The sequence below is a fragment of the Pseudomonas sp. GW823-FHT02F05 genome (assembly GCF_058797315.1).
The window spans coordinates 3,933-60,423 of record NZ_JBXAJM010000025.1 but is presented as its reverse complement, the minus strand read 5'-3'; the positions used below and the strand labels follow the sequence as shown (position 1 = coordinate 60,423).

47 protein-coding genes, 3 tRNA genes, 3 pseudogenes and 1 riboswitch (1 of these 54 running past the window's edge) are annotated in these 56,491 nt (G+C 59.1%); of the genes and pseudogenes, 32 read left to right on the top strand and 21 right to left on the bottom strand.

The window, feature by feature from the left end:
• A protein-coding gene (locus AC1RAC_RS24705; protein ID WP_054896726.1) for a 5-oxoprolinase subunit B family protein crosses the window boundary here: on the top strand, positions 1-612 show its 3' portion. The gene continues 267 nt to the left of window position 1, outside the view; only the last 612 of its 879 coding nucleotides appear in the window; its start codon lies beyond the left edge, outside the window; the stop codon is at positions 610-612.
• Positions 609-1,583, top strand: coding sequence for a 5-oxoprolinase subunit C family protein (locus AC1RAC_RS24700; protein ID WP_054918276.1), 975 nt, complete (start codon positions 609-611; stop codon positions 1,581-1,583). The genes AC1RAC_RS24705 and AC1RAC_RS24700 overlap by 4 nt, the downstream gene beginning before the upstream one ends.
• Before the next feature lie 118 nt (positions 1,584-1,701).
• Here AC1RAC_RS24700 and AC1RAC_RS24695 read toward each other — a convergent pair whose 3' ends face one another.
• The 3 genes from AC1RAC_RS24695 to AC1RAC_RS24685 form a co-directional block, all read right to left on the bottom strand.
• Complete coding sequence (locus AC1RAC_RS24695; RefSeq protein ID WP_054896728.1) at positions 1,702-2,721, bottom strand: transporter; 1,020 nt, start codon at positions 2,719-2,721, stop codon at positions 1,702-1,704.
• A 145-nt stretch (positions 2,722-2,866) separates the two neighbouring features.
• Complete coding sequence (locus AC1RAC_RS24690; protein WP_034128489.1) at positions 2,867-3,172, bottom strand: PepSY domain-containing protein; 306 nt, start codon at positions 3,170-3,172, stop codon at positions 2,867-2,869.
• A 94-nt stretch (positions 3,173-3,266) separates the two neighbouring features.
• A complete protein-coding gene (locus tag AC1RAC_RS24685) occupies positions 3,267-4,394 on the bottom strand; it encodes a glycerophosphodiester phosphodiesterase (protein ID WP_034128488.1) in 1,128 nt (375 codons plus the stop codon).
• A gap of 232 nt (positions 4,395-4,626) precedes the next feature.
• Between AC1RAC_RS24685 and AC1RAC_RS24680 the strand changes: the two genes are divergently transcribed.
• Positions 4,627-4,950 carry a DUF2025 family protein gene (locus AC1RAC_RS24680; RefSeq protein ID WP_014719621.1) on the top strand — a complete coding sequence of 108 codons (324 nt, stop codon included), beginning with the start codon at positions 4,627-4,629 and terminating at the stop codon, positions 4,948-4,950.
• Positions 4,951-5,080: 130 nt separating this feature from the next.
• Here AC1RAC_RS24680 and AC1RAC_RS24675 read toward each other — a convergent pair whose 3' ends face one another.
• Positions 5,081-5,401, bottom strand: coding sequence for an antibiotic biosynthesis monooxygenase family protein (locus tag AC1RAC_RS24675; protein ID WP_054918277.1), 321 nt, complete (start codon positions 5,399-5,401; stop codon positions 5,081-5,083).
• Positions 5,398-6,105 carry a CTP synthase C-terminal region-related (seleno)protein gene (locus tag AC1RAC_RS24670; protein ID WP_492617060.1) on the bottom strand — a complete coding sequence of 236 codons (708 nt, stop codon included), beginning with the start codon at positions 6,103-6,105 and terminating at the stop codon, positions 5,398-5,400. The genes AC1RAC_RS24675 and AC1RAC_RS24670 overlap by 4 nt, the downstream gene beginning before the upstream one ends.
• Before the next feature lie 79 nt (positions 6,106-6,184).
• On the opposite strand from AC1RAC_RS24670, the gene AC1RAC_RS24665 reads away from it, so the two are divergent.
• Positions 6,185-7,069 carry a LysR family transcriptional regulator gene (locus AC1RAC_RS24665; RefSeq protein ID WP_054896730.1) on the top strand — a complete coding sequence of 295 codons (885 nt, stop codon included), beginning with the start codon at positions 6,185-6,187 and terminating at the stop codon, positions 7,067-7,069.
• 25 nt (positions 7,070-7,094) lie between these two features.
• On the opposite strand, the gene AC1RAC_RS24660 is transcribed toward AC1RAC_RS24665, so the two are convergent.
• Positions 7,095-8,414 carry a methyl-accepting chemotaxis protein gene (locus tag AC1RAC_RS24660; protein WP_089042450.1) on the bottom strand — a complete coding sequence of 440 codons (1,320 nt, stop codon included), beginning with the start codon at positions 8,412-8,414 and terminating at the stop codon, positions 7,095-7,097.
• A 326-nt stretch (positions 8,415-8,740) separates the two neighbouring features.
• Positions 8,741-9,367 (bottom strand): TetR/AcrR family transcriptional regulator, encoded by a 627-nt coding sequence (locus tag AC1RAC_RS24655; RefSeq protein WP_034128571.1) that lies wholly within the window; start codon positions 9,365-9,367, stop codon positions 8,741-8,743.
• Between the two features lie 122 nt (positions 9,368-9,489).
• Here AC1RAC_RS24655 and AC1RAC_RS24650 point away from each other — a divergent pair, with 122 nt between their 5' ends.
• The 3 genes from AC1RAC_RS24650 (at position 9,490) to AC1RAC_RS24640 (ending at position 13,031) form a co-directional block, all read left to right on the top strand.
• Entirely contained in the window at positions 9,490-10,548 is a 1,059-nt protein-coding gene (locus AC1RAC_RS24650) for an MBL fold metallo-hydrolase (protein ID WP_057975146.1), read from the top strand.
• Positions 10,549-10,814: 266 nt separating this feature from the next.
• Positions 10,815-11,351, top strand: coding sequence for a hypothetical protein (locus AC1RAC_RS24645; RefSeq protein ID WP_233098120.1), 537 nt, complete (start codon positions 10,815-10,817; stop codon positions 11,349-11,351).
• A gap of 144 nt (positions 11,352-11,495) precedes the next feature.
• Positions 11,496-13,031, top strand: a complete 1,536-nt coding sequence (locus tag AC1RAC_RS24640; RefSeq protein WP_229999917.1) for an amidase family protein — start codon at positions 11,496-11,498, stop codon at positions 13,029-13,031.
• A 110-nt stretch (positions 13,032-13,141) separates the two neighbouring features.
• On the opposite strand, the gene AC1RAC_RS24635 is transcribed toward AC1RAC_RS24640, so the two are convergent.
• From AC1RAC_RS24635 to argH, 7 genes are all read right to left on the bottom strand, one after another.
• Positions 13,142-13,522 (bottom strand): helix-turn-helix domain-containing protein, encoded by a 381-nt coding sequence (locus AC1RAC_RS24635; protein ID WP_252949997.1) that lies wholly within the window; start codon positions 13,520-13,522, stop codon positions 13,142-13,144.
• A 90-nt stretch (positions 13,523-13,612) separates the two neighbouring features.
• Positions 13,613-14,563: a hypothetical protein gene (locus tag AC1RAC_RS24630; protein ID WP_057975147.1), complete on the bottom strand. Its 951-nt coding sequence runs from the start codon at positions 14,561-14,563 to the stop codon at positions 13,613-13,615.
• Positions 14,564-14,617: 54 nt separating this feature from the next.
• The gene (locus AC1RAC_RS24625) at positions 14,618-15,787 is read right to left on the bottom strand and encodes an MFS transporter (protein ID WP_054896734.1); all 1,170 of its coding nucleotides are present in this window, start codon (positions 15,785-15,787) and stop codon (positions 14,618-14,620) included.
• 163 nt (positions 15,788-15,950) lie between these two features.
• Positions 15,951-16,772, bottom strand: coding sequence for an ABC transporter substrate-binding protein (locus tag AC1RAC_RS24620; RefSeq protein ID WP_054918280.1), 822 nt, complete (start codon positions 16,770-16,772; stop codon positions 15,951-15,953).
• Positions 16,773-16,797: 25 nt separating this feature from the next.
• Positions 16,798-17,562 carry an amino acid ABC transporter ATP-binding protein gene (locus AC1RAC_RS24615; RefSeq protein ID WP_003193648.1) on the bottom strand — a complete coding sequence of 255 codons (765 nt, stop codon included), beginning with the start codon at positions 17,560-17,562 and terminating at the stop codon, positions 16,798-16,800.
• Between the two features lie 24 nt (positions 17,563-17,586).
• Positions 17,587-18,465 carry an amino acid ABC transporter permease gene (locus AC1RAC_RS24610; RefSeq protein WP_019819278.1) on the bottom strand — a complete coding sequence of 293 codons (879 nt, stop codon included), beginning with the start codon at positions 18,463-18,465 and terminating at the stop codon, positions 17,587-17,589.
• Between the two features lie 161 nt (positions 18,466-18,626).
• Complete coding sequence (gene argH / locus AC1RAC_RS24605; RefSeq protein ID WP_057975150.1) at positions 18,627-20,054, bottom strand: argininosuccinate lyase; 1,428 nt, start codon at positions 20,052-20,054, stop codon at positions 18,627-18,629.
• A 193-nt stretch (positions 20,055-20,247) separates the two neighbouring features.
• Between argH and AC1RAC_RS24600 the strand changes: the two genes are divergently transcribed.
• Positions 20,248-21,207 carry a LysR family transcriptional regulator gene (locus tag AC1RAC_RS24600; protein WP_054918282.1) on the top strand — a complete coding sequence of 320 codons (960 nt, stop codon included), beginning with the start codon at positions 20,248-20,250 and terminating at the stop codon, positions 21,205-21,207.
• 96 nt (positions 21,208-21,303) lie between these two features.
• Here the strand turns inward: AC1RAC_RS24600 and AC1RAC_RS24595 are convergent, their stop codons facing one another.
• Positions 21,304-21,951 (bottom strand): HAD-IB family hydrolase, encoded by a 648-nt coding sequence (locus AC1RAC_RS24595; RefSeq protein WP_054918285.1) that lies wholly within the window; start codon positions 21,949-21,951, stop codon positions 21,304-21,306.
• Between the two features lie 380 nt (positions 21,952-22,331).
• Here AC1RAC_RS24595 and AC1RAC_RS24590 point away from each other — a divergent pair.
• The 3 genes and pseudogenes from AC1RAC_RS24590 to AC1RAC_RS24580 all read left to right on the top strand — a co-directional run bounded on the left by AC1RAC_RS24590 (position 22,332) and on the right by AC1RAC_RS24580 (position 23,811).
• Positions 22,332-22,816 (top strand): annotated as a pseudogene (locus AC1RAC_RS24590) (Hcp family type VI secretion system effector).
• Positions 22,813-23,518 (top strand): annotated as a pseudogene (locus AC1RAC_RS24585) (DUF4225 domain-containing protein). The pseudogenes AC1RAC_RS24590 and AC1RAC_RS24585 overlap by 4 nt, the downstream one beginning before the upstream one ends.
• Positions 23,515-23,811 carry a hypothetical protein gene (locus tag AC1RAC_RS24580; RefSeq protein WP_054918287.1) on the top strand — a complete coding sequence of 99 codons (297 nt, stop codon included), beginning with the start codon at positions 23,515-23,517 and terminating at the stop codon, positions 23,809-23,811. The pseudogene AC1RAC_RS24585 and the gene AC1RAC_RS24580 overlap by 4 nt, the downstream one beginning before the upstream one ends.
• Positions 23,812-23,950: 139 nt before the next feature.
• Here AC1RAC_RS24580 and AC1RAC_RS24575 read toward each other — a convergent pair.
• From AC1RAC_RS24575 to AC1RAC_RS24565, 3 genes and pseudogenes are all read right to left on the bottom strand, one after another.
• Positions 23,951-24,123 (bottom strand): annotated as a pseudogene (locus tag AC1RAC_RS24575) (HNH endonuclease); the annotation flags it as partial.
• 67 nt (positions 24,124-24,190) lie between these two features.
• Entirely contained in the window at positions 24,191-25,441 is a 1,251-nt protein-coding gene (locus AC1RAC_RS24570) for a ribonucleotide-diphosphate reductase subunit beta (protein ID WP_014719604.1), read from the bottom strand.
• A 554-nt stretch (positions 25,442-25,995) separates the two neighbouring features.
• A complete protein-coding gene (locus AC1RAC_RS24565; protein ID WP_034128473.1) occupies positions 25,996-26,265 on the bottom strand; it encodes a DUF2790 domain-containing protein in 270 nt (89 codons plus the stop codon).
• 397 nt (positions 26,266-26,662) lie between these two features.
• On the opposite strand from AC1RAC_RS24565, the gene acs reads away from it, so the two are divergent.
• From acs to argR, 7 genes are all read left to right on the top strand, one after another.
• Entirely contained in the window at positions 26,663-28,618 is a 1,956-nt protein-coding gene (gene acs, locus AC1RAC_RS24560; RefSeq protein ID WP_005790645.1) for an acetate--CoA ligase, read from the top strand.
• 695 nt (positions 28,619-29,313) lie between these two features.
• On the top strand, positions 29,314-30,099 hold the full coding sequence (locus AC1RAC_RS24555) for an ABC transporter substrate-binding protein (protein ID WP_043050341.1): 786 nt from the start codon (positions 29,314-29,316) through the stop codon (positions 30,097-30,099).
• A gap of 91 nt (positions 30,100-30,190) precedes the next feature.
• Positions 30,191-30,880: an ABC transporter permease gene (locus AC1RAC_RS24550; RefSeq protein WP_003193627.1), complete on the top strand. Its 690-nt coding sequence runs from the start codon at positions 30,191-30,193 to the stop codon at positions 30,878-30,880.
• Complete coding sequence (locus tag AC1RAC_RS24545; protein ID WP_259039024.1) at positions 30,877-31,575, top strand: ABC transporter permease; 699 nt, start codon at positions 30,877-30,879, stop codon at positions 31,573-31,575. The genes AC1RAC_RS24550 and AC1RAC_RS24545 overlap by 4 nt, the downstream gene beginning before the upstream one ends.
• 1 nt (position 31,576) lies before the next feature.
• Positions 31,577-32,689 carry a succinylglutamate desuccinylase/aspartoacylase family protein gene (locus tag AC1RAC_RS24540; RefSeq protein WP_197901185.1) on the top strand — a complete coding sequence of 371 codons (1,113 nt, stop codon included), beginning with the start codon at positions 31,577-31,579 and terminating at the stop codon, positions 32,687-32,689.
• Between the two features lie 27 nt (positions 32,690-32,716).
• The gene (locus AC1RAC_RS24535; RefSeq protein ID WP_054922314.1) at positions 32,717-33,481 is read left to right on the top strand and encodes an ABC transporter ATP-binding protein; all 765 of its coding nucleotides are present in this window, start codon (positions 32,717-32,719) and stop codon (positions 33,479-33,481) included.
• A gap of 218 nt (positions 33,482-33,699) precedes the next feature.
• Entirely contained in the window at positions 33,700-34,680 is a 981-nt protein-coding gene (gene argR, locus AC1RAC_RS24530; protein WP_034128470.1) for a transcriptional regulator ArgR, read from the top strand.
• Positions 34,681-34,688: 8 nt separating this feature from the next.
• Here argR and AC1RAC_RS24525 read toward each other — a convergent pair whose 3' ends face one another.
• A complete protein-coding gene (locus AC1RAC_RS24525) occupies positions 34,689-39,716 on the bottom strand; it encodes a dermonecrotic toxin domain-containing protein (protein ID WP_492617059.1) in 5,028 nt (1,675 codons plus the stop codon).
• A gap of 388 nt (positions 39,717-40,104) precedes the next feature.
• Between AC1RAC_RS24525 and AC1RAC_RS24520 the strand changes: the two genes are divergently transcribed.
• From AC1RAC_RS24520 to astE, 7 genes are all read left to right on the top strand, one after another.
• Positions 40,105-41,325: an aspartate aminotransferase family protein gene (locus tag AC1RAC_RS24520; protein WP_492617058.1), complete on the top strand. Its 1,221-nt coding sequence runs from the start codon at positions 40,105-40,107 to the stop codon at positions 41,323-41,325.
• A gap of 212 nt (positions 41,326-41,537) precedes the next feature.
• The gene (gene aruF, locus AC1RAC_RS24515; RefSeq protein ID WP_015885475.1) at positions 41,538-42,557 is read left to right on the top strand and encodes an arginine/ornithine succinyltransferase subunit alpha; all 1,020 of its coding nucleotides are present in this window, start codon (positions 41,538-41,540) and stop codon (positions 42,555-42,557) included.
• Positions 42,558-42,608: 51 nt separating this feature from the next.
• Positions 42,609-43,634: an arginine N-succinyltransferase gene (gene astA / locus AC1RAC_RS24510; protein ID WP_003193612.1), complete on the top strand. Its 1,026-nt coding sequence runs from the start codon at positions 42,609-42,611 to the stop codon at positions 43,632-43,634.
• Positions 43,631-45,100, top strand: coding sequence for a succinylglutamate-semialdehyde dehydrogenase (gene astD / locus AC1RAC_RS24505; RefSeq protein ID WP_161793223.1), 1,470 nt, complete (start codon positions 43,631-43,633; stop codon positions 45,098-45,100). The genes astA and astD overlap by 4 nt, the downstream gene beginning before the upstream one ends.
• Before the next feature lie 156 nt (positions 45,101-45,256).
• Complete coding sequence (gene astB / locus AC1RAC_RS24500; protein WP_034128466.1) at positions 45,257-46,603, top strand: N-succinylarginine dihydrolase; 1,347 nt, start codon at positions 45,257-45,259, stop codon at positions 46,601-46,603.
• 26 nt (positions 46,604-46,629) lie between these two features.
• The gene (locus AC1RAC_RS24495) at positions 46,630-46,917 is read left to right on the top strand and encodes a hypothetical protein (RefSeq protein WP_003175651.1); all 288 of its coding nucleotides are present in this window, start codon (positions 46,630-46,632) and stop codon (positions 46,915-46,917) included.
• Between the two features lie 11 nt (positions 46,918-46,928).
• Entirely contained in the window at positions 46,929-47,945 is a 1,017-nt protein-coding gene (gene astE / locus AC1RAC_RS24490; protein ID WP_054922329.1) for a succinylglutamate desuccinylase, read from the top strand.
• Here the strand turns inward: astE and AC1RAC_RS24485 are convergent.
• Both AC1RAC_RS24485 and AC1RAC_RS24480 read right to left on the bottom strand, forming a co-directional pair.
• Complete coding sequence (locus tag AC1RAC_RS24485) at positions 47,932-49,428, bottom strand: M91 family zinc metallopeptidase (protein ID WP_157717964.1); 1,497 nt, start codon at positions 49,426-49,428, stop codon at positions 47,932-47,934. The two genes, astE and AC1RAC_RS24485, sit on opposite strands and share 14 nt — an antisense overlap.
• A gap of 138 nt (positions 49,429-49,566) precedes the next feature.
• The gene (locus AC1RAC_RS24480) at positions 49,567-50,076 is read right to left on the bottom strand and encodes a 6,7-dimethyl-8-ribityllumazine synthase (RefSeq protein WP_054922336.1); all 510 of its coding nucleotides are present in this window, start codon (positions 50,074-50,076) and stop codon (positions 49,567-49,569) included.
• A gap of 97 nt (positions 50,077-50,173) precedes the next feature.
• Positions 50,174-50,343: riboswitch (FMN riboswitch) on the bottom strand.
• Between the two features lie 190 nt (positions 50,344-50,533).
• On the opposite strand from AC1RAC_RS24480, the gene ltaE reads away from it, so the two are divergent.
• The 7 genes from ltaE (at position 50,534) to AC1RAC_RS24445 (ending at position 56,490) form a co-directional block, all read left to right on the top strand.
• Positions 50,534-51,538, top strand: a complete 1,005-nt coding sequence (gene ltaE / locus AC1RAC_RS24475) for a low-specificity L-threonine aldolase (RefSeq protein ID WP_492617057.1) — start codon at positions 50,534-50,536, stop codon at positions 51,536-51,538.
• Positions 51,539-51,684: 146 nt separating this feature from the next.
• Positions 51,685-54,303 (top strand): alanine--tRNA ligase, encoded by a 2,619-nt coding sequence (gene alaS / locus AC1RAC_RS24470; protein WP_014719590.1) that lies wholly within the window; start codon positions 51,685-51,687, stop codon positions 54,301-54,303.
• 95 nt (positions 54,304-54,398) lie between these two features.
• Positions 54,399-55,640 (top strand): aspartate kinase, encoded by a 1,242-nt coding sequence (locus tag AC1RAC_RS24465; RefSeq protein WP_197901179.1) that lies wholly within the window; start codon positions 54,399-54,401, stop codon positions 55,638-55,640.
• Between the two features lie 174 nt (positions 55,641-55,814).
• Positions 55,815-56,003, top strand: coding sequence for a carbon storage regulator CsrA (gene csrA / locus AC1RAC_RS24460; protein ID WP_003175645.1), 189 nt, complete (start codon positions 55,815-55,817; stop codon positions 56,001-56,003).
• Between the two features lie 62 nt (positions 56,004-56,065).
• Positions 56,066-56,156, top strand: a tRNA-Ser gene (locus AC1RAC_RS24455).
• A gap of 108 nt (positions 56,157-56,264) precedes the next feature.
• A tRNA-Arg gene (locus AC1RAC_RS24450) sits at positions 56,265-56,341 on the top strand.
• 72 nt (positions 56,342-56,413) lie between these two features.
• Positions 56,414-56,490 (top strand) — tRNA-Arg (locus AC1RAC_RS24445).
• The last annotated feature ends 1 nt before the right edge of the window (position 56,491 follow it).

Sequence of the window (56,491 nt, the reverse complement as noted above, 5' to 3'; positions counted from 1 at the left end):
CGCACGCGCATCATCGAAATCCCAGTGCTCTATAACGACCCCTGGACCCACGAAACCCTGATGCGTTTTCGTGACCGCCACCAAGACCCCAGCGGCACAGACCTGGAATACGCGGCACGCATCAATGGCCTGGCCGACGTGGACGCGTTCATCGCCGCCCACAGTGGCGCGCCGTGGTTTGTGTCGATGGTCGGCTTTGTCGCGGGCTTGCCGTTCATGTTCCAGATGGTCGAACGCGAGCGGCAATTGCAGGTGCCCAAATACCTGCGGCCACGCACCGACACACCGAAACTGACCCTGGGCCATGGCGGTTGCTTTGGCTGTATCTACTCAGTGCGAGGGGCGGGCGGTTATCAGATGTTCGGCGTTACCCCGGCACCGATCTACGACCCGGCGCAGCAGTTGGCGTACCTCAAGGAGCACATGGTGTTCTTCCGCCCTGGCGATATCGTGCAGTTCAAGCCGATGGACCGCGAGGCATATGACCTGGCGGTCGCCGAGGTGGACGCCGGGCGTTTCGACTTGCGCATTCGCCCGGTGGAGTTTTCCCTGGATGCCTTTCTCGCCGACCCCATCGGCTATCCGAAAACCCTGCAGGAGGCGCTGGCATGATCAAGGTCCTCAAACCCGGCCTCGCCACCTCCGTGCAGGACCTGGGCCGCGAAGGTTATTACCATTTAGGCATCCCACCATCGGGGGCGCTGGACCAATACGCGTTGAGTGCGGCCAACCACCTGGTGGGCAATCCCGTGGGCGCGGCGGGCCTGGAATGCACGCTGATCGGGCCGGCGCTGGAGTTCCAGCAGGACGCGCTGGTGGCCTTGAGCGGCGCCTTGATGTCGCCGCGCCTGGACGGTGAAGTGGTGCATCAGGACACCGCCTTTGCCGTACGCGCCGGGCAGGTGCTGCGGTTCGAGTTTCCCAAGGCCGGCGCACGCACCTACCTCGCCGTCGCCGGCGGTATCGACGTGCCGTTGGTGCTCGGCAGCCGCTCCACCTACACCCTCGGCGCCCTCGGCGGGTTTAATGGCCGACGCTTGCAGGAGGGCGATCAATTGCCGATCGGTAGCGCCAGCGGTACCGGGCGTGCGGGCAACAGCTTGCCGATGGCGTTGCGGCGTTCGGTCGGCGGCGATGTGACGTTGCGGGTGGTGCCGGGGCTGTATTACGAACGCTTGAGCTTGGAGGCCAAAAGCAGCTTTTTTGCCGAGCCGTGGACGGTCGGCTCCGAGGCCGATCGCATTGGCTATCGCTTCAAGGGCGGCAGCGCGTTGAGCTTCCAGCCGCGGGAACAGCCGTTTGGCGCCGGCTCCGATCCTTCCAACATCGTGGACAGTTGCTACCCGATTGGCTCGATTCAAGTACCGGCGGGGCTGGAGCCGATTGTGCTGCACCGCGATGCGGTGTCGGGCGGTGGCTACGCGATGATTGGCACGGTGATCAGCGCCGACCTGGACTTGATCGGGCAAATGCAGCCCAACCAGCGAGCGGGGTTTGTGGCGGTGAGTCTGGAGGAGGCTTTGGAGGCGCGGCGGTTGTACAAGAAGCGGCTCAGAGCGATGACGGGACTCTTCAATCACTGAACATACGCTTAACCCCTGTGGGAGCTGGCTTGCCTGCGATAGCGGTGGGTCAGCTTGCATTGTCTTGGCTGATACACCGCAATCGCAGGCAAGCCAGCTCCCACAGCAGGGGCTTATTTCAATTTGAAAATTTGCGGAATGCCCACCGCCCAGCGATCAGGGTGAAGGTTGCGACCAAGGCCACCAGTATCCAGAAGCCTTCCGGGTCTTGGGACAGGGGCACCCCACCCACATTCATGCCAAAAAAACCGGCAATGATGTTGATCGGCAGCGCCAGCACCGTCACCACTGTGAGGGTAAACAATGTGCGGTTGCTCTGTTCATTGAGGTTGGCGGCGATCTCTTCCTGCAACAGTTTGATGCGTTCGCCCAGGGCGGTCAGGTCGTTGATGATCAGCGCAAACTCTTCGGTAGATTTGCGCAATTCCTTCACGTCTTCCTTTTGCAGCCATTGCGGCGGGCGATTGAGCAGGCGCAGCAGCGAGCCCGGCTCCAAAGCCAGCAGGCGTTGCAGGCGCACCAGCACGCGGCGGGCGGCGCCCAGTTCGGCACGGTTGGTGGACAGGCGCGAAGACAACAGCTGATCCTCGATTTGGTCAACGCTGATGCTGGTCTTGCGCACGATCTGCGTCAGCACTTCGCCCTGGTCGCGCAGCAGGTGCACCAACAGCTCCAAGGGGGAGCGAAAGTGTTCGCCGGCCTTCACCGACGAGCGCAATTTATCCACCGAGTGCAACGGCTGCAGGCGTGCGCTCACCAGCAAGCGGCTGCGCGCGCACACCCACAGCGTGGAAATATCCGACGACACCATGCTGCTGAAGTTGAACACCACATCGTTGACCACGGCCAATAAGGCCGAGTCCACATGCTCGATGCGCGTGGAGCGTGAGCCTTCATGCAAGGCTTCAAAAAACTCTTCTGGCAATGACAGATGCGCCTGCATCCAGCGCTCGCAGGCGGCGTGCGCCAGGTTCAGGTGCAGCCACAGGAATTCGTCCGGGTCTGGCGGTTGCTGCAAGGCGGCGAGGGCGGTGGCGGAATCAATTTGCTGGCCTTTCTCGCCGGGGCGAAAACGAAAACCGTAAAGCAGGCCAAACAGATCGGAATCCTGATGGCCGTGGTCGATGCTGTGGTTCATGGCGACTCGCAGAGAAAGGGCCTGTAGGACGTTTCACAGGTTCCTGAGCGAATCATTGCAAGGCGGTATGACGGTTATGTGACGGTTTGAGGCACGCATAAAAAAACGCGCCACCCGAAGGTGGCGCGTTTTTTCAAGGTTCAACTCAGGTGTCTTGCTTGTTTTCCAGCACGGCACCGGTCTTGGCGTCGAGCTTCACATCCCATTTCTTGCCGGTAGTGTCGGTCAGGTCCACTTCGTAGACCAGCTTGCCAGCTTCGTGATCCAACTCGGTATCGTTGATGGTAGCGCCGGCATGTTGGGCGACGGCGGCGGCGTTGAGCTTTTCGAACGCCATCACTTCACCGGTCTTGAGCAGGCTGGGAATCTGGTCCGGACGAACATCAGCCTGGGCCAGGCCGGCGGTCAAAGTCAGGGCAGTAGCAGCGAACAGGGCAGTCAAGGTTTTCATGGTGTATGTCCTTCTTAGGTTGAGCTGTTTAAGTGGCGCCAGATTAACCAGCGCAACTTAACTCAGCCTTAATGGCTCACTGACACCAACGCTTTTAGTACTTATGGTCGTTGAGCAGGTCCTGCACGCTGGACGACGGCCAGCGCTTGTAGAACTTCAACAGCTCGGCGGCGCGGTTGGTAAAGATGCCATCGACGCCGGCCTTCATGACCTTCTCGAAGTCCACCGGCTCATCCACGGTATACACATGCACCAGCAGGCCCTTGTCGTGGGTCAGCTTGTTCATTTCCGGCTTCACCAGGTCGGTGTAGCTCTGGTCGCCGTGGTCGGTCAGCTCAGCCGACGGGCCGGTTCCGATGGCGCCGAGGCTTTTGGCCTCATCGACCCACTTTTCGAATTCGGCGGCGTCTTTGGGCTCTTGCTTGGCGTAGTAGGCGGCCTTGGTGGCTTCGCCAGACTCGGCGAAGGTCACTTTGGATTTGGGCTCGATGCTGCCTTCACCCACCCACAACAGCAGGATTTTCGGGGTGTTGGGCATTTCTTTCTGCAGCTCTTTGAGGCTGGCGGTTTCGAAGGTTTGCAGCACCACGCGGCCCTTGCCTTGGCCGACACCGGTGTTGCTCTTGCCCAGCTTGGAGCCGGCGGAGCTCAGCCAGCCTTTGTCGAGCAGCTTGTTTTTCAGGTCGGCTTCGATACCGGGGAACTGCTTGGGCTCCTTGGTCTCGATGTACAGGCCGGGTTTGTGCGAGGGGTTGCCTTCGGCGATCTTGATGATGTCGTCCAGGCTCAGGATTTTCAGGCCAACGAAACCAGGGCGCGCGCGGTCCGGGTAGGCGGCGTTGAACCAGCTGCCGGCGTCGAGGGTTTGCAGTTCTTTCCAGGTGAACTCGTTGGCAGGCGCGTCTTTGCGCTCGGGGAACTTGGTGGCGACGTCGGTGGTGCGCTGCAGGTTGTTGTCGTGCAGGGCGAACAGTACGCCGTCCTTGCTGCGTTGCAAGTCCAGTTCCAGGTAGTCGGCGCCCAGGTCGCGTGCAACCTTGTAGGCAGCGGCGGTGGATTCAGGTGCGTCGTAGGAAGCGCCACGGTGAGCGATCACGGCAGGATAGGGGATGCCTTCGTTTGTCGCCAATTCGGCCGGGCTGACCGGTTCGGCAGCCTGTGCCTGGCCAAGGCCGAGCATCAACGCCAGCAGCAAGGCGCTTTTGGAAAACGTGACAGGCATATGCGAAGTCCTTTCGTGGAGGTAACTTTGAGAAGGTGTCCTTTTTAACAATTGATTGCGAACGGCGCTATCACCAAACCGACATTAACGTGCGCACCGGCCAATTTTGTCGACTTTTTTGCAGGGCGTTGCAGTATTCTTACGGGTAGCTGCCCCGTCAGAGGGCGGTATTTTCTGCCACGCGTGTAAACCATCTTTCCAGTCCCTGTGGGACTTTTCAGTGAGGTTTACCATGCGCATCACTTCAGAGCTTATCTGCCAGGCCGCCGACCAACTCCAGGGATTTGTCGGCCTCAACCGCAAGACCGGCCAGTACATCGTACGTTTCAGCGAAGACTCATTCGGCATGGACGTGGCCGATGACGGCATCATCCCCACGGCCGAGTTCGTCTGGCTGCCGGCCGCCGACCACACCATGACCCTGTGCCGAGCGCGCCTGCAGTTGTTGCTCGACCAGAATATCGACGAACGCATCAACATCACCGAGCCGCTGCGTGTGTATATGCGCCGGGTAGAGATCCCGCAGATCAGCGCGTTGCGTAGTTTGGTGAGCTGAGCGTCCGCGATTGCTAACGATGACGAGCAAATGTGGGAGCTGGCTTGCCTGCGATAGTATCACTGCGGTTTCACTGCATCACCGAGGTGTCTGCATCGCCGGCAAGCCAGCTCCCACCGGGTTCGGTGATTCAAGTGGAGAAGGTGTAGGCCCGCTCTACCTTGCATACCCGTGTGTGAAACGCCTCATACCAGGTGGCCCGCCCTTGCTCGCGCACCTGCCGATGCTCGGCCTGCTGTTTCCAGGCCAGTATCGCCGCCTCACTGGCCCAGTAGGACACGGTAATCCCCAGTCCATCCTCCCGCGCCGATTCCACCCCAAGGAACCCCGGTTGTTGCCTGGCCAGTTCCAGCATGCGTGTGGCGGCCTCGCCATAACCCAGGTCGGCGCCGGTGCGCAGCGAGCTGAAAATTACCGCGTAATAAGGTGGGGCGGGTGTCTTGGCGATCATACCGATACCTCCTGGCAGGCCTCGAGCAGCGCAATCGCCAGCGGCGGCGTGATGCCCTTGAGTGCGGCGCGTTCGGGCTGGAACAGGGTGGCGACGAAGAACGGGTGGTCGAGCAGTTCCACCGCGCGCAGATCGCCCGCCGAATCGTGGCCGGTGGGAATCAGGTTGGCGTCCAGCAGGGCGTCGGCAAAGGCGGGGTTGATGCCGTAGCGGCAACGGTAACCCTCGTGGATGTCCAGGCGGCCGTAGGCCTGGGCAATGCGCGTGTACGGGGCCAGGCGTACGGTGTCGCTCACCTCCACCAGGGAGCAGTTCAGCGGCGTGATGACAGCGCGTTCAGCATCCGGCATTAATTCGCCGTGCTGGGCATCGGCCCAGCCGAGCACATGGCGGGCATATTCCAGCACGGCATGTTGAAAACCGCCGCAGGTACCGAGGAAAGGGCGACCTTGTTCGCGGGCAAAACGTATCGCCCGTAAGGCGCCGTCGACATCGCGATAGGGGCTGCCGGGCACGCACCAGAAACCGTCGAAGTCGCTCAGGGCAGAAGTGGAGGTGAGGGTGTCGGTGGCCAGCCATTGCACTTGGACGTTCAGGCCCAGAACGTCGGCGGCCTGTTGCAGGGCCATGGGAATGGCCTGGTGGGCGGTCACATCGGGGTTGTAATCACCGATCAGGGCAAGGTGCAGCGCGGGGGTTGGCATCATGTACGTCCATGACTTGTGGTGGGGTGATACCCACTATAGATTGGCGCTCACGCAATCAATATTGGCGTTTGCCCATATGTTCAATGCAGTCACGCACTATCAAATCGACTACGCCGACCTGTCGTTGATCCTGGCCCTGGTGCGCGGCGGTACCCTGGCGCGGGCGGCGGCGCTGCTGCGGGTCGATGTATCCACGGTGTTCCGTGCGGTGCGGCGGCTGGAGGCGGCGCTGGGCCAGACCCTGTTTGAAAAAAGCCGTGCCGGTTATTTGCCCACCAGCCTGGCGAGCAACCTGGCCCAACAGGCCGAGCGTGCCGAGCAGGCGCTGGAGGCGGCGCGTATTGGCGTGGAGCAGGGCGGTGAAGTGATCAGCGGTACCGTGCGCCTGACCTGCACCGACTCGGTGTTGCAAGGTTTGCTGTTGCCGGCCCTCGCGCAGTTCATGCCGGCCTACCCGGCGTTGACCCTGGAACTGAGCACCTCCAATGACTTCGCCAACCTCAGCCGCCGCGATGCGGATATCGCCCTGCGCCTGACCAAGACGCCGCCAGCGCATCTTGTCGGACGTTGCCTGGGGGCGGTGACCTATCAGGTGTGTGCCAGTGCCGACTATGCGCGCCTGCACCCAGACCATGAGTGGGCCGACCTGGCCTGGATCGCGCCGGACGATTTTTTACCCGATCACCCCACCGTCATCTGGCGCCGTGAGCATTTGCCGGGCGTGCGTCCCCGTTATCGGTGCAACAGCATGCAGTCGGTGACCGAATTAGTGCGCGCGGGGTTGGGCGTGGCGGCGCTGCCGGAGTTTCTGATGGGCGATGGCCTGCAACCGCTGGGCCCTGCGCTGGCAGGGCACGATACGGCGCTGTGGTTGTTGACGCGGCCTGATTGCCGGGCGTTACGCTCGGTGGTGACGCTATTTGATGAACTGGGGCGGCATGTGCGCTGGCTGCGAAGTTAACCTGCAGACAGCCAGCGCCAATGGCTCAGCGATTGCCCCGCTCATTGGCAAACGCACTTACCGCTTGTACTGCTTCGCCGGTGCCTTCGCGAATCTGCAGGATCACCGTGCCGGCCTGGTTGGCCAGTTCCACACCCTGGGCGGCGCGGTCGCGGGTGGCGTCCATGCTGTCGATGGCTTGGCGGGTTTCGTCCTGGATCATGGCGATCATGCCGGAGATTTCGGCGGTGGAGCCGCTGGTACGCGCCGCCAGTTGCCGCACTTCATCGGCCACCACGGCAAAGCCACGGCCCTGCTCGCCGGCGCGGGCGGCTTCAATGGCGGCGTTGAGGGCGAGCAGGTTGGTCTGGTCAGCAATGCCGCGAATGGTATTGACGATGGCGGTGATCTGTTGCGAGCGTTCGCCGAGTTTGGCGATCAGTTGCGAAGAGGTGTCGATATCCACGGCAATTTCGCGCATGCCGCTGGCGGTTTTCTGAATCACCTCGGCGCCTTTTTCCGCCATCTCCTGGGTGTTCAACGACAGGTGGTAAGCCTGGGCGGCGCTCTGTGCGTCAGCGGCATGCTGTAGCACGCGGGCGGTGACATCCGAGGCGAACTTCACCACTTTGCACAGGCGCCCGCTGGCGTCGTACACCGGATTGTAGTTGGCTTCCAGCCACACGACCTGGCCGTGTTTGTCCACCCGCTCGAACTGGCCATTGAACAGTTCGCCCTGGTTCAAGCGCTTCCAGAACTCGCTGTAGGCCGCACTGTTGGCCAGCTCGGGCGTGCAAAACAGGCGGTGATGCTTGCCCTGAATCTGCGCCAGGCTGTAGCCCATGCGCTGCAGGAAATTGCCGTTGGCGGTGATGATGGTGCCGTCGAGGTTGAACTCAATCATCGCCATGGCGCGGTCGATGGCTTCGAGCTTGGCGTTGGCTTCGCTTTCGGCTTGCAGGCGCGGGGTGACGTCCATGGCGTATTTCACCACTTTGATCACATTCCCCGCTTCATCCCGTACCGGGTTATAGCTGGCTTCCAGCCACACCGAGGCGCCGTTGGCACCTACTCGTTCAAAAGTGCCCGACTGGAATTGGCCGTTGCGCAAGTGCGTCCACAGCTGGTTGTAGTCCGCGCTGCGGGCGAACGCCGGGGTACAGAACATCCGATGGGGCTGGCCCAGGATCTGTTCGGCGCGGTAGCCCATGGTCTTGAAGAAGTTGTCATTGGCGCGCAGCACGGTGCCTTGCAGGTCGAATTCGATCACGGCCATGGAGCGCTCGATGGCGTCCAGCAGGCTGGTCTGTTGGGCGAGGCTGTGTTGCAGGGTACTGATGGTTTTCTTGTGAGCGTTGAATAGCATGATGGAGGGCTCGGGCATGCAAGCGTATGCGGGGTCCTTATATTTGCGCCTGACCCCGTAGGGCCCCTGGCCTTACGGTTGACTTGCTCATTGCCAGCTTCCTGATGCTGACAGAGGGGGGTAGAACAACGGTGTCAGAGTGATCAACCGACCTGGAAGTTCGCCCGTCAGGCAGGACTATTTTGACCAGGCGACCAATGGCGGCATTATGCTATTGCGGCAAGCCGGCGAATGAAGTTTCAGACGAGGTGTCATCAGACAACTCAGGCCGGATGGGCGGCCACGCAACGGGCGGAATACGCCAAAACGCTCTGCAATAACGCGCCTTAGTATGAGGGCGGAGTGCTGACTTCGTAGCCGGCCAGGAACAGGTCGATGGCTGATTCGATAACACCTGCCTGGGCGGCAGGGTCGAGGGTGGGCTGGCCGAGGGTAATCTGCGGCCAGAATGCAAAGGCCTTGAGCAGGCTTTGGATCTGGTGGGCGGCGAACCCCGGGTCGGTGCAGGTGAGGCGGCCGTCTTCCTGGGCGGCGCGCACCCATTGGGTAAAGCCTTCTTCTCGTGCGCTGAGGCGGTTGACCATGTCTTGAGCGCGTTCCGGCGAATGAATGGTGGCAGCAATGGCTACGCGTGCCAGGTCGAGGAAGTTGGCGTCCGACATCATCTGCATTTTCGCTTCCAGCAACGTGCGCAGTTGGTCGCGCAGCGGACGGTCGCTCGTATAGATCACGTCCAGCTGGGCAACGCTGCTGGCCCATAGTTGGTGGAGGATCTCGGCGAACAGTTCTTCCTTGCTGGGGAAATGGTTGTACACCGTGCGCTTGGAAACGCCAGCAGTTGCGGCGATTTTGTCCATGCTGGTGACCTCGAAGCCGTTCTCGCGAAATTCGGCAATCGCCGCAGCCACGATGGCTTCGCGTTTACGCTCGGTGAGGCGTTTGGGGGCAGTCATGGAAGGCATTCGACTCAACAATGAAATTACACCGGGCAGTTTACTTGCTCCGGATTTTGTTGCAATCTAGAAACTACACTGTGCAGTGTAATACTTGAGCGGACCGCCGGAGTCAAATCGTCATGGCCACTATTTCAACCCGTCTCGACCCGGCGCCCTCGGCGCCCAAGCCTGCCGAGCAGGGCCTGGGGCACTTCAGCAACGACACTCCGGTGCAGCACGGTGGCTTGGGCAAGACCCTGCGCATTTTCTGGAACATGCTATTCAACAAGCCGCGCACGACACGGCCGGTGGGGCAGATTCCGGTACAGCCACTGACCCGCGAGCAGTTATTGGCCGCCCCTGATCACAGCGTGTATCGCCTCGGCCATTCAACCGTGCTGCTGAAACTGCGTGGTAAATTCTGGGTCACCGACCCGGTGTTTGCCGAACGCGCCTCGCCGTTCAGTTGGGCCGGCCCCAAGCGTTTTCATCAGCCGCCTATCAGTGTTGATGAGCTGCCAGCGCTGGAAGCGGTGATCCTTTCCCATAATCATTACGACCATCTCGACCGCAAAGCGGTAGTCCAATTGGCCGAAAAGACCCGCTACTTCCTGGCGCCCCTGGGCGTGGGTGACACGCTGGTCAAATGGGGCGTAGACGCCAGCAAAGTGCGCCAGCTGGAGTGGTGGCAGGGCATCGAAGTCGATGGCGTTCGTTTTGTCTGCACGCCGGCTCAGCACTTTTCAGGGCGCGGCCTGTTTGATGGCAACCAGACCCTGTGGTGCTCATGGGTAATGATCGACGCTACGCGACGTATATTTTTCAGTGGCGACACTGGCTATTTCGACGGTTTCAAACGCATCGGCGAGCAGTACGGGCCGTTCGACCTGACCCTGATGGAAACCGGCGCTTACAATGTCGATTGGCCCCATGTGCACATGCAGCCGGAGCAAACGCTGCAGGCGCATATCGATCTGAAAGGGCGCTGGCTTCTGCCGATTCACAACGGCACCTTCGATCTGGCCTTCCACGCCTGGCATGAGCCCTTCGACCGCATCATGGCCCTGGCCTGGGAGCGCAATATCTCGATCACCACTCCGGCGATGGGTCAGGCTTTTCGCTTGAACCAGCCTGAGCGCGGGCAAGCCTGGTGGCTGGAAGTGGAGCCTCAACCGGTCAACGAACACGCAGCAAGCTGAGCCGATGGCCCGCTTGGAAAAGAGTTTTTCAGCGAATTTCTGCTCTGCGACAAAGGTCAAATGAGAGTGCGATGATCCCGCGGGAATTTTATTTCCGGGAGGATGTTTCGATGGACAGCCACTGTAAGAAGCTTTGGAAAATAGGGGTGCCTTGTGCCCCAGCCCAACCGCTACCCCCGCCAATGAACGCCGCCGACGTACCCGCTTCACCCCCCCATGCTGCACCCACCTCTATTGTCTTTGGCACCGAACAGGCTGCGGGCGCCATGCTCATCCCAGGGTATAACGCCCTGGCGCCCCATCTACGGCCGGTGCGTGACCCCGCGCTATCACTTGTCGCCCTCAGCGGCGAGGACCCTACCGAACCGGTGATGGTAGAGGTACCGCTCGTGTTGAATAACACCACGTTCACCGCCACGCGGGCGTTGACGGGCTATCGGGTCGGGTATGTCGAGCGCTATGTGCAGGGCAATCACGTTGAACGGGTCGAACACAGTGAGGCCTTGCACCGAGTCTTCGACACCCTGCGCAGGGCCGGTGTCCAATGGGTAGCGGTGGACATGCAGCGCAGCGGCGACAATCAGCAGGCCTGTCGTGAAATCGATGAGCGGGTGGCAGGCCTTCGCCTGGATGCCTTGGTGTCGGAGGATCCAGAAGCCGCCTTTCATAACGCCTCGAAAAGCGGGTACCCCACGGTGTGTGAAACCCTGGAGGATGGCTCCAGAGTCTGGTTTTACGGTGCACGCTGGGCAGGTGATCGTTTGGCGGCACTGGTACGCGCTTACCGCCAGCTACGGCCATAGACGTTATTGAAGACTACGTCGGGCTGGGAAGAGTAGGACGCAGCAGCAGGATTCGCCCGAAATAGTGATGGGGTGTCGGCTCTTAGACTGGTGCGGTGTTATCGACCGATAACGCTCACATCCAGTTAGACAGAGGGGAATTTCATGATCGGACCAGTTTCGGTAAGTGGATGGGCGACAGGCCTGCTTCAGGAACTTGCAAACCCTGTGCAAGGTTTCAAGAGTGCCTGCCAGATGTCATTGGAGATGGGCCAAGGTGGCGGCGTTACCTCAGAGTCACTGTTGAGGGACTCGCTCAAGCAGATTGCCAATATTGATCGTGGGCTACAGGGCGGCAATGCGTTTTTGGAAACCAACCCGGATGCTATGAGGGAGGCGAAGGCCCGCGACCAGGAACGTGCCAATGGCCGCGTACTCAAGCACTTGCATGGCGTGCCGATAGCGCTGAAGGATGTCTTCGAAACCAACGACCGCATGCAGACCAGTGCAGGTTCGAAGGCCTTGGTGGGCGCGCCGGCCACTAAAACCGCCAAGGTTGTCGACAATTTGTTGAAGCACGGGGTGGTGATTGTGGGGAAAACCAATATGAGTGAGCTGTCCAACTTTCGGTCACTATTACCTGTGGATGGCTGGAGCTCCCGAGGTGGCCAGACGCTGAACCCTCATCGACTCGGAGGGCCGGTGGCTGGGTCGAGTTCAGGTTCGGCAGTGGCGGTCGCCCAAGGGCATGTGCCTGTGGCACTGGGGTTGGAAACCAACGGATCGATCATCAGCCCCGCCGCCTACAACGGTGTGTTTGGCCTGAAAACAACGACGGGCCTGGTCAGTACCGAAGGCGTCATGACCAGCACTCGCATGGACGCGGTGGGGACTTTTACCCGCAATATCTGTGATGCGGCCGAAGCGCTTAACGCAATGACCGAGACCACTGCCTACACCAAGGGCCTGCAGTCCGACGCCTTGAAGGACAAGCGAATTGGCTATACCCCTTTACCCGAGTTGTCCGCTGAGGAGGCCAAGGACCCGGCCAAGCGAGCAGACCGCAAGCATTATGAGGCGGCGCTCGACGTGATGAAGGCCCAAGGGGCGATTCTGGTGCCGATGGCGCGGTTGGATGCTGGCGTCCCCGAACAAACCTATGTCGATTATAACAACGCGCTTTTCTCGGAGGTCAAGCAAGCGCTGGAAGGCTACCTGGCTGGGCGAGAAGGTTTGCCGGTCAAATCACTCTCTGAGCTGATTGCTTTTATCAACCGCACCCAGAAACCTGGTGAGCCTGACCAGAAACTGCTGGAAATGATCAATGGGGTGCAGACCAACCAGGAAGATCGCGATGCGCTGTGGAAAGCCATTCTTCCTATATTTCAGAACACCATTGATGACCCCATGAAGGAGCACAAGCTCGACGCCATGGTGTCGAACTTCCAGTCCCACAATTATTTTTTCAGCGCTGCGGCCGGGTACCCAGGCATATCCGTTCCGTCAGGCATGGATGAAGATGGCATGCCCACGGCACTTTACGTGTATGGCTCCGCCAACAGTGAAGCGACCTTGCTGTCAGTCGCCTATGGTTATGAACAAGCCTCACAGGCCATTCAAAAACCGGCTTTTCTCCCAGGTGCTCCCTTCACACCGACACCTGCCAGTACAGAGGACGTGGTTGAGACTACTGACACTTGAGTTTGAATCAGCCTCTGCAGACGGCTGCCTCGCAGAGGTTGTGCCAGGGTTCAATCGACCGCCACGGGTGCATTTGAAACTATTGAAGCGCCCGGAGAAACACCTGGGCTCTACGCACCATTGGGTTGAGGCGTTTGTGAGTCAATGGTTGCGGTGGTTGAACCCATCAACCGGGAAATGAGGCCTTGCGCAGAAGTTTGCGCTGCGGCGGTATCAAACCGCCGCGCACTCATCCCCCACCCCGGCGCGAACCCCGGGAAAAATACCAGCCCTTCGGCCTCCAGGCGAAACGCCAGGATCAAACGAGTTTCATCGTCCACGTCGCCGTGGCCTTCCAGTTTCTCAATTGCTTGCACCGCCACGCCAGCCTGGCGAGCCAGCTCTTCGCGGCTCCAGCCCAGCATCACGCGCGCCTGCGCGCAGTGTTTGGTGGTGAATTGATGCAAGACGATCTGTTGTTCTACGAAAGAACTCATTGCCAGAGAGGACATGGGGTTTCTCCAGGTTCGACAGGGGAGGCGCAACTATACTGTGTTTTTGTACAGTTGTTTCTACCGCTCATCCATTGGCGTTGCAACCCCTTATGATTCCAGCCCCGGCGCCTCGCGAATAATCAGGTGATCCAGGTTTTCGATCCTGGCGCTGAATACCCCGAACGTCTGCTCGGGTTTTTTCTGGCTGGGCACCTGCACAAGCTGCGGCGTGACCCCGTAGAAAAAGCAATACAGCGGCCGTTCGCTGCTGGCCGCCGCCTTGATCTGTTCCAGGAATGCCGTGCGCTTGCGGTAGTTTTCGATAAGCTTTTTGCTCAGGTAGACATTTACCGAATAGGGCTTCTTGTCGAGCCACACCTTCTTTTCGAAGTCGATGCGAAAGCTGCTGGTGTAGTCCTTGATGGTCTTGATCTTGCCCCAGTAAATCAAACCCTGGTTGTCTTGCAGGTATTCGATCTTCTTGAAGAATGCCCAGTAGGTCGCCGTGTGCTCACCGATCTTCAAGGGCATGGCCTTGAGCTTGTCCTTGTCATCGATGTTGGACACGTAGCACTCCACCGGGTGTGCGAATACGCTGGTTTTGTCCGGGATCGAGTCATTGCTGCCAGAAGAGGTGGTAGCGCGGTTTGCGGGCACTTTCGTCGGCTCCTGCAGGACGCTCCCAGCGGTGCCGACTACCGGCGTTCTAAGCTCGTACAGTCGCCGCGTCAGCACAAATTCCGATGGGAAATTTTCCTCACGCTCGTCGTCATTTTCACCCGTCGCAGGTTTATGGCTGCCGGCATAGCGGCAGCCGTCGATATGCCGCGTGCCGGGTTTGTTCTTGAAGTGCGGCGTGCGCTGGTAGTTGACGTTCTTGGCGTTGAAGGTACTCAACGCATTGGCGCTATCGAACGCCGCACGGCAGGCGTCGTTGGGGCACAGGAAGCTGTCCTTGTCGGAATCGAAGGCGGTAGTTTCATCGAAATTCAGATCTCGCACGTCGTAGATCGACAGCTTGTCGCCGAGACTCAAGCTGTAGGCCGTGTCGAATTTCATGGGGCTCGGGTCCGTCAGAGGTTTGGCTATTAATAGCCGGATCTTGCGTAAATATCAGCAAGAACCTGCCACGCGTCGCCCGCTCAAGAAACACAGGGTGCCACCCATGGCCGTGAGTGCGGCCAGGGCAAAGAACATGCTGGTGGGCGCCGCATTGATCAGCAGATAGCCACAAATCACCGGGCTCATGGCCCCGCCAAACGCGGCCAGGTTCTGTGCGCCGTAATAACTGCCCCGTAGTGCATCCGGTGCGATGGTGTCGATAAACAGAAACTCCGAGGGGTAGATGATCATCTCGCCCAGGGTGAACACGAACATTGCCAGGCACCAGGTCAGCAGACTGTGCGCCTGGCTGAAGCCGACCAACCCGGCAATAAACAGCAGGGTGCCCAGCACGATCCAATGGCGCAGTTGCTCGCGCTTGAGAAATCGGCCGATTTGGTACTGCATCAAAATCACGGTGATGGCGTTGCAGGCGAGCACCGCAGACAGAATTTTCAGTGCCTGGTCGGGTGTGTAGGCCACCAGCAAAAACTGCGACAGATAAAGGGTGTAGCGCCCATGGACGATGGTGCTCAACAGGCTGCCGCTGGTGAAGAGGATCAGCGTGCGGTCGCTGCGCAAGATGCGCAGGGTGCTGAGGAAACTCTGAGGCTTATGACTGTCGTCGCGCTGGGTCGGCGCAATGCCGATCATCAGGAACAAGCTGCCAAAGGCAATGGCGCTGGCGATCAAAAACGGTGCCCACGGCAATTGGCCGGCAATCACTACGCCCAACATCGGGCCCGTGGCATAGCCGACATTGGTCAGGGTGTAGCGCAGGGAAAACACCTTGGCGCGCTCACCCACCGGCAGGTTTTCGCTGATGATCGCCTTGGAGCCGATCAGGAACAGCGCCGACGCGGCTTCAGTCACAACAAGGGTCAGCGTGGTGAGGTAGAGGTTGCTGGCAAAGGTCAGCAACAAAAAACCGATGGAGCTGGAGAGCATGGCCAGGATCAACAGCTTGCGCTTTTCCAGACGGTCGATGATGTAGCCGCCGTACAAACCCAGGAGCGTGGCGATGAACACGGCGACCCCCATCAGCAGGCCGATGTCCTGCTGGTTGAGGCCCAGGCGTGTGCTCAGCCAGAGGGCCAGCAACGGGCTGGTCATGGCACGGCTGACCACGATGGTCACCGAGCAGATCATCAGGCGACGGATTACCAGGGAGTAGGTGGCCACGGTGGGGTGGGCTCCTTGTGATTCTTACCTACACGACTCAGATCACCAGCGAACGCAGATTGAGTGTGGGAGCTGGCTTGCCTGCGATAGCGGAGTAACAGCCAACATTGTTTTAGCTGACCCACCGTTATCGCAGGCAAGCCAGCTCCCACATTCGATGGCGTTATTGGCCAGAGTTGATGGTGATTTTTTTTACCGCACCTTGTTCCAGATCCCACTTTTTCAAGATCTTGCCGTAAGTCCCGTCATCAATCATGCCCTGCAATGCCTCACTGATCGCCGTGACCAACTCGGTATTGCTCTTCTCAATCCCAAGCCCGGTGAATTGCTTGGAAATCGCCAGGCCCACCGGCTTGTACTTGCCTTTGTCCAGCGACATCAAATAAGGAATGGTCTCGCTGCCCTGCATCGCCGCATCCAGGCGGTTCTGCTGCAACTGCGCCCGGGCATCTGCCGAGCCTTCGGTGCCGATCACCACGATTGCCGGCTTACCCGCCGCTTCGCAGTTTGCCTTGCTCCAGGCGGTAATTTCAGACGGCCAGGTGGTGCGGCGGCTGGTGCCGACTTTTTTACCGCACAGGTCGGTCAATTCCTTGATCTCTTCGCGCTTGGCCAAAGTGTAGAGCTGCGGGCCGCTGGTGAAGTAGTCGATGAAGGTCACGGCTTTCTGGCGCTCGGCGGTGTCGGTCATGCCTGACAGCACAATGTCGACGCGCTTGGTGGTCAGGCCGCTGAGCATTTGTTCGAAGCCGGTTTCCTGCCATTTGATCTTCACGCCCAGTCGCTCGGCCAGGGCGTTGCCCAGGTCGAAATCAAAACCGGTGAGTTTGTTGGTGGCCGGGTCCTTGAAGTCCATCGGCGGGTAGTTCGGCACGATGGCCGCGCTGATCTCACCCTTGTCCTTGATGGCTTGCGGCAAGGCCGCGAATACACACGAGGAGGCCATCAGGCCTGCAAGCAAGGTAGGGATAAATATCTTCTTCATAGGGGCGTTCTCGTTAGTTTTTTAGTTAAGTGCGAACGGCAGAAATAAAGCTTTGGGTACGCGGGTTTTGTGGGCTTATTAGAATGTCTTCCGGGCTGCCGGCTTCCACAATCTGGCCGGCGTCCATAAACACCATGCGGTTGGACACTTCGCGAGCGAAGCCCAATTCATGGGTGACCACGATCATGGTCATGCCGGTGGTGGCCAAATCGCGCATCACCGACAGCACTTCGCCTACCAGCTCCGGGTCGAGGGCTGAGGTGGGTTCGTCAAACAGCATCAACTTGGGGCGCATCGCCAAGGCCCGGGCAATTGCCACACGCTGTTGCTGGCCGCCGGACAACTCCACCGGGTAGGCATTGCGCTTGTCCGCCAGGCCAACGCGGGCCAGCAGTTCCAGCGCATCTTCGATGGCTTCCTTGGGCGAGCGCTTGAGCACCTGGCACGGGCCTTCGATGATGTTTTGCAACACAGTCATGTGCGGGAACAAATTGAACCGCTGGAACACCATGCCGGTGGCCAGGCGCTGGCGGGCGATCTGCGCTTCGTTCATCTCGTGCAGCTTGTTGCCGACCACTCGATAACCAACCAATTCGCCATCGACCCACAGGCCGCCCTTGTCGATCTTTTCCAGCTGATTGACGCAACGCAGCAGGGTACTTTTGCCCGAGCCGGACGGGCCGATGATGCACATCACCTCGCCTTGCTCGACCTCTATATTGATGTCACGCAGGGCGTGATACTGGTCGTAATACTTGTTCAGGTTGACAGCCTTGACGATGCTTCTCATGGGGCAAATCTCCTCAACCCAGGCTTACGAACGCTTGCCGGCGCCGCGGGCAAAACGACGCTCGAGGCGGCTTTGACCGAATGAAAGAACAGTCACCACCGCTAGGTACCAGATGCCCGCCACAATCAGCAGCTCCATCACCCGGGCGTTGGCGTAGTAGATGTTTTGCGCGTTGTGCAACAGCTCCGAGTACTGGATGACACTGGCCAGGCTGGTCATTTTCACCATGCTGATGAACTCGTTGCCTACGGGCGGGATGATCACGCGCATCGCCTGCGGCAGAATGATCCTGCGCAGCGCCTGCAGGCTCGGCATGCCGATGGACTTGGCCGCCTCGTATTGGCCGGTGTCCACCGACAGCAAGCCGGCACGCACCACTTCAGCGGTATAGGCGCCCTGGTTGATGCTCAAGCCGAGCAGGGCGGCCACGAAGGGCGTCATCAGGTCGACGGTGTCGATGCTGAACAGGCCCGGAATCGCGATCACCGGGAAGATCAACGCCAGGTTGAACCATAACAGCAGCTGCAAAATCAGCGGTGTACCGCGAAACAACCAGGTGTAGGTGATGGCCACGTAACGCAGGATCGGGTTGGCCGACATGCGCATGATCGCCGTGATCACTCCGATCACTACGCCCAATGCCATCGCCAGGATCGACATGACGATGGTGTTCACCAGGCCCCAGAGGATGGCTTGCGACGTAAGGAACTGGCCAATGTAGGACCATTCGATCTGGCCATTGGCAAACGCGCGCAACAGCGCCGCCAACACAATCACGATCAGGGTGGCAAAAAACATCCGCCCGTAATAGCGCCGCGGCACGTGCTCGTACTGGGTGATATCGAACTGGTTTTCGGACAACTTGCGCTCGGCTTCCAAGCGCTCGGCCGGGGTTTGGTTCATGCTGCTACTCCAAAATTTATTCTTGATGCGTGATCGTTCCCACGCTCCGCGTGGGAACGCCGCCTCGGACGCTCCGCGTCCCGCCGTTGGCGCGTAACGTGACGACGCGGAGCGTCACGGGATGCATTCCCACGCAGTGCGTGGGAACGATCGTCACCGGCTTAAATCCGAAATCCTTGATAACTTTCAGTCCACTTTTGCTGAGCCGCCAACGCCATCTTCAACCGTCCAATCTGCTCCTTCACCCGCTCCGGCGCCGTCCCACCCCACCCACTACGCGCCGCAATCGCCGCCTCCAGGGTCAGGCAGTCGCGCACGTCCGGGGTGAGTCGCCCATCCACCTCGGCCAACATCGCCGGTGAGGCTTGCCACAACTCAATCTCATGCTGCTCACAGGCCTGCACCAGCGCGCCGGTAATCTCGTGGGCCTCCTTGAACGGCACACCACGGGTGGCCAGCCAGTCCGCCACCTCAGTCGCCAAGGTAAAGCCCATTGGCGCCTGGCGCCGCAACTCCTCTACCTGCACCTTCATGGTCGCCACCATGCCGGTCATCGCCGGCAATACCAGCAGCAAGGTGTCCACGCTATCCAACACGCAGTGCTTGTCTTCACTCAAATCGCGGTTGTACGACAGCGGCAACGACTTGAGCGTCGACATCAGCCCGGTCAGGTTGCCGATCAAACGCCCGGCCTTGCCCCGCGCCAATTCGGCAATGTCCGGGTTCTTTTTCTGCGGCATGATCGAACTGCCGGTGGCGTAGGCATCGTCCAGCACTACCCAGCGAAACTGGCGCGACGACCACAGGCAAAACTCCTCCGACAGCCGCGAAATATTCACCCCGAGCATGCCGGCCACAAACAGGAACTCCGCCACATGGTCACGGCTGGCGACGGCGTCTATGGAGTTTTCGCATGGCCCGGTGTAACCCATTTCCCTGGCCGAGTGCTCTGGCTGACGCGCTATCGCCGAACCTGCCATAGCGGCCGCGCCCAACGGCGACAGGGCCGTACGCGCATCCCAATCCACCAGGCGCTGCACATCGCGCAGCATCGACTGCGCGTGGGCCAGCAAGTGATGGGCAAACACAATGGGTTGCGCCTGCTGCAAATGGGTGAAGCCCGGGCAGATGCTCTGCACATGTTGCTCGGCCTGCTCAACCAGCGCCTGCTGCAAACCCAGCACCTCGTTGGCGATGGTGCGCGCATGGTCGCGCAGGAACAGGCGCAGATCATTGGCCGTCTGGTCATTGCGCGAGCGTCCGGCACGCAACTTGCCGCCCAGGGCGCCCAGGCGCTCGGTCAATACGCGTTCGATAAAGGTGTGTACGTCCTCGTCATCCAGGGTGGGATGCAGGCGCCCGGCGGCAAAATCCTCACCGATGCGGTCCAGGGCCTCGAGGGTACGCAAAGTCTCCGACTCATCCAGCAACCCAGCGCGCTGCAACTCACGGGCATGGGCGCAGGAGCCGGCCAGGTCGTAGGGCGTCAGGCGAAAATAGCGCTCAGGGCAACGCGACAACGCGGCCAACGCCGCAGACGGACCGGTCTTGAAACGAGCGCCCCAAAGGCGGTCGGTGGGCTGGGACATGGGTATTCCTCACGCTTGTTTTTAGAAGAGTCGGAGGCAGTTTCAACAGACGTTTATCGGTGTAGAACCGGCATCTGACGCGCCGTATTCAAGGTTGCCAAGGGCGGATGTTTATGTTCATTATCGCCGCCTGGCTATGTTCAAGGATTGGGTTCAAGCCTGTTGAATATGGCACTCGAGGTCAACGCGCATTATGGAAACCCCACTTTCCACTTCTGGAAACCTGCCGCCAAAACCCGGCACACGAGCACCGCTGCAACTGAGTGGGCTGGACTTCAAATTGCTGCGGGTATTTATGGCCGTGGTCGAAGCCGGCGGCTTCAGTGCTGCGCAAAACGAGCTGAACGTGGGCCTGGCGGCCATCAGCAAACAGATCTCCGACCTGAAGATTCGCATCGGCATGCGCCTGTGCACACGGGGCCGCGAAGGGTTCGGGCTGACCGAAGAAGGCAAGTTGGTGTATCAAGCATCCATCGAGTTATTTACCTCAGTGGACAGTTTTCGCGACAAACTTAGTTCGGCGCAAAACGAACTGATCGGCGACCTGAGTGTGGGCGTTATCGATAACACCGTCTCCGACGTTAACTCCCCGCTGATTACCGCCCTGGGCAACTTACATCGCCAATCGCCAAAAATAAGATTGCGCCTACATGCCTCGCAATTGGACGAAGTTGAGCGTGGAGTAGTGGAGGGGCGCCTGGTCGCCGGCATCGTCCCGGTGTACCAACGCCGTGAAGAATTCGACTACTTCCCGCTCTACGAAGAAAAGGCCCACGCCTACTGCGCCGTAGGGCATCCCTTGTTCACTGCGAGCGACATCACCCCCGATGCGCTTCGCCAATACGAAGTGGTGAACCATCGGTATGCGATCCATCGCGACAAGGCCAACTTCGTCAACCACGACAGCCAGTCCGCCTCGGCCTCACAAGTGGAAGCCGTCGCCATCCTGATCCTGACCGGCCGCTTCCTGGGCTTCCTGCCAGAACACTACGCCACGCCACTGGTAAGGGAAGGGCGCCTGCGCGCACTGTGCCCAGAGCAGGTTCATTTAAGCACCGCGTTCAACCTGATCCTGCGCCACAACGCGCCACGGAGCCCGATGGTCAAAGCCTTCGCCACAGCCTTGAGCGTGGACCTCAAAGCTACGACATAGCTCTCCCGAGCTACGCAGATCAAATGTGGGAGCTGTCGAGCCCGAGCGAGGCTGCGATGGGATCGCCTCGGTCTCCCCGCCAACCTCACCCCCGCATCACCGCTGCAACCGAGCTCGCTTTTTCTTCTTCGCATGAAAATGCCGAAAATGCGCATCCTGCGCCGCAGCCAGCAACTCTCGATCCCCGCGCGTATCGCCCCAGGCCCTGAGCCGATACTCCCCCAGGTCGCCATACACCGCCTCAAGCCGCAGCACCTTATTCTCACAACGGCAATTATTCCCAGTGAGCTTGCCGGTCAGCACCCCATCCACCACCTCAAGCTCAGTGCCGATCAAGCGGATGCCAAGCCGGTCGGCAAACGGCTGCAACACCAACGCCGGCGACGCCGAACACAGCGTCACCACCGCCCCGGACTTCACCTCATCCGCCACCGACTGCAAACCGCTCGGGCGCATCAGCTTGCTCCAGCGCGCCTGGCAATATTCCTGCGCTTGCTGCTCAACCCAAGCCTTCTCCACCCCGGTCATAAAGGTGCGAATCAACTGCGCCTTCAGCTCATCCCGGCTGATCTGCCGCACCAAAAACCGCAGCCCCGGCACCGCCAGCTTGACCATCCGGCCATAAAACTCACCGGGGCCAAAGGCAAACTTGAGGAAGGGCACGAAACTGTCGTGGTGGGTGAGGGTGCCGTCGAAGTCAAAGACGGAAAGTACTTTGGCGTCTGCGGGGCCGGCTTCGAGCATGTCTGGGTTCACGGGTGGTCCTTATCAGGTAGGGCGGTTTCATAGCGTTGTGACTGGCGCTTGCCTGCCGGGGTTCAGGTTGACGGTTCAGCCTGGTCGCTGCGGGTCAGCCTCTGCGCTCTTTTGTGTGCGTGCGACGGTCCATGCGTTTATGGCGATACGAGTTTACTACCCCTGAGCCAGGAGTGGGGCTTCCGAGGTTCCGGCACGCTCATTCGAGAGCGAGTGCAGTTAGGTCTTACAAGTGTTTTGGCCGACTGATTGGAGTGTGGGTTAAATTTCCTACATACCACTCGCACCACTTAAAGCGAACTTTCCGATATTTCCTATTTGCTATTTTTTCGTATGGTAAATGCCAAAAACAACAAGGCGTTAACCCTATGGCAAACCACGGCTACATGACCATCAGCGGCGAATCCCAAGGTCTGATTTCTGCAAAGTGTTCGACTCAAGACTCTATCGGCAACAAGTGGCAGGAGGGGCACTGCGAGAGATAATGGTGCTGTCCTTCCACCATAATATGGCCAACAGGGGCAACGTCAGGGCGTCGAGTCATGGGCCGATTGCCATTACCAAAAATATCGATAAATCGTCACCCTTGCTGGCGGTAGCGCTCTCCAACAGGGAAGAGCTCAACTGCGTCATCAATTTTTATCGGATCGCCCAATCGGGCTGGCATGAAAAATACTACAGCGTCGATATTCGAGGCTGCATCATCACCGACCTCACTGTCGACGTACCGCATTCTGTTTTGCATATTGATGCAGAGGCACAAGAGCATGTTGCGCTTAAATATCGTGAAGTAATCTGGACTCATCATCAGGCGGGAACAAGTGGCTTCAGTACTTGGGAGACAGGCCGGTGAACATAAATGAAGAACGGAAGCCTACCTTTCAAGACCTTTGGGTGGTTAGTCAGGCTGCGGCGTATCTGACTAACCAGGCTTGTACGATAAGTGCTCGGAATATTAATGATGGGATTGTTCGGCTGCAATTCAATCGTGAGGTGGCTTATTACGCTCGGAGTATTGTTAGGGAAGTTGAGGACGGCAGAAAAACTGTTGATCAGGGATTGAAATAAATAAAGCACGAACAAGAAAGCCTCCTAAACCAATCCCTGGAGGTGGGGAGGAAAGGCATCGGGGTTATCGCAGGCGCACTTCAGTTTGCGACGGGGGCAGGAATTTGCTACGCCTCAGTCGGTACGCTGTGTTTGCTGGCGGGCATCCCGATTATGGCGCACGGCGCTAATAACAGAAAATGGTAGGAATATGCTTGAGGGGCATTCCGATACAGTTGGACCGGTCAGAACTGGATATCGCGGCGCAGCACAGTCCCTCGGGTATGGCGAAAGTGGAGGTGATTTAGCCTATGGTGGCACGGATATGATTATGTCTTTTTATAGTCTACGTAGGCTTGTATTGAAACCGGATGCTTGGCGTTTGTTCAGATATATAAGGTCAGATAAGGAGAGGGCTTACAAAAGAATGGGGATGTTTCCATTAGGTGTTGAGGTTTATATTGATTATGAGACAGGGAAGCAGGTGTATCAGGGGGTGGTAGATTGATTGTGTTCTATGCTCTTGTTTTTGTGGTTTTTGGTGTGGTCGGTGCGTATGCCTTAAGGGCTAGGCTTTCGGGGGAAGGTCTTAATACCTTGAAGTTATTTTTATGTGTGATATTTAACGGTTTTTTTGTCGTGTCCTATATTGAGGTGATTAAGTATGGCGAGTTTCCTTTTTTTGGGATTAGGACTGATTTTATTATTCAATATCCCATCATCGAGTGGATTGCCTTTTTCGGCATATTGGCTCACGGATTTGCACTTCCGGTGAAGTGGGAGGTCAGGCGCTGGTTTTGAACGAAAAAAGAGAGTGTGGGCTTGTCGGAGGCAGAGAGTACTCAGGCCTTAGGTTCGGCTTCGAGCATGTCTGGGTACACGGGTTGGCCTAGGTCCTATCTAATAGTATTAAGCATGCATCAGCTACGACAACAGGAGCCTACTCCCGTGCCAGTCCTCCGATCTTGGCGTAAAGCCTTTCGCTAAAAGCCTCCCGACCACTCGACCGATGACAACGCTGATGGCAATCGGGCACAAGGCTACAGCATTGGTGATGCGATCCGAACCCTTCTGGGCTAGGTGCTTGACGTGATGGACTTCAAGAAATAGCAAATTCCTTTTTTACCGACGAAAAAAAAGCCCTGAACATGCCAGGGCTTCCTTTAGTGCTTAGTCCGGATCAATCCCAGCTCAGCGCGCCGCCGGTCTGATACTCGATCACACGGGTCTCGAAGAAGTTCTTCTCTTTCTTCAAGTCCATGATCTCGCTCATCCACGGGAACGGGTTAGTCGTGCCTGGGTACTCTTCCTTCAAGCCGATCTGCGACAGGCGACGGTTAGCGATGAACTTGAGGTAATCCTCCATCATCGCCGCATTCATGCCCAACACCCCACGAGGCATGGTATCCCGCGCATATTCGATCTCCAGCTGCGTACCTTGCAGGATCATCTGGGTCGCTTCTTCTTTCATCTCGGCATCCCACAAGTGCGGGTTTTCGATTTTGATCTGGTTGATCACGTCGATACCGAAGTTCAGGTGCATCGACTCATCGCGCAGGATGTACTGGAACTGCTCGGCCACGCCGGTCATTTTGTTGCGGCGACCCATGGACAGGATCTGGGTGAAGCCGCAGTAGAAGAAGATGCCTTCCAGCACGCAGTAGTAGGCGACCAGGTTGCGCAGCAGCTCTTTGTCGGTGTCGACGGTGCCGGTTTCGAACTTCGGATCGGAGATCGAGCGGGTGTACTTCAGGCCCCAGGCGGCCTTTTTGGCGACCGATGGAATCTCGTGGTACATGTTGAAGATCTCGCCTTCATCCATGGCCAGCGATTCGATGCAGTACTGGTAGGCGTGGGTGTGGATCGCTTCTTCGAAGGCCTGGCGCAGGATGTACTGGCGGCACTCCGGGTTGGTGATCAGGCGGTACACGGCCAGCACCAGGTTGTTGGCTACCAGGGAGTCGGCGGTGGAGAAGAAGCCCAGGTTGCGCATGACGATACGGCGTTCGTCATCGGTCAGGCCTTCGGGGTTTTTCCACAGGGCGATGTCGGCGGTCATGTTGACCTCTTGCGGCATCCAGTGGTTGGCGCAGCCGTCGAGGTACTTCTGCCAGGCCCAGTCGTACTTGAATGGCACGAGTTGGTTGAGGTCGGCGCGGCAGTTGATCATGCGCTTTTCGTCAACGGCGACGCGGGCGGAGGCGCCTTCGAGTTCGGCGAGGCCTTCGGCGACGTCGAGTTTGTCCAGGGCGGCCTTGGCGCGCACGATGGCGGCGGAGTCGTTGGCGGTGACGGCGCGGGCTTCCACGGCGGCGGCGGCGCCGGCACCGTCGAGGCGGTCCATGTTGGCTTCGGTGGCGTGGCCGGCGTTGGCGCCTTTGGCGGCTACTTCGCCTTCTTCTTCTTTGTCGAATTCGTCCCAGCTCAGCATGACGTGTCGTCTCCTGCGTGAGGGCTCAAAGGTGCCCGTGTGAAACCGGATGGTTGGGTGTTCACACGGCCCTAGGGCCGCGGTGGATCTTAAGGAATCGTTTGTTGCAACAGCTCGCGCAGGCAAATAAACGGAATCAGGTTGCGGGTGCTGCATGAGGCTTGAGGGGCGCAGCGATGCGTGCTTGCTGCAGCGCAGGCTCAAGGTCTGGCTCTTTATCCCTGTGTAAAGGGATATTGCAGGCCCGATTTACCCGCGCATTATAGGGAAAAATTCAGGTTTGTGTTGCGGCGGATGGTCACTTGGGAGCGCCAAAATGACGTGGGTTTCGGCCAAAGCGAGTGTTTGCAAGGCTTTGCTGGGCGTGGGGGTTTTTGACGGGCGGGGATGTTTTTTTTGGGGCAGGGGAAGGGGGCGTAAAAAGAGTGGTCGTGGCTGAAATCGCCATCGCAGGCAAGCCAGCTCCCACAATTGATGTGGGGTGTATTCAAGGGCGGGTTCTTGGCCGCAAGAACGATTTCTTGCGGCAATTAAGAATCCAACTTCAGAAGTTGTTAGCCGTTAGAGCAACCATTGCCCATTACTTGATAGTTAAGAATATGACGCTGGCCTTGAGAATCTTCATATTCCATCTTCACCGGTACAACTTCGCAGACTTCTGGAATGCTGCTCATGGACAAGACTTTGGCCACATCCAAGTGCGTGCTATAGGTGTAGTCCTCGACAATCGGGGCGTTCTGGCCGGCCAGTTCAGTCGGGGCTTCGTCCGCCAGGGCGGCGGTGGCGCACAAGCTGCTCAGGGCGATCACTAATAACGCTTTCATTTCTTCATTACCTTCTTCAGGGCGAAAGGGGGCACGGGGCCCTTGTGAGGCCGCGTGTGTCACTTAAAAGTTGGGAAGTTCGGATTAACGTTGCCTTCGTGGGGGCTGTTGCGTTGTTAATCAGAGTGCCTTGTTGGCGGAGTTGATTTTAGGCGCCTCGGTTATATTCATATACCCGTAGTTTTGATAAACACTTTTGGCGGTTTTTGTAATAATCCCTCAATCAAGATTTTTTCAGAAACCTGCCAGCCGCCGCAGCACGCGGGCCAGAGCGGTGAAAAGGCATAGCAGGGCAATTTGTAGGGTCTTGTTACTACCATCGTCGAATGGTTCTATAGGCCCACCCCGGCTACAACAGGGGCCATACAACAACAACTATGTCACCGAGGTAAGAAAGATGAGTGCGGCTTCCCTGTACCCCGTTCGCCCCGAAGTAGCAGCCAACACGCTGACCGACGAGGCGACCTACAAGGCCATGTACCAGCAGTCGGTGGTCAACCCCGATGGCTTCTGGCGCGAGCAAGCCAAGCGCCTTGACTGGGTCAAGCCTTTCACCGCGGTGAAGCAGACCTCTTTCGACGACCACCATGTCGACATCAAATGGTTCGCCGATGGCACCCTGAACGTTTCCTACAATTGCCTGGACCGTCACCTCGCCGAGCGTGGCGACCAGATCGCAATCATCTGGGAGGGCGACGACCCTGCCGAGAGCCGCAACATCACCTACCGCGAGTTGCATGAAGAAGTCTGCAAGTTCGCCAACGCCTTGCGCGGCCAGGACGTGCACCGCGGCGATGTGGTGACTATCTATATGCCGATGATCCCCGAAGCCGTGGTCGCCATGCTGGCCTGTACCCGTATCGGCGCGATCCATTCGGTGGTGTTTGGCGGTTTTTCCCCGGAAGCCCTGGCCGGTCGCATCATCGACTGTAAGTCAAAAGTGGTGATTACCGCTGACGAAGGCATCCGTGCCGGTAAGAAGATTCCGCTTAAGGCTAACGTTGACGACGCACTGACCAACCCGGAAACCAGCAGTATCCAGAAGGTGATCGTGTGCAAGCGCACCAATGGTGCGATCAAGTGGAACCAGCATCGCGACATCTGGTACGAAGACCTGATGAAAGTGGCGGGCACCGTCTGCGCGCCAAAAGAGATGGGCGCCGAAGAAGCGCTGTTCATCCTCTATACCTCCGGCTCTACCGGCAAGCCCAAGGGTGTGCAGCACACCACCGGTGGCTACTTGCTCTATGCGGCCCTGACCCACGAGCGCGTATTCGACTATCGCCCAGGCGAAATCTACTGGTGCACCGCCGACGTCGGCTGGGTCACTGGCCACACCTACATCGTCTACGGCCCGCTGGCCAATGGCGCGACCACGCTGCTGTTCGAAGGCGTGCCGAACTACCCGGACATCACCCGCGTGGCGAAGATCGTCGACAAGCACAAGGTCAACATCCTCTACACCGCACCGACCGCGATCCGCGCCATGATGGCCTCCGGCACCGCCGCCTGTGAAGGCGCCGACGGCAGCAGCCTGCGCCTGTTGGGTTCTGTGGGTGAGCCGATCAACCCGGAAGCCTGGGACTGGTACTACAAGAACGTCGGCCAATCCCGTTGCCCGATCGTCGACACCTGGTGGCAGACCGAAACCGGTGCCACGCTGATGAGCCCACTGCCAGGCGCCCATGCGTTGAAGCCGGGTTCGGCGGCACGGCCGTTCTTCGGTGTGGTGCCGGCGCTAGTGGACAACCTGGGCAACATCATCGAAGGCGCCGCCGAAGGCAACCTGGTGATTCTGGATTCCTGGCCAGGCCAGGCGCGTACCCTGTACGGCGACCATGACCGTTTTGTCGACACCTACTTCAAGACCTTCCGCGGCATGTACTTCACCGGTGACGGCGCACGTCGCGATGAGGATGGTTACTGGTGGATCACGGGCCGTGTGGATGACGTGTTGAACGTGTCCGGCCACCGCATGGGTACTGCCGAGATCGAGAGCGCCATGGTTGCGCACCCCAAAGTCGCCGAGGCGGCGGTGGTGGGTGTGCCCCACGACATCAAGGGGCAGGGCATTTATGTGTATGTCACCTTGAAGAATGGTGAAGAGCCCAACGAAGCACTGCGCCTGGAGCTGAAAAACTGGGTGCGCAAGGAAATCGGGCCGATTGCCTCGCCGGACGTAATCCAATGGGCGCCTGGGTTGCCGAAAACGCGCTCGGGGAAAATCATGCGGCGCATTTTGCGCAAGATCGCCACGGCTGAATACGACGGGTTGGGGGATATCTCCACCCTGGCAGATCCGAGTGTGGTGGCGCATTTGATTGAAACGCACAAGACCATGAACGTCGCGTAAGCGGGGTAGGTGGGACAGAGCCCCATTCGGTGGAAGCCGGATGGGGCTTTTTTTGGGGACTCAGAAGCACCGAGGTTCAATGTGGGAGCTGGCTTGCCTGCGATAGCTATTTATCAGTTAGCCCATCTTTGGCTGATACACCGTTATCGCAGGCAAGCCAGCTCCCACAGTTCAGATCGCATTTCATAAAGGGGTGTGGGTGGCGGTCTGACAGAGTCGCATCACGACCAAGCCAATAAATATCGGTTTTCCCGGTGGGACGTTTCTGAATGTTACCGGCCCGCCCAAATGTGTAACCACCCGCACAAAGCTGGGGCAATGGACCACGCCCACGCCCCGAAAAACCGCGTTCTAGACACCCCAAAAAATAAGATTAAACGCCAGACTTGCCGTGCTAGAAGGGTTTGCGAATAATAGGCCCGCAATTTGCAGCATCATCAGGTTTAATATCTTTTGTCTCTGCATAAAATTCAGAGGCTGTCAATGTGTTGGAACCGCTTTCTCAGTGCTTCTGTAAATTGTTGTCGCATTGAGGAAATATCGGCTTCCGGCCTGTCGTTAGAATGCCGATCACTCGCTCGTCGTCGCAGGTGTCGCCCGCGCAGGACGCAGCACCGCTATTCGGTTACACCTTCGCCGCATCGTGGGCCATGGCTCATACTGCTGTTTTTGCCCTATACCGATGGAGTCCCAAGATGAAGAAACTCGTGCTGTTGGGCGCCCTGGCGCTGTCCGTGCTGTCCATGCAGGCTTTCGCCGAAGGCAAGCCGCTGAAAATTGGTATCGAAGCGGCTTACCCTCCGTTTGCCTCGAAGGCGCCGGATGGCAGCATCGTCGGTTTTGACTACGACATCGGCAACGCGCTGTGCAAGCAGATGGACGTGAAATGCACCTGGGTTGAGCAAGAGTTCGACGGCCTGATCCCGGCGTTGAAAGTGCGCAAGATCGACGCGATCCTGTCATCCATGTCCATCACTGACGACCGCAAGAAATCGGTGGACTTCACCACTCGCTACTACCTGTCCCCTGCGCGTCTGGTGATGAAGGAAGGCACCACCGTCAGCGACAGTCTGGATGAGTTGAAGGGCAAGAAGATCGGTGTGCAGCGCGGTTCGATCCACGACCGTTTCGCCCGTGAAGTCCTGGCGCCAAAAGGTGCGGATATCAAGGGTTACAGTACCCAGAACGAAATCTACCTGGACGTGGCCGCCGGTCGTCTCGACGGTACCGTGGCTGACGCCACCCTGCTGCAAGACGGTTTCCTGAAAACCGACGCCGGCAAAGGCTACGCGTTTGTAGGCCCATCGTTCACCGAAGCCAAATACTTCGGCGACGGTATCGGCATCGCAGTGCGCAAAGGCGACAAGGAAAACCTTGAACGCATCAACGCGGCCATCGCTGCAATCCGTGCCAACGGCGAATACAAGAAAATCCAGGACAAGTACTTCGACTTCGATATTTACGGCGCTGACGCCAAGTAACTCATCGCAGCTGTCTGTCCGAAATGGCGCAAGCAACAGTCATCCTGAAGTTTGCGCCATTTTTTCATCCCCCTTTTCGAGGACCTGAATCATGTTGAAAGGCTACGGGGCCGTTATCCTCGATGGCGCTTGGTTGACGCTTCAGCTCGCCTTGTCGTCCATGGCCTTGGCCATTGTTCTGGGTCTGATCGGGGTCGCGTTACGCCTGTCGCCGGTGCGCTGGTTGGCTTGGCTGGGTGACTTGTACTCCACGGTGATCCGCGGGATCCCCGACCTGGTGCTGATCCTGCTGATTTTCTATGGCGGCCAGGACTTGCTTAACCGCGTCGCGCCGCTATTGGGCTTTGACGACTATATCGACTTGAACCCCCTGGCCGCCGGTATCGGCACCCTGGGTTTCATCTTTGGCGCTTACCTCTCGGAAACCTTCCGTGGCGCCTTCATGGCCATTCCCAAGGGCCAGGCCGAAGCCGGCCTGGCGTATGGCATGAGCAGCTTCCAGGTGTTTTTCCGGGTGATGGTGCCGCAGATGATTCGGCTGGCGATCCCTGGGTTTACCAACAACTGGCTGGTATTGACCAAGGCCACCGCGCTGATTTCGGTGGTAGGTCTGCAAGACATGATGTTCAAGGCCAAGCAGGCGGCAGACGCCACCCGCGAGCCTTTTACCTTCTTCCTCGCAGTGGCGGCGATGTACCTGGTGATCACCAGCGTGTCGTTGCTGGCCTTGCGTTACCTTGAGAAGCGCTACTCGGTAGGCGTAAGGGCGGCTGATCTATGATCTTCGACTACAACGTCATCTGGGAGGCCATGCCGCTGTACCTTGGCGGCTTGCTGACCACCCTGAAACTGCTCGCTATCTCGCTGTTCTTCGGCCTGCTCGCGGCCTTGCCCCTGGGCTTGATGCGCGTGTCCAAGCAGCCGATCGTGAACGGCGTGGCCTGGCTTTACACCTACGTGATCCGCGGCACGCCGATGCTGGTGCAGCTGTTTTTGATTTACTACGGCCTGGCGCAGTTCGAAGTGGTGCGCGAAAGCTTCCTGTGGCCTCTGCTGTCCAGCGCGGCGTTCTGTGCGTGCCTGGCATTTGCGATCAACACCAGCGCCTACACCGCCGAAATTATCGCCGGCAGCCTCAAGGCCACGCCTAACGGCGAGATCGAAGCGGCCAAGGCCATGGGCATGTCGCGCTACAAACTTTACCGCCGCATCCTGTTGCCGTCGGCCCTGCGCCGTGCGCTGCCGCAGTACAGCAACGAAGTGATCATGATGTTGCAGACTACCAGCCTTGCCTCCATCGTTACCCTGATCGACATCACCGGTGCCGCGCGTACGGTCAATGCCCAGTATTACCTGCCGTTCGAAGCCTATATCACCGCCGGCGTGTTCTACCTGTGCCTGACCTTCATCCTGGTGCGCCTGTTCAAGTTGGCCGAGCGCCGCTGGCTGAGCTACCTGGCTCCACGGAAGCACTGATATGGAACGTATCGATCATCTGCTGCCCTGGGGGCATTTGGGCTGCGAGCGCCAACTGAGCGTGTTCCGCTTTGGCAACGGCGAGCGCAAGGCCTATATCCAGGCCAGCCTGCACGCCGATGAGTTGCCGGGGATGCGTGCCGCGTGGGAACTGAAAAAACGCCTCACAAAGCTGGAGCAGCAGGGCGCCCTCAACGGCGTGATCGAGCTGGTGCCGGTGGCTAACCCGATGGGCCTTGGCCAGCTGTTGCAGGGCAGCCACCAGGGGCGTTTCGAAGTGGGCAGCGGCAAGAACTTCAATCGCGACTTCGTTGAGTTGAGCGAGCCGGTCGGTGCATTGTTGCAAGGCAAACTGGGTGATGACCCGCACGCCAATGTGCGCATGATTCGCCAGGCCATGAGCGATACGCTGGCCGCCTTGCCCGAGCCGAGCAGCCAGTTGCAAGGCATGCAGCGTATCCTGCTGAGCCATGCCTGCACCGCCGATGTGGTGCTGGACCTGCATTGCGACGCCGAAGCCGCACTGCACATGTACGCGCTGCCCCAACACTGGCCGCAGTGGCGGTCGCTGTCGGCACATCTGAATGTGAAGGTCGGCCTGCTGGCGGAAGATTCCGGCGGCAGTTCGTTTGACGAGGCGTGCTCGTTGCCGTGGCTGCGTTTGTCGCGCATGTTCCCGCAGGCGCAGATTCCGCTGGCCTGCCTGGCAACGACGTTGGAGTTGGGCGGCCAGGCCGACACCGGCCGTGATGAAGCCATCTTCCACGCCGAAGGCATCCTTGCGTTCCTCGCCGAACAAGGCTTGATCAAGGGCGAGTGGCCTGCGCCGCAACACGAACCTTGCGAAGGTGTGCCTTTTGAGGGCACCGAGCTGCTGTTCGCGCCCCATGCCGGGGTGATCAGTTACCTGCGTAAAGCGGGCGACTGGGTAGAAACCGGCGACGAGATTTTTGAAGTGATTGACCCCCTGACTGACCGCGTAAGCACTATTTGCGCGGGCACCTCGGGGGTGTTGTTTGCCGTTGAACGGCTACGTTATGCCCAAGCGGGTTTCTGGCTGGCCAAGGTGGCGGGGCGCGAAGCGCTGCGTCACGGGCGCTTGCTCAACGACTGACCACCTGTTTTTGTGAGAACCGACCGCATGTACAAGCTTGAAGTCCAAGACCTGCATAAACGCTATGGCAGTCATGAAGTGCTCAAAGGTGTGTCCCTGGCCGCCGCCGCCGGTGATGTGATCAGCATCATCGGTTCCAGCGGTTCGGGCAAAAGTACCTTTTTGCGCTGCATCAACCTGCTGGAGCAGCCCCACGCCGGCAAGATTCTGCTCAATAACGAAGAGCTGAAACTGGTGGCCAGCAAGGACGGCGCCATGAAGGCCGCCGACCCCAAGCAACTGCAACGTATGCGTTCACGCCTGTCCATGGTGTTCCAGCATTTCAACCTGTGGTCGCACATGACCGCGATTGAAAACGTGATGGAAGCCCCGGTGCACGTGTTGGGCATATCGAAGAAAGAGGCCCGTGAAAAGGCCGAGCATTACCTGGCCAAAGTCGGCGTGGGCCATCGTAAGGATGCGTTCCCGGGCCACATGTCCGGTGGCGAGCAGCAGCGCGTAGCGATTGCTCGCGCGCTGGCGATGGAACCTGAGGTGATGCTGTTCGACGAACCTACTTCGGCGCTGGATCCGGAGTTGGTGGGCGAAGTGCTCAAGGTCATGCAGGACCTGGCCCAGGAAGGCCGCACCATGGTGGTGGTGACCCACGAAATGGGCTTTGCCCGGGAAGTGTCGAACCAGTTGGTGTTTTTGCACAAAGGCATTGTTGAAGAGCGTGGCAATCCGAGGGAAGTGCTGGTGAACCCGCAGTCCGAGCGCCTTCAGCAATTCCTGTCCGGCAGCTTGAAATAGTCAAGGTTGCCACCCATCCCCTGTAGGAGCGAGCTTGCTCGCGAAGATCGTCAACGATAACGCGGGAAGCCTGATACCCCGTGGCGTTCTCAGGTTTTTCGCGAGCAAGCTCGCTCCTACAGGAGGGCAGGGCTTCATTGTTTTTGAGATTTGTGTTGGTTTACGGGCTAGCATTGGCCCACAGCTTCTTTCACCGTTTTCGCTCCGGATAGCACTCCATGACCGCCCACAAAATTGGTTTCCTGATTTGGCCCAGCACAAAAGCACTCACGCTTGCGCTGGCTGAGGAGGCCTTGCGCGTTGCTCAGCGGGTGCATCCGGATGTGGTCTACGAATTGTCGTTTCTGCAGGCCGAGCCGCAAACCGAGGGGGCCTGGCAACTGCCGGGCGAGCCGTGGGCCGGCAAGCTGGAAGGTTTTCAGAAACTGTTCCTGCTGGCGGATGAGCCGCCTGCCGCCATCGCCTCGCAGCTCAGCACAGCGCTCAAGCAGCTGGTTCGGGCTGGTTGCGTGATCGGCGGGTTATCGGCGGGCGTGTACCCATTGGCCCAGCTTGGTTTGCTGGATGGTTATCGTGCTGCCGTGCATTGGCGCTGGCAGGACGATTTCGCCGAGCGTTTCCCCAAGGTCATCGCCACCAGCCACCTGTTTGACTGGGACCGTGATCGCCTGACCGCTTGCGGCGGCATGTCGGTACTTGACCTGCTGTTGGCGGTACTGGCCCGTGACCATGGCGCCGAGTTGGCCGGTGCCGTGTCTGAAGAATTGGTGGTGGAGCGCATCCGTGAGGGCGGCGAGCGCCAGCGCATTCCGTTGCAAAACCGCCTGGGCTCCAGCCATCCGAAGCTGACCCAGGCGGTGTTGTTGATGGAAGCCAATATTGAAGAGCCGCTGACCACCGATGAAATTGCCCAGCACGTGTGCGTGTCACGACGACAGCTGGAGCGCATCTTCAAGCAGTACCTTAACCGCGTTCCCAGCCAGTATTACCTGGAACTGCGCCTGAACAAGGCGCGCCAGATGTTGATGCAAACCAGCAAGTCGATCATCCAGATCGGCCTGTCGTGCGGCTTCTCCTCGGGGCCGCATTTCTCCAGCGCCTACCGTAACTTCTTCGGCGCTACTCCCCGTGAAGACCGCAACCAACGGCGCAGCAGCAGCCCGTTCGAGTTGTCGTCGGTGCCCTCCGAGCGCGGTTGAGCGGCGGGCTATTCATCGCCCTCTGTGTCGTGTCCACCGCTGACGGAGTCCTGGTTGGGATTGATCGGCGGGGGTTGTAAAGCTTCCGGTACATCGAAACTTACCGCCGTGCGGTTGTAATAACTGCGCAGCATGGCGATCGCCGCGGGCGAGAAGGGGTTGCCGCTGAGGTCGAAGCCCTGGGCTCTGTCTGCATCCATTTCAAGGAGGTCGCTGGGTAGCTCGCTAATCTGGTTGTTGCGCAAGCTCACTTGATCAAGCGATGGCAGGTTGAATATTCCGTTCGGCACTTGCGTGAGGCCGGCTTCTTCGATCATCAAACCTGTCAGTCCCGACATTTTGCTGATGTCGGGCGCGACGCCCAGCGGGTTATGACTCAGGTCCAGGTACTCAAGGTTCTGCAGGTCGCTCAGGGCGTCGGCGCTGGTGGTGGTCAAGCGAATATGGCTGTTTGCAAGGCTCAGTGACTTGAGTTTGGGTAGATTGAACACGGCGCCAGGAATGTCGTTCAAGGCATAGCGGTAGATCAGCAGGCTTTCCAGGTTGGGAAAGTGCTCGAGAAATCCCTGGGGAATCGACGTAGTTTCCTCTGCTCTCAATTCCAGCTTCGAAATGTGCTCGAAATCGATATTCAATGACGGTAGATCGCCTAGCGGCGCCAGCGTCACTTCCATTTCATGGGAGGCGGCGGGCGGCTCTTGGTCGGAGTCCAGAGCGGTTTCCCGTCGCCAGGCTGCTTCCAGCACTGTTTTGAGTTCGTCTCGCACCAACTGCTGCTGAGCCTGGGCTTGCTCGTCCAGTGGTGCCCTCGTACGCGGATGCTGCGCCGGCACACTCACTATCCATTCCTGCAAATCGGCTTGAAGACGCTCGTAGTCCGCTTTCAAGCGCACCAAGTGTGCCATTGAGTCGTCCAGGCCGCCGGGCAGCCTGAAGATGAAGTTATTCGCCTGGTCGACGCTGTACTTGGGGTAAAGCGCTTGCACCATAAGCCGCTGCGCGGGGTTGGCATCAGCACCAAAATGTTCGCCGGTTATCTGGCAATAGGCTTTGATCCTCTGCAGCGTGGCGCGTGAGAACCCGTTGCCTGACAGGTTAAAGGCTTTGGCGGCATTGCCTGGCAGCTGGAAGATCAAATCAGGCAGCCGACTCAAATAGTTGTTGCTCAGATCGGCGCTGACTAGTTGGGGGCGATTGAGCAAGTTCTCGGGAAACAGGGAGATATGGGTTCCGCTCAGGTTCAGCGTCTGTAGTTCGGGCATGTGCCCAAGGTTGGGAGACCGTGACAGCTGATTGTTGTTGGACAGGTCCAGGCTTTTGAGTCCTGTGAAGGGATCTAGGTCTGCGCGGTTTTGCAGGGTCAGGTTGCAGTTGCGCAGCGTCAGTCTGTCAAGGTGAGAAAGTGCGATGACCTCGGGAGGAATTGTGTTGAGGGCAACGTCGCTCAGATGCAACGTACGTAGGTTGGGGAAGTGGGTGAGGAAACCTGGCGCTCCCCGGGTAGTGGAGTAACCCTTTAGCGTCAAACTGGAAATGTGATCGAAGTTTGCATTGAGTACAGGCAGTTCGCCGTGTATGGGGTAGCCAAGGTTCAGTGTGCGTCCGATTGCGTGGTCAGTATCGATCGGCGTTTCATGGCGCCAGCCGCGGAGCAGTTCTTGTGTCCATATCCAGCGGTGCAGTTCCGCTTCGGCGACGGTGGAAGGGGGTAGCGGGGCATCGGTGTTGAGAGAGGCCTGCAAGAGGCTCGAGCGCCAGGCCATCAGATCGGTTTTCAGTCGTAAAAGCTCGTTTTTCAGGTAGCGGAGCGTCTGTAAGGGAGTGCTGGGATAGCTGTTCAAAATGTCCAGTGTCTGAGTCAGCTCTTGCGGGCTCAGGCCAGGGTACAGCTCGTGTAACAACGCCAATTCGGGGGTGTTGCCGGCCTCTGGCGGTGTGGCGGGGTAGCCTTCCATGCCGCCGGGCAGGCGCATCAGCCTCGGGTCGTAGGCAGGTTTGCGCACTGGATCCTGGGCCAACAACGCGCCGAGCGCTTCACGTGTCAGGGGGCGCTGGCTCAAGGTTTGCCGCAACAACGGACCCTGGCCGATATGAATGCCCAGCGCATCGCGCTGAGTGTCAGGCAGGGCCTGCAGGACGGCAGTGTAAAAATCCGTTTCGGCAAGCACCATGCCTTTTTCGTCTTCGGGGATGTACTCGCCGTCGATGGTACGCACCAGGGTGCGTTTGATCGGTGCTTCAGGAGCGCCGATCGCATCGTGCAGCTTGCCGGTTTGCTTGAAATCGCGCACTTCCAGGCGCACAGACGGCGACCAGCCCGGCAGGTTTTCCAGCGAGTGCAGGGCGAGGCGGTGGGTGTCGCTGTTTTCCAGAGCGGTCATGTACAACCCTTCATGCGCCCGGCTGATTCGAACGTGATGAGCGGCCCAGCGTGCTCGCTCAAGTACCGGCGCGGGTACCTTGCCTTGGTCGATGTCCAGCAACTGCTGGCCGGTGGAGCAGCGTAATACGTCTTCGGCGGCGCTCGTTGGCAGGCCGGGCGCGGCGTCGATGATGGTTTGCAGGCGTGCGTCAGCGGTTATCTCCAGCCCGCGATAACGCGAGTCGAACAGCGAGGCGCGGCTTTTCTGAGCTGCGCGTGCCAGTTGTTTGCGCAGTTTGGCGGTGCGTGCAGGCAGGGTGGGCGTGGGGCCGAACGGCTCTTCAAGCAAGGTTTTGCGTTCCGACTCGTTCAAGGTTTCCAGCACGATCGTCAGCAAATCGCCCTTGTTCATCTGGGCTTCGTGTATCTGTGCCACGGCGGCGTTTTTATGGCCTTTGTGCTCCCAGACGGTTTCACCTTTGGCGTTGAGAAACCGCAGGGTCTTGGATTCGGGCCATAGGCCCGTCTGGCTCAGCAGCCACAGTTGCGTTTGGGTATCAGCCTTCTGATACATCGCAGGGTCATCGCTGTTCATCTGGTCGATGAAAGTTTGCAGCTGCTCATCGATCCGGATGCGCTTGAGTGTGTCGGCCAACAGCGGCGGCGGCGGTTGGTGGTCCACGTACAGTTTGCGCAGGACGTCATCATTGGTCTCGCTGATGCGACTGGCTCTTTCAAGACCGGCTTCGCTGATACCTTCGGCAGATGGGCCGAGCCGGCGCAGCAAGGTGGTGCGATTCCAGGTCAACGGGCGATCCACGGGCGTCAACCAGGCGCCCTTGCCATTGCTCAGTACGCGTGGGCGGTAAGCGTGGGGGCGCGTAGGGTGTTCAAGGCTAGCGTTGCCCGAGGGTTGTTTGATGGAGAAAAATTGCCCGTCCAGCGCCAGGATCTGCTTTTGTTGATGGGCATGTAATCCCTGCGGGCCGGGGCGCGACCCTGGAACCAGTTGAATGTCGTGGGCGTAGGGCGCCAGGTCGGGGTTCCACAGACGGGTTTTACGGTCGGTGGTCACCGGAGTGAGTCTGTCAAAGAAGTCCCATAGCGCCTTCGGTAGCGTCTGTCGCAACAGGTTTTCGGCTATCGGTGCGCCGACCGCGAACATCCCCAGTTGGACCATTTGCTCAAGGATTGACATCAGGTGCCCGAATGCCTGGCGCTTGAGCCCTTCGGCCCAGTCGAGCACGCCTTCGAACACATCGTCGAGCAGTTGATAGGCGGTATAGCCGAGCATCAGTAAGCCCAGCGGCGGAACAAAGGGTGTTGCGATGAAGGCGGCGATTTCGAGAATGGCTTCACCGATTTTCTGCACAACCTCCCAGTGCCGCCAGCGAGCATTTCTGTCAGCGTCGGCGGTGGGAATGGCCGTTACGCGAGCATCGTTGAGCAACTTATCAAGCTTGTTCTCATACAGGTGCTCGTACAGGTCGTTGGTGATTTTCGTCGCATAGAATTGCAGGTTGGTTTTGGCCACGGGTTCGTCACGCCAGACAGGGCGGGGGTCGCCCGAAACATGCTCGTGCCAGACGACCTGTGATAAGCGGCTGTTGAGATCGGCAAAGAAGTAGCCACGCTGTTCATGCCTGACGAAACGGCTGAAAAACGCCTGATAGTCGGCGCTGCGCAGTTTGTTCGCCAGGTCCTGCATGAAAGCCTGACCGTTGGCGTAATACTTGAGCGGCGATTGCGGGTCGCCCGGAATGTAGGCCACCATCGGGACGGCGCTGCGATTGGTCTCCAGGTCGGCGGCGAACAGCACGATGCCGGTCAAGGGGGCGTTCATCAGGCTAAGGTCATGGCACAGCAACGGCCTGCCGTTCAGGTCGCCGATCAGGTTTTTGAGAAAGCTGCGAAGTGCATTGAACGCTTGGGGCGATACATCTTTTTTCAGCTGCGCCATATGCAAGCTGGCTTGGGCGTCGGCTTTCAGGCTGTTGATGACCTTTTGGCGCAGTTGAGCCTTGATCGCCGCGTCATTGAAGCCCAAAAGGTTCTTGAGGTAGCGCTGGTATTGCTTGCCGACATCCAGCGTGCGGCATAACCCAATGAATTGCGCGATGCTGATTTTCTCGCGTAATTGGGGCAGCGTGTTGAATTGCCCGGTGGCGGAGGGCTGAGTAATGAATGTCGACTCTGGGGCATATGCCGTCGGCTTGCTTTCGTCCGCATCAAAGTTGTGCAATGCCGCCTCCACCAGTGAAACGGTCCAGGTTTTGGCGCCAGTTTCTATGGGAAGCAGCGGTGTGGTCTGTGGGATATACAAGCGCAGGTAAATAGCGCTGACGTCGCAGTCGGCGTCGTACTGCTGCTTGAGTGCCTGCTGCAGCAAGGGGGCGGCAAATGCCTGCGGGGATTGGAGCGTGGATAGGGCGCTGTCGACTTGGTTTTGTGCCTTCCAACTGTTCTCCAGGGCCTTCTTGGCGGGAGCTTGCTGGGTGCGGTTGGCATCGCCATACCAATCGGCGAATTCAATTGGGCTGTTTTTCAGGGCCTGGCGCCGGGCACTTGAGGCGTTCCCTAGCCATTTCGGTAGGCGGGGGTTGACCTCGGCGGGCACTACGGCTGCGACTTGTGCGAGGTGTTGGGAGAGCGAGGTTTGAGTTGGGGTGGGCATGGGCTGGATCTTCATTGAGTTGAGGCAGCGACATCACACCAACTTTGATGCAGGGCGGGAGCATATATAGTGATGCCCGCAACGAAATCTGCAGATCTTGCGCTTGTCTCCCTTGCTTATCAGGCCGTGCTGCCCGGAACTCAGGTAGGCGCGGTTAGATCGTCAGGGCGCGCCAACCCTTTCGCTGCATGATCCTGACGTAAACCTGCCGCAGCGTTTAAACTGCGCCATTGCGACGCTATTTGTCGCATTGGCGTAAACCCGCGAAAAACACGGGTTGGCGCTATAAGAAGTTGTCGCTTGGCGACAAGGCCCCACTGAAAACTGTCCTTACAATCCCTGCATCGCCCGCCAGTTCCAGGCAGGCGTTCCTCTTCAGGAGACTCCGATGTCCGTTGAGCAAGCCCCGGTGCAACGTGCCGATTTCGACCAGGTGATGGTGCCCAACTACGCACCTGCTGCCTTTATTCCTGTGCGTGGCCAAGGTTCGCGCGTGTGGGACCAGGCCGGTCGAGAGCTGATCGACTTTGCCGGCGGCATCGCGGTTAACGTTCTAGGCCACGCCCATCCGGCACTGGTCGGTGCCTTGACCGAACAGGCCAACAAACTCTGGCACGTCTCCAACGTGTTCACCAATGAGCCGGCGCTGCGCCTGGCCCACAAGCTGATCGACGCCACCTTTGCCGAGCGCGTGTTCTTCTGCAACTCCGGCGCCGAAGCCAACGAGGCCGCCTTCAAGCTGGCCCGTCGCGTGGCGTTCGACCGTTTTGGCAGCGAGAAGTACGAGATCATCGCCGCGCTGAACAGCTTCCACGGCCGTACCCTGTTCACCGTCAACGTCGGTGGCCAGTCGAAGTACTCCGATGGTTTCGGGCCTAAAATCACCGGCATCACCCACGTTCCTTATAACGACCTGGCCGCATTGAAAGCCGCGGTGTCGGACAAGACCTGCGCCGTGGTGCTGGAGCCGATCCAAGGTGAAGGCGGCGTACTGCCAGCCGAACTGGCTTACCTGCAAGGCGCCCACGAACTGTGCGACGCGAACGACGCGCTGCTGGTGTTCGACGAAGTGCAAACCGGCATGGGCCGCAGCGGCCACCTGTTTGCCTACCAGCATTACGGCGTGACCCCGGACATCCTCACCAGCGCCAAGAGCCTGGGCGGCGGCTTCCCGATTGCGGCGATGCTGACCCGTGAAGACCTGGCCAAGCACCTGGTAGTCGGCACCCACGGCACCACCTACGGCGGCAACCCGCTGGCGTGCGCGGTAGCGGAAGCGGTGATCGACGTGATCAACACCCCAGAAGTGCTGGCGGGTGTGAATGCCAAGCACGACCTGTTCAAGGCGCGCCTGGAGCAGATCGGCAAGCAGTACGGCATCTTCACCCAAGTGCGTGGCATGGGCTTGTTGATCGGTTGCGTACTCAGCGATGCCTTCAAAGGCAAGGCCAAGGACGTGTTCAACGCGGCCGAGAAAGAAAACCTGATGATCCTGCAAGCCGGCCCCGACGTGGTGCGTTTTGCGCCGAGCCTGGTGGTGGAAGAGGCGGACATCAATGAAGGCCTGGATCGTTTTGAGCGTGCTGTGAAGACGTTGACGCAAGCCTGATAGCGACACATTTTATTGGCCGGACCTGAACACATGTGGGAGCTGGCTTGCCTGCGATAGCATCACCTCGGTGACATTGATATACCGAGTTGCCTGTATCGCCGGCAAGCCAGCTCCCACATGGATCTGCTGACACATTGAGACCGATGTGTATCCAGGGCCTGTGTCCGGCATTTTTTCCTCTGTGAGTTTTCGAGTTAAGGAGTGACACCATGCTGGTGATGCGCCCCGCGCAAATGGCTGATCTGGGCGAGGTACAGCGTCTGGCTGCGGACAGCCCGATTGGTGTCACCTCCTTGCCGGATGATGTGGAACGCCTGAGCGACAAGATCGCGGCCAGCGAAGCTTCTTTTGCGGCCGAGGTGAGTTTCAACGGTGAAGAGAGCTATTTCTTCGTGCTGGAAGACACCGAGACCGGCAAGCTCGCCGGCTGCTCGGCCATCGTGGCCTCGGCCGGTTACTCCGAGCCGTTCTATAGCTTTCGTAACGAGACCTTCGTGCACGCCTCCCGCGAGCTGAAGATCCACAACAAGATCCACGTGCTTTCCCAGTGCCACGACCTTACCGGCAACAGCCTGCTCACCAGTTTCTACGTGAAGCCTGCGCTGGTCGGTTCGCCGTGGTCGGAACTCAATTCCCGTGGCCGACTGCTGTTTGTCGCCAGCCATCCCGAGCGCTTTGCCGACTCGGTGGTGACCGAGATTGTCGGCTACAGCGACGAGAACGGTGACTCGCCGTTCTGGGATGCCATTGGCCGCAACTTCTTCGACCTCAACTACGCCGCCGCCGAGCGCCTGTGCGGGCTGAAAAGCCGTACCTTCCTCGCCGAGCTGATGCCGCACTATCCGATCTACGTGCCGCTGCTGCCGGACGAAGCGCAAGAAGCCATGGGCCAGGTGCACCCGCGTGCGCAAATCACCTTCGACATCCTCATGCGTGAAGGTTTCGAAACTGACCATTACATCGACATCTTCGACGGTGGCCCGACGCTGCACGCACGGGTGTCGGGCATTCGCTCGATTGCCCAGAGCCGCGTGGTGCCGGTGAAGATCGGCGAGATGGTCAAGGGCGTCGGTCGTCAGTACCTGGTGAGCAACGCGCAGTTGCAGGATTACCGTGCGGTGATGCTGGAGCTGGACTACGCGCCCGGCAAGCCAGTGACCCTGGACCTGGCGGCCGCCGAAGCCCTGGGCGTTGGCGAAGGCGCGAGCGTGCGTTTGGTTGCGGTATAAAAACAGAGTTTCGCGGGTGGCTGACAACAGCGGCCCGTTCGAGGAGATAGCATGATCGTTCGTCCCGTACGCAGCAGCGATTTACCGGCCCTGATTGATCTGGCGCGCAGCACCGGCACCGGCCTCACCACCTTGCCGGCCAACGAAGAGCGCCTGACCCACCGGGTTGGCTGGGCGGAAAAAACCTTTCGCGGCGAAGCCGGGCGCGGCGATGCCGACTACCTGTTCGTGCTGGAAAACGACGAAGGCCGCGTGGTGGGAATCTCCGCCATCGCTGGCGCCGTTGGCCTGCGCGAGCCGTGGTACAACTTCCGGGTTGGGCTGACTGTCAGCGCTTCCCAGGAACTGAATATCTACCGTGAGATACCGACTCTGTTCCTGGCCAACGACCTCACCGGTAATTCCGAATTGTGCTCGTTGTTTTTGCATGCCGATTACCGCAACGGCCTCAACGGTCGCATGCTGGCCAAGGCGCGCATGTTGTTTATCGCCGAGTTCCCGCAACTGTTCGGCAACAAGATCATTGCCGAGATGCGCGGTGTGTCCAACGACGCCGGGCGTTCGCCGTTCTGGGAAAGCCTGGGCCGGCACTTCTTCAAGATGGAGTTCAGCCAGGCCGACTACCTCACGGGCGTGGGCAACAAGGCGTTTATCGCCGAGCTGATGCCCAAGTTCCCGCTGTACAGCTGCTTTCTCTCCGAAGACGCGCGCAATGTGATCGGCAAGGTCCACCCGGACACCGAGCCGGCGCTGAGCATGCTCAAGAGCGAAGGCTTCAGCTACCAGGGCTATGTGGATATTTTCGACGCCGGCCCGGCGGTGGAATGTGAAACCAGCAAGATCCGTGCGGTGCGCGACAGCCAGTCACTGGTGTTGGCCATCGGCACGCCGGGGGACGACGCCACGCCGTTCCTGATCCATAACCGCAAGCGCGAAGAATGCCGTATCACCGCCGCTCCGGCCCGTCTGGCGGCAGGTACGCTGGTGGTCGATCCACAGACCGCCAAGCGCCTGCAATTGGTGGTGGGTGATCAAGTACGTGCTGTTGCGTTGTCTGCTGCTCGGGAGTCCAAATAATGAATTCGCTGTATATCGCAGGTAGCTGGCTGGCTGGCCAGGGTGAGCTGTTTGAATCGCGCAACCCGGTGACTCAGCAAGTGCTGTGGGCTGGCAATGGTGCCAGTGCTGAACAGGTCGAATCCGCCGTGCAGGCTGCGCGTCAGGCATTCCCGGCATGGGCCAAGCGCCCGCTCGAAGAACGCATCAGCGTGCTGGAAACCTTCGCCGCTACGCTTAAAAGCCGTGCCGATGAAATCGCCCGCTGCATTGGCGAAGAAACCGGCAAGCCACTGTGGGAGTCGGCCACTGAAGTCACCAGCATGGCCAACAAGATTGCGATCTCGGTGCAAAGCTACCGCGAGCGTACCGGCGAGAAGAGCGGCCCCCTGGGCGACGCCACCGCTGTGTTGCGCCATAAACCCCACGGTGTGGTGGCGGTATTCGGCCCTTACAACTTCCCTGGGCACTTGCCCAATGGGCACATCGTCCCGGCGTTGCTGGCGGGCAATACCGTGCTGTTCAAGCCGAGCGAGCTGACCCCCAAGGTCGCCGAGCTGACCGTACAGTGCTGGATCGAAGCCGGTTTGCCGGCGGGCGTGCTCAACCTGCTGCAAGGCGCGCGGGAAACCGGCATCGCCCTGGCGGCCAACCCAGGCATCGACGGCCTGTTCTTTACCGGCTCCAGCCGCACCGGCAACCACTTGCACCAGCAATTCTCAGGGCGGCCCGACAAGATCCTGGCCTTGGAAATGGGCGGTAATAACCCGTTGGTCGTGGACGAAGTCGCCGACGTGGATGCGGCGGTGTACACCATCATCCAGTCGGCGTTTATCTCGGCGGGCCAGCGTTGCACCTGCGCGCGCCGCTTGCTGGTGCCGCAAGGTGCCTGGGGCGATGCCTTGCTGGCGCGCCTGGTGGCGGTGAGTGCGAGCATTGAAGTGGGCGCTTTCGATCAGCAACCGGCGCCGTTCATGGGGTCGGTGATCTCCCTGGCTGCGGCCAAAGCCTTGATGCAAGCCCAGGAACTGATGTTGGCCAATGGCGCCGTGGCACTGCTGGAGATGACCCAGCCTCAGGCTCAGGCCGCATTGTTGACCCCTGGAATCATCGACGTAACCGGGGTGACGGAACGTGAAGACGAAGAGCTGTTCGGCCCGCTGCTGCAGGTGATCCGCTATGCGGATTTTGCCGGTGCCATCGCTGAGGCCAACAACACCCAGTACGGCCTGGCCGCTGGCCTGTTGTCGGACTCCGAAGCGCGTTACCAGCAGTTCTGGCTGGAAAGCCGCGCCGGTATCGTCAACTGGAACAAGCAGTTGACCGGCGCTGCCAGTACCGCGCCGTTCGGTGGTGTCGGGGCGTCGGGCAATCATCGCGCCAGTGCCTATTACGCGGCGGATTATTGCGCGTACCCGGTGGCGTCGTTGGAAACGCCAAGCCTGATAGTCCCGGCAACGCTCACGCCAGGTATAACGCTGATCTAAATGTGGGAGCGGGCTTGCTCGCGAATGCGGTGTTTCATTCAATATTTGAAGTGACTGAACCACCGCTTTCGCGAGCAAGCCCGCTCCCACAATGGATCTGTGGTGTATTCAAGTGATTTGATGCCTATAAAAACAGATGTTTGTGGAGCCTCGCCGATGAAATCCTGTGAAGTCAATTTTGACGGTCTAGTGGGGCCGACCCATAACTACGGCGGTTTGTCCTTCGGCAACGTCGCGTCCCAAAGCAACAGCCAGCAGTCTTCCAACCCGAAGGAAGCGGCGTTGCAGGGCCTGCAGAAAATGAAAGCCCTGATGGACATGGGCTTTGTGCAAGGTGTATTGGCGCCCCAGGAGCGCCCGGATGTAGCCGCCTTGCGCAGCTTGGGTTTCAGCGGCACCGACGCTCAGGTGATCGAGCAGGCTGCCAGGCAGGCCATGCCTTTGCTGGTAGCGAGCTGCTCGGCATCCAGCATGTGGGTAGCCAACGCCGCCACCGTCAGCCCAAGTGCCGACACCGCAGACGGCCGTGTGCATTTCACCGCTGCCAACCTCAATTGCAAATACCACCGCAGCATCGAGCACCCCACCACCAGTCGCGTGCTGGGGGCGATGTTCGCCGATGGCAAGCATTTCGCTCACCACGCCGCCTTGCCGGCCGTGGCGCAGTTTGGCGATGAAGGCGCGGCCAACCACACGCGTTTCTGTCGTGAGTACGGCGAGGCGGGCGTGGAGTTTTTCGTCTTCGGCCGTAGTGCTTTCGACCCCCGTTACCCGGCCCCGCAGAAGTACCCGGCGCGCCAGACCCTCGAAGCCTCCCAGGCCGTTGCGCGCCTGCATGGCTTGAAGGATGACGGTGTGGTCTACGCCCAGCAGAACCCGGCGGTGATCGACGCGGGTGTGTTCCACAACGATGTGATCGCGGTGGGCAACGGCGAGGTGCTGTTCTATCACGAGGATGCGTTCCTCAACACCGAACAGATGCTTGCCGAGCTGCACGGCAAGTTGGGCAAGTTGGGCGGCAACTTCCAGTCGGTGTGTGTGCCTCGCGCGTTGGTCAGTGTCGAGGACGCGGTGCGTTCCTACCTGTTCAACAGCCAGTTGCTGACTCGTCCTGACGGTTCGATGCTGCTGATCGTGCCGGAAGAGTGCCGCGCCAATGAGCGCGTGTGGCAGTACCTGCAAGGCCTGACCGCTTCCGGCGGGCTGATTCGCGAGGTCAAGGTCTTCGACCTCAAGCAAAGCATGCAGAATGGCGGTGGGCCGGCGTGCCTGCGCCTGCGTGTGGCGTTGAACGAAACCGAGCTGGCGGCCGTGAACCCAGGGGTTATCATGACTGCGCCGTTGTACGAAACCCTGACCCAATGGGTGGGCAAGCACTACCGTGACAGCCTGCGCGAAACCGACCTGGCTGACCCGCAGTTGCTGCTTGAGTGCCGGACGGCACTGGATGAACTGACGCAGATCCTTAAACTGGGCTCGGTTTATCCTTTCCAGATCAATTAATGCCACACGGCTGAGATATTTTATTTATGACCGACACCCTGAAACTCATCCTTGAAGACACCGACGGCACCCAGCTGGAAACCTCCTGCACCCGCGTCGCCGTGGTCTGGCAGGGCAAGGAGATCTGGATCCAGCACGATGGCCGCGGCCAACTGCTGATTGGCGTAGACGTAGAGGAGGGCGACGCCGAGTACGCCAACCTGCTGATGCGCCCATTGGCCACCAACCTGATGAGCCTGCAACTGGAAATGGAACCGGCCGACGTTGAAGGTGACGACGACGATCACGTCCATGGCCCAGGCTGCAACCACTAAGGAAGCTGCTTATGCTCGCCCTCGGCAAACTGCTTGAACTGACCCTCGCCGGTCGTGAACCGGCGCAAAAAATTCAACTGACTGTCGACGGCGTGCAGATGCGCTGGCTCAGCGAAGGCGCGCTTGAAGTGCGTCCTCCTGAAGCTCTGGACAACGGCAGCGACTTGCTGTTGTCGTCCGGCATCCATGGCAACGAAACCGCGCCGATCGAATTGCTCGACCGCCTGTTGCATGGCATTGCCCGCGGGGAGATCAAACCCCGCACCCGTATTCTGTTCCTGTTCGGTAATACCGAGGCCATGCGCCGCGGTGAGCGTTACCTCGAGCTGGACGTCAACCGGCTGTTCAATGGCCGTCATGAACAAAACATTGGCCCCGAAGCCATGCGCGCCGCCGAGCTTGAGCAATTGGCCCGCAGCTTTTTCAGCCTGCCTGGCCGCTCGCGCCTGCATTACGACCTGCACACCGCGATTCGTGGCTCGAAGATCGAACAATTCGCGCTGTATCCCTGGAAGGAAGGGCGCCAGCATTCGCGCCACGAGCTGGCACGCCTGCGCGCTGCCGGTATACAAGCGGTGTTGCTGCAGAATAAAACCTCGATCACCTTCACCGCGTTTACCTATGAACAGTTGGGCGCCGAGGCCTTCACCCTTGAATTGGGCAAGGCGCGACCATTCGGGCACAACGAGGGTGTAGACGTGCGTCTCCTGGAGGCTCGCCTCACGCAGATCATCGAGGGCACCGAGCCTGTGACCGAGAGCCTGGACGGCCTGCAGCTGTTTGCCGTGTCCCGTGAAGTGATCAAGCACAGCGACGCGTTCCTGTTGCACCTGCCGGCGGATGTGGAAAACTTCTCGCCGTTGGCCAAGGGCTACCTGTTGGCCGAAGACGTGGCCAAGACCCGTTGGGTGATCGAGGAGGAGGGCGCGCATATCATTTTCCCCAACCCGAAGGTCAAGAATGGCCTACGGGCGGGGATATTAATTGTGCCGACCTCAGAAGACGCCGCGGAGCTTAAACAGGGTTAAAGGAATACTGTTTGCGCGGCGGCATGTTCAGTTCTTCGCGGATACCATTCTCACTGAATGACACCGGGTTGGAATTGGTGGGTGGAGTCGACGGGTCGTTGTCGAAGTCGAAAGGGGGGGCGTCTGTAGGCAGGCCCACCGCCTGCAGTTCGCTGTTGCGGATGAGCGGACGGGCCTTGTCGCCGTCGACACCGTCCTCGCTGTATCCTGGCAGGGTGGTTCCGGTGACCGCGTTGTACGCATGGCACAGCTCGTGATAAAGCAACGGTATGTTGGTCATTCGATTGCCGATGAACGTCGGATTGTAGTAGATCGAACCACCGTAGGCCGGTATGCCCCGTTGATTATTCTCAATGAATGACCTGGGTTCCGATTCGTTGCTCGGCGCAAACAGCCCGTTGCTCTCATCTTGCAACTCATAGATATTGATTGGGGTGCCGCCTATCAATTGCGCGGCGTACAGCGCTTGCAGCAATTGTTGCCCGTTCGGCGATTGGGCCAGCAGCGAGAGGTCATCGTTTACTCGTTGTTGAAACTGGAGGCTACCGACTACTCGAACGCCGCTGTGGATCAGAGGGTAGTAATTGATATCGGTCACCCGCGCTTGCTGGACATCTATTGGCGAGCTGTTCCCTGATGTGGAAGCGGGCACGCTGAACTGCTGCGCAGCAACAAGGATGGTGTTGGAGTCTTTGAAGACTATGTCCCTCGGCTTGAGCTGAAGTGCCAGATCCATGCCGTGTCCGGCATACATCACATTGCTGTGCGGGCCTGCCTGTAAAATATCATCGCCTGGCCCACCCACCAGGATGTTGTGCTTGCCTCCCCCTGTCAGATGATCATGGCCCTCTCCGCCATTGATAAAGGCCTGCCCTTGGGCGCCAATGACGGTATCGTCCCCCGCGCCGGAGTAGACCGTCATGTCACCGTCGGCGAGGGCAACAACCTTGTCGTTTCCATCACCTGCCTCGATATAGCAGGCGCCTCGCCGAGTCAGGATCATATCTTCGCCGGGGCCGGCGAAAATGCGCGAGTAGCCGCCTCCGGCCCAGATGCGATCACTGCCTTCACCGGCGTCGATCAGGATGGGGTGGGTGACATCGTCGGCAACATTAATTAGGTCATCACCGCCCTGTGTCCGGAACACCACGAACTGATTGAGCCCGTTCAGGGTGACATGGAAACGTTGCGTATTGACTATGACGCTGAGGCCTTCACCTTCGCCTTGCGCGGGGAGGTCGACGCAGATTCGGTCGGCTTTATCGGTGGTTGTGAACACAAGGTAATCGTGCAGTTCATCGGCCAATTCGCGCTCGACAAGCACGGTATTATCGGCATGCAGCGTGATGAACGCTAACGGCAGTTGGGCGTGCGGGCCCCTTTGGAGGTTTTTGGTGCGGTTGATGGGGTCGCTGATTCGTCCGTCAATCATCCAGACGTTATCGGGAGCGCGCGGAGCGCTTGGAAGGGTAATCTCAGACATGCTGACTCCGTTGATGATGGGAACTCTTTTGAGGTAAACCTCAAAACCATTACATCGTCGGTACATCAATCACTGGTTTTACTTATATATATGCCCTGTCGATCCAAGGAAACTCGGCTGGACAGGGCTCGGATGCAATCAGCTAACGCGCTTTTGCGGCTCGCTTTGATAGATCGCCCGCACTTTGTGCAGGGTATCGGCGCAGGTGCGCGCAGCTTCCTGACCCTTGTGCACGAAGTGCTCATAGAAGAACGTGGTGTGCTCGCTGCCGGCATGGAAGTGGTGCGGCGTCAGGGACACCGAGAACACCGGCACTTCAGTTTCCAACTGCACCTGCATCAGGCCGCTGACCACCGATTGCGCGACGAATTCGTGACGGTAGATGCCACCGTCCACCACCAGCGCGGCAGCGACGATCCCCGCGTAACGGCCGGTCTTGGCCAGCAACTTGGCGTGTAGGGGCATTTCAAAGGCGCCGCCGACTTCGAAGAAGTCGATGTCCGATTCCTGATAACCCTGGGCGATCATTTCGGCGAGGAAGCCTTTGCGCGATTGGTCGACAATATCCTTGTGCCAGCAGGCCTGGATAAACGCGACGCGCTCGCCGTGATGGTTTTTGCTTTTGCTGTCGATTGCGGTGGGTTGCATGTTCTGACTCCTGTTTAAGAAAAAAACAGGGCGTTATGAATCGAATGGGATTTAAGGGTACGCATGCGCAAACAGGCGCGCGGCCCTTAGGTGCCAATCCCGTTCTCTCTTCATCCGGACTATGACCGTCGGCCCCGGGATCACACCGGGTCTGCTGACCTTGTCGCCGTCCTGCCTGAGCAGTTCAAGGCGCCAAGCGCTCGCGGGCTATGCACATTGCGTGCAATTACCGCCGGTGGGGAATTGCACCCCGCCCTGAGAACGTTGCCGCCAGAACCCTGGCGGCGGAGAGTTTTTAACATGGTTTTTCGAAAACTGCACGGCTGCCGTCTCGATAACTTATATCGGTTTGATTGGTTGGTATTCGAATGAATGCAATAGGGGCTTGATATTCCGTGGCTTTGCCCGCAGTAATCACACACAAAAGGACTTATCCACTCCGTTAGAGGCCCCCTTCATGACCGTGATCGACCTGCGCAGCGACACCGTGACCCAACCTACCCCCGGCATGCTCGACGCAATGGCCAGCGCCGTCAGCGGCGATGATGTTTATGGTGAAGACCCCAGCGTTAACCGCTTGGAGGCCGAGTTGACCAAGCGCCTGGGCTTTGCCGCGGCGCTGTTCGTACCCACCGGCACCATGAGCAACCTCCTGGCGTTGATGGCTCACTGTGAGCGCGGCGAGGAATACATCGTCGGCCAGCAGGCCCACACCTACAAATACGAAGGTGGCGGTGCGGCGGTGCTGGGGTCGATCCAGCCGCAGCCCCTGGAGGTTCAAGCTGATGGCTCCCTTGATCTGAACCAGGTGCTTGCAGCCATCAAGCCCGACGACTTCCACTTCGCGCGCACGCGCCTGCTGGCGCTGGAAAACACCATGCAGGGCAAAGTGCTGCCGCTGGATTATCTGGCCAAGGCCCGGGCATTTACCCACGAGCACGGCCTGGCCCTGCACCTGGATGGCGCCCGCCTTTACAACGCAGCAGTCAAGCTGGGGGTGGATGCGAGAGAAATCGCCCAGCACTTCGATTCGGTGTCGGTGTGCCTGTCCAAGGGCCTCGGCGCGCCGGTCGGTTCGGTGCTGTGTGGCTCGGCGGCGCTGATCGCCAAGGCTCGGCGCTTGCGCAAGATGGTCGGCGGCGGCATGCGCCAGGCCGGCTCACTGGCGGCGGCGGGGTTGTATGCTCTGGATCATCAGGTGCAGCGCCTGGCTGACGACCATGCCAACGCGCAATGGCTGGGCGATGAGTTACGCAAGGCCGGCTACAGCGTCGAGCCGGCGCAGACCAATATGGTGTATGTGCAGGTAGGCGATCAGGCGCAGGCGCTGAAGGCCTTTGCGGCCGAGCGTGGGGTCAAGTTGAGTGCCGCGCCGCGCCTGCGCATGGTCACCCATCTGGACGTCAGCCGGGCGCAGATCGAGCAAGTGCTGCAGACATTCGTCGCGTTTTCGCAGAAATGACAGTGCAGGCCGTCTAATTGACTGTTTCTATCACATAAACACGCTGTACCACCGGCAAAGGGCCGATATAATGCGGCCCTTTGCCGTCGCTCCGTCTGATGATGTTGCGCACTGGCCTTTGGCCGCAGCCTCCGTGGAAGAACCTAATGAAAAGCGCAGAAATCCGTGAAGCCTTCCTTCGCTTCTTCGAAGAGCAAGGTCACACCCGTGTAGCCTCCAGCTCCTTGATCCCAGGAAATGACCCAACCCTGCTGTTCACTAACGCGGGGATGAACCAGTTCAAGGACTGCTTCCTGGGCCAGGAAAAGCGCGCCTACACCCGCGCTACCAGCAGCCAGAAGTGCGTACGCGCCGGCGGCAAGAACAGTGACCTGGAAAACGTCGGCTACACCGCTCGTCACCACACCTTTTTCGAGATGCTGGGTAACTTCAGCTTCGGCGACTATTTCAAGAAAGACGCGATCACGTTCGCCTGGACGTTCCTCACCGGCGTGCTGAAGCTGCCCAAGGAAAAGCTCTGGGTCACCGTGTACGCGACGGACGATGAAGCGTATGACATCTGGACCCAGGAAATCGGTGTACCTGCCGAGCGCATGATCCGTATCGGTGACAACAAAGGCGCGCCCTACGCGTCCGATAACTTCTGGACCATGGGCGATACCGGCCCGTGCGGCCCGTGCACCGAGATTTTCTACGATCACGGCGACGATATCTGGGGTGGCCCGCCAGGTTCGCCGGAAGAAGACGGCGACCGTTACATCGAGATTTGGAACAACGTGTTCATGCAGTTCAACCGCACCGCCGATGGCGTGTTGCATCCGCTGCCGGCACCGTCGGTGGACACCGGCATGGGCCTGGAGCGGATCAGTGCGGTGATGCAGCACGTTCACTCCAACTACGAAATCGACCTGTTCACCAACCTGCTGAGCGCCTCGGCGGCGGCCATTGGCTGCGCCAATGAAGGCCAGTCTTCGCTCAAGGTGGTGTCGGACCACATCCGTTCCTGCGGTTTTCTTATCGCCGACGGCGTGCTGCCGTCCAACGAAGGCCGTGGCTACGTGCTGCGTCGCATCATCCGTCGCGCGTGCCGCCACGGTAACAAGCTGGGCGCTACCGGCAGCTTCTTCTACAAGATCGTGGCCGCGCTGGTTGCCGAGATGGGCGATGCCTTCCCGGAACTCAAGCAACAGCAAAGCAACATCGAGCGGGTGCTCAAGGCTGAAGAGGAGCAATTCTCCAAGACCCTGGAGCATGGCCTGAAGATTCTGGAACAGGACCTGGCTGAGCTCAAAGGCACCGTGGTGCCGGGTGATGTGGTGTTCAAGTTGTACGACACCTATGGTTTCCCGATGGACCTGACTGCCGACATCGCCCGCGAGCGTGAGTTGACCGTCGACGAAGCCGGTTTCGAGCGTGAGATGGAAGCCCAGCGCGTGCGCGCACGTTCGGCCAGCTCCTTTGGCCTGGACTACAACACCCTGGTCAAGGTTGACGTACCGACCGAGTTCACCGGCTACAAGGCGACTGCGGGCTCGGCCAAGATCGTCGCCATCTATAAAGACGGCAAGTCGGTCGACGTGTTGAGCGAAGGTGAAGAGGCGGTTGTGGTACTGGACCAGACGCCTTTCTATGCCGAGTCGGGTGGCCAGATTGGCGATTGCGGTTTCCTGAGCTCGACATCCGGTCGTTTTGATGTGCGCGACACCACCAAGACCGGCGGGGCTTTCCTGCATCACGGTGTGCTGGTGCTGGGCAACTTGACCGTGGGCGCACCGGTAGACACCCAGGTGGATGCCGACGTACGGCATGCCACGGCGTTGAACCATTCGGCCACTCACTTGCTGCACGCCGCGCTGCGCCAGGTACTGGGCGAGCACGTGCAGCAAAAAGGTTCGTTGGTGGACAGCCAGCGCCTGCGTTTTGACTTCAGCCACTTTGAAGCGATCAAGCCTGAGCAGATCAAGGCCCTGGAAGACATCGTCAACGCCGAGATTCGCAAGAATACCCCGGTTGAAACCGAAGAAACCGATATCGAGACCGCCAGGAATAAAGGTGCCATGGCGCTGTTTGGCGAGAAGTACGGCGACGAAGTCCGCGTACTGAGCATGGGCGGCAGCTTCTCGGTAGAACTCTGTGGTGGCATCCACGCCAACCGCACCGGCGATATCGGCCTGCTGAAGATCATCAGCGAAGGTGGTGTGGCCTCGGGCGTACGTCGTATTGAAGCGGTAACCGGTGCTGCGGCCCTGGCTTACCTCAATGCAGCCGAAGAACAACTCAAGGAAGCGGCCGGCCTGGTCAAGGGCAGCCGCGACAACCTGATCGACAAGCTGTCCGCCGTACTGGAGCGCAACCGTGCGCTGGAGAAACAGCTGGAGCAGTTGCAGGCCAAGGCGGCGAGCGCTGCGGGCGATGACCTGTCGGCCGCGGCGGTTGACGTCAAGGACGTAAAAGTCCTGGCTGCGCGCCTGGACGGCCAGGATGGCAAGGCGCTGTTGGCCTTGGTCGATCAGTTGAAGAACAAGCTCGGCCGCGCAGTGATCCTGCTCGGCAGTGTCCATGAGGATAAGGTCGTTCTGGTTGCTGGTGTAACCAAGGACCTGACTGGCCAACTCAAAGCCGGTGATTTGATGAAGCAAGCCGCTGCGACAGTGGGCGGCAAGGGCGGTGGTCGTCCGGACATGGCGCAAGGCGGTGGTGTCGATGCCGCAGCGCTGGACGCGGCCCTGGCCTTGACCGTGCCATTTGTCGAGGCAGGTATTTAAAGCACTGTTAACCGGCCGGTGGTCTAGTCACGGGCTTGTTCAGTGCAGGTGGATTGGATATTAGGCGCCCCTTTACGGGCTGAGGCGGCTTGGAAATGGCTTTGATCGTACAGAAATTTGGAGGCACCTCGGTTGGTTCTGTCGAAAGAATCGAGCAGGTCGCCGACAAGGTTAAGAAGTTCCGCGATGCTGGTGATGACCTGGTAGTGGTGCTGTCGGCCATGAGTGGCGAGACCAATCGCCTGATCGATCTGGCCAAAGCCATCAGCGGTGATCAACAGCCGCTGCCGCGTGAGCTGGATGTGATCGTCTCCACGGGCGAGCAGGTGACCATTGCGCTGTTGGCCATGGCGCTGAACAAGCGTGGCGTGCCAGCGGTGTCCTACACTGGTAGCCAGGTGCGCATTCTTACAGACAGCGCACATACCAAGGCGCGGATCCTGCAAATTGATGATCAGAAAATTCGTACTGATCTGAAAGCAGGGCGCGTGGTAGTTGTAGCGGGTTTCCAGGGCGTGGATGAGCACGGCAACATCACCACGCTGGGTCGTGGCGGTTCGGACACCACCGGTGTGGCCCTGGCGGCAGCGCTCAAGGCGGACGAATGCCAGATCTATACCGATGTGGATGGCGTCTACACCACTGACCCACGCGTCGTGCCCGTGGCCCAGCGACTGGACAAGATCACCTTTGAAGAAATGCTGGAAATGGCCAGCCTTGGTTCCAAGGTGTTGCAGATTCGTGCGGTGGAGTTCGCCGGCAAGTACAACGTTCCGCTGCGCGTATTGCACAGCTTCAAGGAGGGTCCGGGCACCCTCATTACTATTGATGAAGAGGAATCCATGGAACAGCCGATCATTTCCGGCATCGCTTTCAATCGCGATGAAGCCAAGCTGACGATCCGTGGCGTGCCAGACACCCCCGGCGTGGCTTTCAAGATTCTGGGTCCTGTCAGCGATGCGAATGTTGAAGTCGACATGATCGTGCAGAACGTTTCGCACGATAACACCACCGATTTCACCTTCACCGTGCACCGCAACGAATACGATGCAGCATTGAGAATCCTGCAGAACACTGCGAGCGAGATTGGCGCCCGTGAAGTGGTCGGCGATACCAAGATTGCCAAGGTGTCGATCGTCGGGGTGGGCATGCGTTCCCATGCTGGCGTTGCCAGCCGTATGTTCGGGGCTCTTGCCAAAGAAGGTATCAACATCCAGATGATTTCCACCTCGGAAATCAAAGTCTCGGTCGTCCTCGAAGAGAAGTACCTGGAGCTGGCTGTACGCGCGCTGCATACGGCTTTTGAGTTGGATGCGCCGGCCCGACAGGGCGAGTGATGCATTGCCAGGAAGGCGCGGTTTACCGCGCCTTTCATTTTTTTGTGGGGTACATGGTCTTTTGCATGGGCTCGACAATACTTAGCGAGTAGGGCTACGACCTTTTGGTTGTAGGTCGAATGCTTTTTTTTTGCAGACTGTTGTTCCTGAACTGAAATGCGTGAGGTGAAAGGTATGCTGATTCTGACTCGTCGTTGCGCAGAAAGCCTGATTATCGGTGATGGCGAAATCACTGTGACCGTGCTCGGCGTCAAAGGCAATCAAGTACGTATTGGGGTTAACGCTCCGAAAGAGGTGGCGGTCCACCGCGAGGAAATCTACCTGCGGATCAAGAAAGAGAAGGACGAAGAACCAAGCCTTTAATTTTTATCGTTTTTTATGTTTGCAAACGGGGAGGAACGTGGTTAATATACGCCCCGTGTTGCGGAGAGCTGGCCGAGTGGCCGAAGGCGCTCCCCTGCTAAGGGAGTACACCTCAAAAGGGTGTCGGGGGTTCGAATCCCCCGTTCTCCGCCATTATTTGCTTAGTACGTTGCAATCTGGTTTTTTCGGTAAGTTGTTGAAAATACTCGAAAAAATAGCTTTACATAGAGATTGAACGGCCTATAATGCGCGGCAACAAATGCACTCGTAGCTCAGCTGGATAGAGTACTCGGCTACGAACCGAGCGGTCACAGGTTCGAATCCTGTCGAGTGCACCATTTAAGAGTTAGTTGCAGCGATGCAGGTAGCTTGGCTTCAACCAGTTGTGATCTGGTCTAAAAACACAATCTGCACTCGTAGCTCAGCTGGATAGAGTACTCGGCTACGAACCGAGCGGTCACAGGTTCGAATCCTGTCGAGTGCACCAT

What these genes read in the sequence shown, in the direction of transcription:
- AC1RAC_RS24565 (WP_034128473.1), bottom strand. Translation starts at nt 26,265, where the DNA reads ATGAAAGCGTTATTAGTGATCGCCCTGAGCAGCTTGTGCGCCACCGCC.
- alaS (WP_014719590.1), top strand. Translation starts at nt 51,685, where the DNA reads ATGAAAAGCGCAGAAATCCGTGAAGCCTTCCTTCGCTTCTTCGAAGAG.
- argR (WP_034128470.1), top strand. Translation starts at nt 33,700, where the DNA reads ATGACCGCCCACAAAATTGGTTTCCTGATTTGGCCCAGCACAAAAGCA.
- AC1RAC_RS24465 (WP_197901179.1), top strand. Translation starts at nt 54,399, where the DNA reads ATGGCTTTGATCGTACAGAAATTTGGAGGCACCTCGGTTGGTTCTGTC.
- argH (WP_057975150.1), bottom strand. Translation starts at nt 20,054, where the DNA reads ATGTCCCAGCCCACCGACCGCCTTTGGGGCGCTCGTTTCAAGACCGGT.
- AC1RAC_RS24630 (WP_057975147.1), bottom strand. Translation starts at nt 14,563, where the DNA reads ATGAAATTCGACACGGCCTACAGCTTGAGTCTCGGCGACAAGCTGTCG.
- AC1RAC_RS24615 (WP_003193648.1), bottom strand. Translation starts at nt 17,562, where the DNA reads ATGAGAAGCATCGTCAAGGCTGTCAACCTGAACAAGTATTACGACCAG.
- AC1RAC_RS24480 (WP_054922336.1), bottom strand. Translation starts at nt 50,076, where the DNA reads ATGCAACCCACCGCAATCGACAGCAAAAGCAAAAACCATCACGGCGAG.
- AC1RAC_RS24570 (WP_014719604.1), bottom strand. Translation starts at nt 25,441, where the DNA reads ATGCTGAGCTGGGACGAATTCGACAAAGAAGAAGAAGGCGAAGTAGCC.
- AC1RAC_RS24635 (WP_252949997.1), bottom strand. Translation starts at nt 13,522, where the DNA reads ATGTCCTCTCTGGCAATGAGTTCTTTCGTAGAACAACAGATCGTCTTG.
- AC1RAC_RS24675 (WP_054918277.1), bottom strand. Translation starts at nt 5,401, where the DNA reads ATGATCGCCAAGACACCCGCCCCACCTTATTACGCGGTAATTTTCAGC.
- AC1RAC_RS24620 (WP_054918280.1), bottom strand. Translation starts at nt 16,772, where the DNA reads ATGAAGAAGATATTTATCCCTACCTTGCTTGCAGGCCTGATGGCCTCC.
- astE (WP_054922329.1), top strand. Translation starts at nt 46,929, where the DNA reads ATGCTCGCCCTCGGCAAACTGCTTGAACTGACCCTCGCCGGTCGTGAA.
- AC1RAC_RS24610 (WP_019819278.1), bottom strand. Translation starts at nt 18,465, where the DNA reads ATGAACCAAACCCCGGCCGAGCGCTTGGAAGCCGAGCGCAAGTTGTCC.
- AC1RAC_RS24650 (WP_057975146.1), top strand. Translation starts at nt 9,490, where the DNA reads ATGGCCACTATTTCAACCCGTCTCGACCCGGCGCCCTCGGCGCCCAAG.
- AC1RAC_RS24680 (WP_014719621.1), top strand. Translation starts at nt 4,627, where the DNA reads ATGCGCATCACTTCAGAGCTTATCTGCCAGGCCGCCGACCAACTCCAG.
- AC1RAC_RS24640 (WP_229999917.1), top strand. Translation starts at nt 11,496, where the DNA reads ATGATCGGACCAGTTTCGGTAAGTGGATGGGCGACAGGCCTGCTTCAG.
- csrA (WP_003175645.1), top strand. Translation starts at nt 55,815, where the DNA reads ATGCTGATTCTGACTCGTCGTTGCGCAGAAAGCCTGATTATCGGTGAT.
- astA (WP_003193612.1), top strand. Translation starts at nt 42,609, where the DNA reads ATGATCGTTCGTCCCGTACGCAGCAGCGATTTACCGGCCCTGATTGAT.
- AC1RAC_RS24670 (WP_492617060.1), bottom strand. Translation starts at nt 6,105, where the DNA reads ATGCCAACCCCCGCGCTGCACCTTGCCCTGATCGGTGATTACAACCCC.
- AC1RAC_RS24520 (WP_492617058.1), top strand. Translation starts at nt 40,105, where the DNA reads ATGTCCGTTGAGCAAGCCCCGGTGCAACGTGCCGATTTCGACCAGGTG.
- AC1RAC_RS24550 (WP_003193627.1), top strand. Translation starts at nt 30,191, where the DNA reads ATGTTGAAAGGCTACGGGGCCGTTATCCTCGATGGCGCTTGGTTGACG.
- AC1RAC_RS24545 (WP_259039024.1), top strand. Translation starts at nt 30,877, where the DNA reads ATGATCTTCGACTACAACGTCATCTGGGAGGCCATGCCGCTGTACCTT.
- AC1RAC_RS24540 (WP_197901185.1), top strand. Translation starts at nt 31,577, where the DNA reads ATGGAACGTATCGATCATCTGCTGCCCTGGGGGCATTTGGGCTGCGAG.
- AC1RAC_RS24645 (WP_233098120.1), top strand. Translation starts at nt 10,815, where the DNA reads ATGCTCATCCCAGGGTATAACGCCCTGGCGCCCCATCTACGGCCGGTG.
- AC1RAC_RS24665 (WP_054896730.1), top strand. Translation starts at nt 6,185, where the DNA reads ATGTTCAATGCAGTCACGCACTATCAAATCGACTACGCCGACCTGTCG.
- acs (WP_005790645.1), top strand. Translation starts at nt 26,663, where the DNA reads ATGAGTGCGGCTTCCCTGTACCCCGTTCGCCCCGAAGTAGCAGCCAAC.
- AC1RAC_RS24700 (WP_054918276.1), top strand. Translation starts at nt 609, where the DNA reads ATGATCAAGGTCCTCAAACCCGGCCTCGCCACCTCCGTGCAGGACCTG.
- AC1RAC_RS24695 (WP_054896728.1), bottom strand. Translation starts at nt 2,721, where the DNA reads ATGAACCACAGCATCGACCACGGCCATCAGGATTCCGATCTGTTTGGC.
- aruF (WP_015885475.1), top strand. Translation starts at nt 41,538, where the DNA reads ATGCTGGTGATGCGCCCCGCGCAAATGGCTGATCTGGGCGAGGTACAG.
- AC1RAC_RS24595 (WP_054918285.1), bottom strand. Translation starts at nt 21,951, where the DNA reads ATGCTCGAAGCCGGCCCCGCAGACGCCAAAGTACTTTCCGTCTTTGAC.
- AC1RAC_RS24525 (WP_492617059.1), bottom strand. Translation starts at nt 39,716, where the DNA reads ATGCCCACCCCAACTCAAACCTCGCTCTCCCAACACCTCGCACAAGTC.
- AC1RAC_RS24660 (WP_089042450.1), bottom strand. Translation starts at nt 8,414, where the DNA reads ATGCTATTCAACGCTCACAAGAAAACCATCAGTACCCTGCAACACAGC.
- AC1RAC_RS24485 (WP_157717964.1), bottom strand. Translation starts at nt 49,428, where the DNA reads ATGTCTGAGATTACCCTTCCAAGCGCTCCGCGCGCTCCCGATAACGTC.
- AC1RAC_RS24600 (WP_054918282.1), top strand. Translation starts at nt 20,248, where the DNA reads ATGGAAACCCCACTTTCCACTTCTGGAAACCTGCCGCCAAAACCCGGC.
- astB (WP_034128466.1), top strand. Translation starts at nt 45,257, where the DNA reads ATGAAATCCTGTGAAGTCAATTTTGACGGTCTAGTGGGGCCGACCCAT.
- AC1RAC_RS24655 (WP_034128571.1), bottom strand. Translation starts at nt 9,367, where the DNA reads ATGACTGCCCCCAAACGCCTCACCGAGCGTAAACGCGAAGCCATCGTG.
- AC1RAC_RS24555 (WP_043050341.1), top strand. Translation starts at nt 29,314, where the DNA reads ATGAAGAAACTCGTGCTGTTGGGCGCCCTGGCGCTGTCCGTGCTGTCC.
- AC1RAC_RS24685 (WP_034128488.1), bottom strand. Translation starts at nt 4,394, where the DNA reads ATGCCTGTCACGTTTTCCAAAAGCGCCTTGCTGCTGGCGTTGATGCTC.
- AC1RAC_RS24535 (WP_054922314.1), top strand. Translation starts at nt 32,717, where the DNA reads ATGTACAAGCTTGAAGTCCAAGACCTGCATAAACGCTATGGCAGTCAT.
- ltaE (WP_492617057.1), top strand. Translation starts at nt 50,534, where the DNA reads ATGACCGTGATCGACCTGCGCAGCGACACCGTGACCCAACCTACCCCC.
- AC1RAC_RS24495 (WP_003175651.1), top strand. Translation starts at nt 46,630, where the DNA reads ATGACCGACACCCTGAAACTCATCCTTGAAGACACCGACGGCACCCAG.
- AC1RAC_RS24690 (WP_034128489.1), bottom strand. Translation starts at nt 3,172, where the DNA reads ATGAAAACCTTGACTGCCCTGTTCGCTGCTACTGCCCTGACTTTGACC.